The sequence below is a fragment of the Cellulophaga baltica genome (assembly GCF_018861125.1).
Classification (GTDB): Bacteria; Bacteroidota; Bacteroidia; order Flavobacteriales; family Flavobacteriaceae; genus Cellulophaga; species Cellulophaga baltica_A.
Genome location: NZ_JAHKQN010000013.1, coordinates 35,160 through 92,830, shown reverse-complemented (window position 1 = coordinate 92,830; position 57,671 = coordinate 35,160). Strand labels below are relative to the sequence as shown.

The window sequence follows — 57,671 nt, the reverse complement described above, 5'->3', positions numbered from 1 at the left end:
AAACTACTAGCAATAACTTCGGTTAATTGTAACAAGTGTTACTTATCCTAATGTATTATTCTATGCAATTATAAGTTTTTTCGATAGTTGAAAAACTATATATTTATGTTAAAATAAGCCAGCTAAAATTTATGAAATTGTAATTTTAATACGGAGAATACAAATTACAAATAATGAGGTTTAAAAGTAGTTTTAAAATAATTCTAGTATCAGCGATTTTAATTTTTAGTTATTGCAACACAATGGCACAGAACGACGCTAAAAAAATAATATCTAAGCATTTTAAAAATTTATACCAAATAAATGATTCGTTATATAGATCAGAGCAGTTTAAGAAAAAAGGAGTCAGTTACCTTCAATCTCTTGGAATTTCAACTATAATTAATTTAAGAAGAGTTAAAACTGACGATAAAAAGATAAAGGGTACTACTTTAAAAGTGGTGCAAATACCTATGAAAGCTGGAATATTAAGTGAGAAGGATATCACTAAAGCTCTAAAAGCAATTAAAAAAGCTAAGCATTCTGTTTTGGTGCATTGTTGGCATGGCTCTGATCGTACTGGTGCTGTAATAGCGGCATATAGAATGGTGTTTGAAAGTTGGACAAAGGAAGATGCTATAAAAGAGTTTAGAAGAGTAGAGTTTGGATATCATGAAAAAATGTACCCAAATTTAATAGAATTGTTACGAGATTTAGACGTAGAAAAAATTAAGAATAAACTTGATTAAATAAGCATTATAGCTTAGGATTCATTAATTATACCTTTATTTAATTAGGTATACTTTATTAATTTAACTTAAATGAAAGAAAACGTTATCTATCATTTAAGTTAAATTAATTTTTTTTTGCGATTATTTAAAATTTGCAATATTTGGAACTTCGAGGAAACAAAAAAATCCAATTATTATGAAACGATTATTCCTCACAATTATACTTAGTGCAACAACTTTTGGAAGTTATGCGTCTGCAAACCAAATAGAAATAGAAACAACAACAATTAACTCGCAATTTTTTGTAGCAATTATTTCGGGAGTTCTTTTGGCACTAATTTTTCAAATTATTTTAACAGCCTTGTCTGTCGCAATGGGCATTACTATGATTGGTAATGTTAAAGAAAATTATGTGAACGGTAAGGTGAATCCATCAAATTCTGTAGACAAAAAAGATTTTGAGTTTGATCAAAATTATGGAGATAATGGTATTTCAGCGGGTGTTAAGGTAAGTTCTACTTTCGGAATTTGGTCTTTAGTAACTACTGCAATTTCTCTTTTTGGTGCTAGTGCTTTAGCTTTAAATTTAAGCTTTCTTGGTAGTACGGCTTCAAATTTAACGGTAGCTTTAGTTATTTGGGCTTTATTCTTTTTAATATTATTTTATTTAGAAACTAAGATTGTAAATACTGTAATAGGTGGGTTGGTGACAACTGCAACATCAGGCCTAAAAAGTTCAGCAAATTTGGTAAAAGAAATGTTTACAAAATCTGAAGACAAAAAAATTGAAAGCACAATTCATAGTACTATTGATAAAATTAGAAAAGAGTTTGATGTGAATTTAAATACATCAGAATTAACATCTGTATTAGATAAATTCTTTACAAAGGTAGATGACAAATTACCTGATTACGATAAGTTGAAAAAAGATTTAGAAGATGTAGCTAAGAAAAGTAGAAACAAAAATTCTTCAGGTAAGTACATGGCGATACAGCAAGTTTTAACAAAAGCAATTGAAAAAGCTGATAAAACTAATGATAGTAGTGATAAAGAAGGAAAATTAGCTCAATTAAAAACTATTCTTTCTGAATTTAAAGATGCCTATTCTAGTGATGACTCTACTTTAGAAGGTGTAAAAGATATTGTTACGGAATATACTTCAATTGAGAAATCTCAAATAGATGAAAAAATCAATGAAGTAAAAGATTATATATCAAAAGCAACCACAGATACTTTTTCAAGTGAAAGTTTTAATGAAGATTTTAGTGCGATATTATCTGACCCAAAATCTGCTGGTGCAATTATATCTTCAAAATTCAGTGAGTTTGATAGAAACGAGATAATTGAAACACTATCTAAAAATACAGCATTAGATAAAGAGCAGCTCAATAATTATGCTGATAAAATTGATGGAGTAATTAGTGATACTCGTAAAACTATAGAAGAGAATGATATAAATACGATTAAAGCTGGAACAGAAAAATCAATAGCTAATTTCTTAAGTGCTGCCAATAAACAAGAACTGAATTATGATGATTTAAAACGTGATTTAAATGCAGTATTAGATAATCCAAAAGATTCTATGGCTATCATAAAATCTCGTTTAAGTAAAATGGATGCTGATACGGTGAAAGCACTTGTAACTAACAATAAGTATATTGATGAAGAACAAATTGATAACGTAACTTCTAAGGTAAATGAAACAATTGCCGCTATAAAATCTAAAGTAACTTCTATTGAGCAAAAAGCACATGAGCAGTTAGAAATGACTAAACGAAAAGCAGTTATTCAAGCAGAACATACAAGAGCAACTGCAGCTTCTGCTGCATGGTGGTTGGTAATAACCGTTATTCTTTCAGGTGTAGCATCAATGGTGGGTGCTTGGTTAGAGATAAGTTAATTACATATTATATAACAATTAAAAAAAAGAGAATATCAAATTCAGGTATTCTCTTTTTTATATAAACTAAATATTAAATATTATAGAATTGTAATTTTTATTAACAACCATCATTATGGAACTAGATATTAAAGAAGTTATTGGTGTTTTGGCAGGTGTTTTTACCACAATAGCTGTGTTGCCTCAAATTGTAAAGGCTGTAAAAACACAAAAAGTTTCTGATATAAGTCCGTTCATGTATATAATATTATGCATTGGAGTAGGTATGTGGACTATCTATGGGGTAATGAAAAAGGATTGGCCAATTATTATTACAAACGGAATATCACTTGTATTTAATAGTGTGATGCTTTATATTCTAATAACACAAGATAAAGACTAGTGTTCATTTTCAATTTTTTCCTTTTCATTTTCAATTTTTTTATCAGCTTCTTCTTTTGAAAGCATTGGATGATCTTCACCCAAACCAATGATAGCAATTAGATTGGTCACGGCTGTATAAAGCATTAAAATTACAGTTATCATTAAACCACTTACTATAGAAGTAGACGCTAAAGTTATCCAATAAATAATACGATACCATGATGTTGGTATGTTTTCAGATTCGGCTATCGGAATATTAAAAAATTGAAATAGTATTAATGAAGAAATAAACAATATAACATCAAATTTAGCAATACTTAATACTTGCTTATAATATCTTTTTTTAAGTGTGTTGCGGGAACCGCTACTAATACTTAATACCGTTAGTAATAAAGCTAGAATAGTTGCTGATGCTAATACGATGGTGTTGCATAGCATATTTAAACCACTTAATGATACTTTTAAAAGGTGTTTTGCTTCGTAACCAGAAATGTTTCCCAATAAAAATACACCAACACCAGTAAAAACAGTAGCAATTATTCCACCGTATATCGCATTTTTATTATCCTCTATAAAGCTAAGCATGGCATCAATTAGTTTTTGTAAAATAAAAACTAATTTTTATTCATTAATAATTGATGCGGTTTAATAATTAACCTAATTAAATTGTTGTTTTATACACACATTGAAAAATTAAAATAGAATTAATGAAGAGTTAATCTCTAGGCCATAAAACCGCCTCTTAAATCATATATTTCTTTAAAGCCTAAATTATCTAGTGTTTTTGCAGCCTTGCCACTTCTAGCTCCTGAACGACAATAGATATAAACAGGTTTTTCTTTATCCAATTTATTAAACTCTATTTCAAAAATTTCTGGTTGATAAAAATCGATGTTGATTGCATTTTTAATAGCCCCAGTTTTATATTCTTGTGGAGATCTTACATCAACTAATTGTAATTTTTTAGTATTACTTATTGCATCTTTAAATTCTGTAGATGAAAGTTTTTTTATGTTTTTTGATTTGTTACCGAATAATAGGTTAAGTAAAGACATAATTAGTTTTTAAGTTTAGATATCTAAATTTTATGTAAAACTAATTTTATTATAAGTGAAAGACGGTAACAAAAGTTACAATGATAGTTGTTTTATAAAATTTATAGAGCTGATAATTAAGAGCGTATATGTAAAGATAATTTGCTATAAAATAAAAAAACCACTTCGTTAGAAGTGGTTTTAATTAGTAGCGGGAACTGGACTCGAACCAGTGACCTTCGGGTTATGAGTTTTTGATACTATTACATCAAATTACCCTAAAACCCTTTATATACTATACTTTAAAGCCTCGTTAATTAATTTTGATATCATCTGATATCAATAAATATCATCATTTGTTGTACCTATGTTGTACCCAAAATTGTTATCTTTATAGCCCAAAGGTAATATTATGGCAACAGTTAGAGTAGTTTTAAGAAAGAAAAAGAATAAAGCAGGTTTATACCCTATTGCTATACGTATTACTAAAGACCGAAAAAGTTCTTATTTAAATACTGGTCAATATATCGAAGAAAAATTTTGGGACGAAAAAAATCGTAACGTTCGAAAGTCTCACCCGAACTCTCAGGTATTGAATAATTTTATCTTATCCAAAGTTGCAGAGGCGAATGATAAGGTTCTAAAATCCGAAATGACAACGGAATATGAAACTGTTTCTGAAATAAAGGATAAAATTGTAGTTTCAAAAAAGCTTGGTTTTTTTGATGTTGCTGATATGCATCTTCAAAATCTAAAAAACAGAAATAAGCATCATCAATATGATACTGAGCTTGGACGACTAAAAAGATTCAAAGAATTTTTAGGTAAGGATTCTATAGCGTTTAATAAACTTAACGTTACAATTCTTAAAAAGTTTGAAGCCCATTTATTGCATACCAGAAAACTTTCGCCTAGAACCGTTGTAAATTACCTCATACTAATAAGAACCATTTTTAATTTAGCCATTTCTGAATCGATAACAGATAGAGGGCTTTATCCTTTTGGAAAAGGAAAAATGACTATACGGATTCCTGAGTCCCAAAAAATTGGTTTCACTGCAGATGAAATTCAAAAGCTAGAAAATGCAAAAGATATCACTGAAGCGCAACAAAAGGCAATTCATATATGGCTTATCAGTTTTTACTTTGCGGGTATACGCGTTGGTGATGTTTTGAAATTAAAGTGGTCAGATTTTAATGATGATAGGTTGCTGTATCGAATGAATAAAAACAGTAAACTTGTTTCACTTAAAATTCCTGAAAAGGCAATTAAAATTTTTAGTTATTATAAGGTACAACAAACAAATGACGAACTTGTTTTCCCACAGCTAAAAGGCGTAAATCTTGAAGACACAGAGGAAGTCTCTAAAAGAACACAGTCTATTACTCGAAACTTAAATAGAAGGCTACAAATTGCAGCTAAGCAATTTGGAATAAAAAAGAATATAAGTATGCACATTGCAAGGCATAGTTTTGGAAATATATCTGGGGATAAAATTCCAATTCAAATGTTACAAAAATTATATCGTCATTCTTCAGTAACAACCACAATACGTTACCAAGCGAACTTCGTAAATAAAGATGCCGATGATGCGTTGGATAGCGTGGTTAATTTTTGAATAATTCTAACTTTGCAACATAGTTGCACGAAAATCTTTTTATCTTTGTAACTTGAAATACTTCACATTCATATTAGCAATTTACTTTTTAGCACTTAATGGTGTGCCTTGCAGCGATACGGTAAATAGTAATGACGATTCCCAAGTGGTTTCGGTAATTGACTATGATGGTGAGCACGACCAAGACTGTGAATTATGTTCGCCTTTTTGTCATTGTCATTGTTGTCACGCTCATACTATAGATTTTGGCATCACTTCATTCGAACCACAGCTAGATAAAATTTCAAAAAAATACTTCGACCACTTAAATAGCCGAGGTAAAAGTATATCGCTCTCTCTTTTTCAACCTCCCCAGGTATAATTCAGTTTATAGATAGGATAATTATATCCTGTTTTGATATCTCTTTCGTGAGAATATCAATTGTATGCATTTAGTTTTTTCTAAAGCTAAATGTCATCGTTCAACTGAATTAACACCTTTTTTATAATTAATAAAATCATTGATTTTTCAATCAATAACAAATTTATTATTGGTCTGCTTACCCTTGCATTAGTCGGTGCAGGTATTTATAGTATGACCCAAGTTCCTATTGATGCCGTACCAGATATTACAAATAATCAGGTACAGGTCATCACACAATCGCCCAATTTGGGGACTGAAGATATTGAACAATTCGTAACCTATCCCGTAGAGGTAGCAATGAGCAACCTACCCAATGTCAAGGAAATCCGTTCGATTTCTCGTTTTGGACTTTCTGTTGTAACCATTGTATTCGACGATGATGTAGGAACGTATTTGCCCAGACAGCTCGTTGCCGAAAAACTGACAGAAGTACAGGAACAAATACCAATGGGCTTCGGCAAGCCTTCTATGGGGCCAATTTCAACGGGATTAGGGGAAATCTACCAATATACCATTGAAGTGGATAGTGAGCACCAAGACGAATATTCAGCTACTGAACTGCGAACGATTCAGGATTGGATTGTCCGCAGACAGATGGCTATGGTTTCTGGCGTTGTTGAAGTGAATGCCTTCGGTGGACATAAGAAACAGTACGAAGTATCTGTTGACCCAGACGAGCTTCGTGCCATTGGTATCACAATTTCGGATGTGTTTTCCGCTTTGGAAAATAACAACCAAAATACAGGCGGTGCGTATATCGAGCGTAATCATCAAGCTAACTTCATCCGTGGCGAGGGTCTTGCCAGAACTGTTTCGGATATTGAAAATATGGTCGTTAAGACGGTTAACGGTATTCCCATCAAAATAAAAGATGTAGGGGATGTCACAATGGGAAGTGCCGTGCGATATGGTGCGCTGACCAAAGATGGAAAGGGCGAAGCCGTAGGCGGAATGATTTTAATGCTGAAAGGTGCTAATTCCAACGAAGTTATAAAAAATGTTACCCAAAGAATGGAACAGATTCAGCAATCACTTCCAGATGGGGTAAGCATCAAACCCTTCCTTGACCGTAGCGAATTGATTGCGGAAACCACGGGAACAGTAACCGGAAATCTTTTGGAAGGTGGTCTCATTGTAATTTTTGTTTTGGTATTACTTTTGGGTAATTGGCGTGGCGGTTTAATCGTTGCTTCCACCATTCCCCTTTCCTTATTGTTCGCTTTTATCTTAATGTACGTTTTTGACGTATGGGCTAACCTAATGAGTTTGGGGGCTATCGATTTCGGTATTATCGTAGATGGTGCGGTTATCATTGTGGAAAGTACCGTTTTCTTAATGTACTCGTATGTAGTGAAAAAGAAAGCTGTAAGTTCTGAAACGCGGGATGAAATCGCAGCGAAGTCATCAAAAAAGATGATGAATGCCGCTTTTTTTGGTCAGCTCATCATTTTAATTGTATTCCTACCTATTCTCGCTCTCGAAGGTGTTGAGGGCAAGATGTTCCAGCCTATGGCGCTGACCTTCATCTTTGCGATGATTGGGGCAATGTTACTTTGTTTGACTTATGTGCCAATGATTTCGGCTTTATTCCTAAGACCACCAAAATCAGAAAAACAGTCTTATGGCGATAAGTTTGTGCATTGGGTAGAGCAAAAGTATGAGCCACTACTTACTAAATCACTCGTCAAGGGTAAAGTGATTATAGGCATTGCCGTTGCACTTTTTGTAGTTGCCATTTTTGCTTTTACCAGAATGGGCGGCGAGTTCATACCACAATTGGACGAAGGCGATATTGCTTTCCACGCCATTTTAAAGCCTGGTAGTTCTCTTACTGAAACCATTGAGACCACAACAAAAATCGAGCGTATTGTAAAAGCAGAATTTCCAGAAGTAGAAACTATCATAAGCCGTATCGGTGTGGCCGATGTGCCTACCGACCCTATGCCAATGGATATTGCCGATGTATTCGTCATCTTAAAACCAAGCGATGAGTGGACATCGGCCGAAAGTAAGGGTGAACTGGTACAAAAAATGAAGGATGCCATCAGTATCGTTCCAGGTGTCAATTTTGAATTTACACAACCAATCGAGATGCGATTCAACGAATTACTTACGGGTGTCCGTGAAGATGTTGCTATTAAATTATTCGGGGAAGATTTGGATGTGTTAGCAAGCAAGGCTGAGGAAATGGGCAAAATAATAGCGACTGTTCCTGGTGTTGCAGATATGAAAGTAGAGGCCACGGACGGACTGCCACAAATAACCATTGATTACAACAGGAACAAGTTGGCACAATACGGTCTAGAAATTAACCAACTCAATAATGTAGTCCAAGCCTCTTTTGCTGGTGGAAAGGCAGGCGTAATTTTTGAAGGTGAAAAAAGATTTGATTTGGTAGTTAGACTGCAAAAGGAAAGTAGAGCGAGTATCGAGGACGTCCAAAACCTATTCATCAACCTTCCTAACGGTTCGCAAATCCCGCTACGGGAAATTGCAGACGTTAGCTACGAACCCGGTCCAATGCAGATAAGTCGCGATAATACCAACCGTAGAACATATGTGGGTATCAATATCCGCGACCGTGATGTTAAATCGGTAGTAGAAGATATTCAGGCAAAACTGGATGCTCAATTTGAGTTGCCCACAGGATATTATTTACGATATGGTGGTGCATTCGAAAATCTCGAACGTGCCAGCAATCGATTACAAACCGTAGTTCCAATTGCCTTAATACTAATTTTTATCTTGATTTATTTCGCATTAAAATCCTTTCCGCAGACCTTGATGATTTATGTAGCCATTCCGATGGCAACCATAGGCGGCGTGTTCGCCCTGTGGTTAAGAGATATGCCCTTTAGTATTTCAGCAGGGGTAGGTTTTATCGTGCTTTTTGGGGTAGCGGTACTGAACGGATTGGTAATGATAAGTGGACTTAATGAACTGAAAAATGAAGGCGTTACCGACCTAAAACAGCGAATAATGGAAGGCACTAAACGTAGAATACGTCCTATTATGCTAACGGCTTTTACTGATATTTTAGGGTTTCTTCCAATGGCTATTTCAGCATCAGCAGGGGCTGAAGTACAGCGACCATTGGCTACTGTTGTCATTGGCGGATTACTAACTTCGACACTCTTGACACTTTTTATCCTTCCTGTTTTTTATCAATGGGTTGAGCAACGTTCGGAACGCAAGATAAAACTTAATCCAAAATTCGTTACTGCAACTGTGGTAGTCTGTTTAATGTTTACATCCACTTTCATTAAAGCGCAGCAAGTTCCACAGAATGATTCCCTACAAGTTATATCATTGGAAAAAGCAGTAGAAGTTTCAAGAGAAAACTACCCGTTATTGAAGATGAAGCAGTTGGAAATCCAAAGACAAACTGCACTCAAAGGCACAGCTTACAATTTTGGCAATACCCAAGTGTTTACAGGTGGTGAAGAAATATCAGATAGTCAGGGTGTTTATACTTTAGTTGGTTTAGGGCAACAGAATATCAACCTATTCGGTATCGGTGCTAAAAAGCGTTTGCAAAAACAGCGTATCGCTTTGGCCGAAACAGCTCTTGACCTTTCTGAACTTCAAGTAGAACAGGAAGTTAAAAAGGCGTGGTCTCAAGCCTATCAACAAAGGCAGAAATTTGAACTGTACCGTGAATTGGATTCTATCTATTCACAATTTGAAAAGGCCATTCAACTCAACTTTGAGGTGGAAGCTATTTCGAGATTAGAATATTCATCGGCAATGAATCAAGCTTTACAAATCAGTAACAAATTGCAACAAGCAGAAAGCGACTATGCTATAGCCTTACAAAAATTGAATCTTTGGTTGGTATCGGACACATATTATTCTGTTCCTGACACTTTAGACGGAAATGAGGTTAGCGTATTGGGAATGAATACGGATTTAGGTAAACACCCTGAATTACAACTTTCTCAAAAGCGCATTTCTGAAGCAGAAGCCAATTATAATGCAGCACGTTCCGATTTGATGCCCAATTTCAACTTACAGGGCGGACTTCAAAGAGTGAATGGTAATAGTGGGTTTTATAGCTATCAAGCAGGTATTTCTATTCCTCTTTTTTCAGGTTCGGAACGTAGCCAAGTAAAAGCTGCCAAAATAGACAGCGAAATTGCAAAAGCAAATGCAGACTTTACCCAACGGCAATTGCAATCTGAATATCAGCAGACAGTACAAGCTTATGAAAAATGGGAAAACTCTTGGGATTTTTACAGAAATAAAGCCTTGCCGCTTGCAGAAGAACAACGCAAAGGCGCATTGCTTGCCTACAAGGAAGGGGCGGTGGACTATGCCGCTTTCACTCAAATCATACGGGATGCCATACAGACCGAAATGGATGCATTGGACGCTCTGGACAATTATTTAAAATCAGTTTTTGAACTACAATATTTCAAACAATAACAAATGAAAAATATATCTAAATATACAGTTATCGGACTATTTACGATGCTCTTAGGCCTAACAGCTTGCGGCGACTCTAAATCTGAGACGGCAGAAAAGAAAGAGGGAAATCCAGCAATGGAAGAAGCACACACGGAAGGCGAAGCTGAAGAAGTGATGCTAACGGCTAAACAGTTCGATGCATTACAAATGAAAATAGACACATTGCAAATGCGAAATATGAGTGGCTATGTGGAAGCAAATGGTCAACTGGAAGTTCCACCCCAGAATGAAGCAACTATTACTTCAGTTGTAGGTGCAAATGTGGTTTCTATCGAAGTAATCGAGGGCGATAAAGTCAACAAAGGGCAAACAGTCGCTTATTTATCCCATCCCAATATCATTCAAAAACAGACCGATTACCTAAATGCATATAGTAATAGCCAATTTCTTAAAAAGGAATTTGAAAGACAAAAAACTTTGTATGATGCTGGTGTGGGTAGTGGCGCCAATTTTCAAAAGGCAGAAGCTCAATATGAGGCATCCCGAAGTATGGCAAACGGTTTAGAAGCACAGCTGCAACAATTAAATGTTAGCGCTTTGGGCGTTAGAAAAGGGACTATTTATCAGCGTGTTGCCTTGCGCAGCCCCATAGAAGGATACGTTCAAAAAGTAGAGGTAAAAACAGGACAATATGTAGAACCGCAGACCGACCTAATGGAAGTTGTGGACACCCGACACGTTCACGCTGATTTGATGGTTTTTGAAAAGGATGTGTATAAAGTCAAAAAGGGTCAAAAGGTTACGTTTAATATACAATCCAATCAAGGAAATGAACTAATCGCAGAAATTTATTCGGTAGGGAAAACTTTTGAACAAAATCCTAAGGCATTGCACGTACACGCTGAAATCGAGAACAAACAAGGCAACCTGATACCGGGAATGTATATTCAAGGGCGTATTCAAACGGATAATGCTATGATGAGGGCAATCCCGGAAAGCGCCATAGCTTCAGATGATAATAGGTCATTTGTCTTTGTAGCTAAAAAAGAAGGTGAAGATTGGCAATTTATGCCTGTGGAAATCAAAAAAAACATCTACGATGGGGAATGGATTTCCGTTGATTTTCTTACAGACCAAGAACCTAATACAAAATATGCCCAAAACAATGCCTACTATCTGATGGCAGAAATGAAAAAAGGCGAAGCGGAACATAGCCATTAATACAGATTAAAACCATCATAAGATGAAAGAAATAGAAAAAACATTAGAAAACAAAAATGTGCGTCCTACGGCAATGCGCATATTGATTTATAAATATATGGCCGAAAAAAAAATCACGTTTGCATTGACCGATATTGAGAATGCTTTTATCAAAGCAGACAGAACCACCTTGTACAGAACCTTAAAAACTTTTGAGGAAAACGGTATCGTGCATCAGATAGACGATGGTACTGGTACAACCAAATATGCCTTATGCGAGCTTGGTTGCAACTGTGAGATAGAACAGGATTTGCACCTGCATTTTCATTGTAGCAACTGCAATGAGACGGTCTGCCTAACGGAACATAAAATTCCACATATCAACCTTCCAGATGGTTACATCGCAGAAGATGCGAATTTGGTACTGAAGGGAATCTGCGAAAAGTGTAGCGGTCAATAAATGCACTTCCGTTGCATTGGTTCTTAACATAAATTTGCTTTTTAATACACAAAAGAAATGAAGATAAAAACGGTTATTCCAGACGGTCTAAAGAAGCACTATAACAAAGAGCTTGAACTGTACCGCATTTCGCTCCTAAAAGGTGATTTATCTAAGGCTTGGCAGTATCTTGAACGTTCTCACATATTGGGGCAGTCATATCCATATGAGCATAGTTATTCTCATTGGTTGATGCTCAAATTTGGTTTAAGACAAAAGAACCTTAAAGAGGTTTTAGGGCAAATTCTAAGGCTAGCTATAGGTGGTTGGAAATCATTCATCGACCACGTACCAACTGGAAATACTGGCGGTTCTGATGTCCCTCCTTTAAAAAGAATGAAACTTCCTCTCGATTTGAAAACAGTTTTAACGAAATATAACGCAGCATAATGAAAAAGAAAAAAGTAAACTTACGTGACTTAGAACCAAAAGAACACCAAGGCGAACACAGTCACGATGACGGTCATAACCACAGCAGTCCTGAAGAAGTCTCAAATTTTAGAACCTATATACCAGCTATCTTCAGCTTTGTGATGCTGATAGTGGGAATTGCAATTGATTACTTTGATGCCTTTCTGTTTTTCAAAGGATGGATTCGCATTTTGTGGTACACAGTAGCATATATCCCAGTTGGATTTCCCGTGATTAGGGAAGGATGGAAAAGCATTAAAAATGGCGATTTCTTCACAGAATTTTTCTTAATGTCAATTGCCACTTTAGGGGCATTTGCCATTGGCGAATATCCTGAAGGTGTGGCTGTAATGCTCTTTTATGCCGTTGGTGAACTTTTCCAAAATGCAGCTGTCAATCGTGCCAAAAGAAATATAAAAGCTCTATTGGACGTACGTCCTAATGAAGCCTTGGTCTATCGCGAGAACGATTTTGTTTCGGTTAATCCTGAAACCGTCGAGATTGGCGAAAAGATACAAGTGCGTGTGGGTGAAAAAGTCCCACTTGATGGCATTCTACTTTCTGATAGAGGCTCTTTTAATACTGCTGCCTTGACAGGCGAAAGCAAACCTGATACTATTGCTAAAGGCGATACTGTTTTTGCTGGAAGCATAAACCTCGATGGCGTAATTGAAATCGAGACTACCAAGGAATTTAAGGACAGTTCCATTGCACGTATTCTGGATATGGTACAAAATGCAACTGCCAGAAAATCAAAGACAGAATTATTCATTCGAAAATTTGCGCGGATTTATACACCTATAGTTGTTTTTCTTGCAATTGGACTTACACTCTTACCATACTTTTTTGTAGATGATTACGTGTTTAGGGATTGGCTATATCGCGCATTGATATTCCTTGTGATTTCGTGCCCGTGTGCGCTGGTTATTTCTATTCCTTTGGGCTATTTCGGCGGATTGGGTGCGGCATCCCGAAACGGTATTCTGTTCAAGGGTGCATCTTTTCTCGATGCAATGACCAAAGTGAACACTGTCGTAATGGACAAAACCGGAACGGTTACCAAAGGGGTTTTCAAAATTAAGGAAATCAATTCCATCATATTTGAGGAAGCTGAGTTTATGAAATACCTGATGGCTATGGAAGAACAATCTACCCATCCTATTGCAAAAGCGATTCTCGAATACAAAGCAGACGGTTCGGATTATGAAGCGACTAATGTTTCAGAGGTTGCCGGAAAGGGATTGAAGGGTACAGTCAACGACAAGACTGTTTTCGTCGGAAACAAAACGCTGATGACATCGAATAACATTGAAGTTCCATCTGCAACCAATGACATTGTGGAATCAATCGTGATGGTTGCCATTGATGGAAAATTTGCAGGTTATGTAACTATTGCCGATGAACTGAAGGAAGATGCCCATCAAGCCATAAAACAAATTAGGGAATCGGGAATTTCGAAAATTATTATGCTTTCGGGCGATAAGGATTCCATAACCCAACAGGTCGCAAAAGAATTGGGCATAGATTGGGCAAAAGGTGGGTTGCTGCCAGAAGATAAGCTCAATGAAGTGGAAATACTTAAAAAGCAACCCGATACGAGAGTGGCCTTTATAGGGGATGGTATCAATGATGCGCCTGTATTGGCAGCAAGCGATGTAGGTATTGCAATGGGTGGTTTGGGTAGCGATGTTGCGATTGAAACTGCTGATGTCATCATCCAAAACGACCAACCGAGCAAGATTGCAAGAGCTATTAAAATTGGGCATTCAACCCGTAGAATCGTATGGCAAAATATTGGTTTGGCATTCGGTGTGAAAGTAATTGTACTTATTCTGGGTGCTGGTGGATTAGCAACAATGTGGGAAGCCGTTTTTGCTGATGTAGGTGTTGCTTTGCTCGCTATTCTTAATGCCGTTAGATTGCAGAAAATGAAGTGGAAGGATTCTTAAAAGCTCTTATTATGACCGAGCAAATAAAAATAGTTTCAAATTAATTAACGCTATCTTTATAAGTCAGAAGAGGTTTTAATTTATGATACACATAATCACAACTGGCGGTACAATCGAAGGTTTGGACTATATTGATGATGGTGGCACTACTTCATCCAATGTAGGTATTAAGGATTTTTTGGATAAGGCAAATGTCAATTTTCAATATAATATCGAAAGCGTCTTCAAAAAAGACAGTCGTGCAATAACAGATGATGACAGAGAGCTATTGGCGAGCAAGATTAAGGAAACTAATGCGACTAAGATTCTAATTACCCACGGCACTTTCACTATGGAAGATACCGCAAAATATATAGGAAAGCTCAATTTGAACAAAACTATTGTTTTGGTTGGGTCATTCATATTAGGTTCATCTGCAAACACAGATGCGCCTTTTAATTTAGGATATGCAATTAGCTCATTACAGCTTCTAAAACCGGATGTTTATATTGCTATGAACGGACAAATTTTTCTTTGGAACAATGTTTTCAAAAATTTAGAAACCAACAAATTTGAGCGCAATGAGTAGAAATATAAATGTTTGGAACTTCGATACATTGGACAACGTTCTTCTATCTAATATTAGATACGGTCATTGTATTGTTTACACTTTACTTTTCTGGAAAGAAAACGCACAGTAGCTTTAAGCGTTTTCTAATTCTTGGCTTACTATTCGTGGCCTATAATGCAACTGGCGGATTTCTTCCAACAAATAATTTTATTGGGCCTTTTATTATTCAATATATAATAACGTATAGCGTGGCAATTACGCTGTGCGTTTTCATTGTGCATTATCTCTATAAGGAATACGATATTGTTGTTCTGAAGTATAATTCTTCCATTCGTAATCTTGCTATATTCACGAGTGTTAGTTATATCATTCTTTTTTTAATTCCGTATTTCGTTACAGGGTCTTTAGACTCTGCCAGATTCCTATTTACCATACCAATATCCATAGCTGCCATTATATTTCTGTTCATTTTTTACAGAAGGATTTCTAATCCAAATAATCCAAATGCCTTTATTTTAAGACGGAATAGACTTTCTATAGTAAGTGTAAGCAGTATTGCGTTGTTACCTATTTGCACGGCTATTGGCGACTATCAATGGATAACCTTTACCGTGATGAACTTGGCTTTTTATGCCATAACTACAATTGAAGTAGATAGGTATTTATATTTCATAGAAAATAATAACCGAATGTACGAGGTGTTTGCTCTAAAGAAAAAGCAGAAAGATGAAGCGATAGAGAGTAAAATATTTTATGAAGATTTAACAAGACGAGAAATTGAGATAGCACTTTCCATTTTAAGTGATTTAAGCTACCGAAATATTGCTAAAGATTTATTTATTGCCGAAAGTACTGTATCAAAACACGCATCCAATATTTTTAAAAAGACAGGCGTAAAGAACAGACGTGAATTCTTGAAGCGATTTCGTAAGAAAAAAATGTAGCCGTATTCATTCTGATAAGCATTGATTTTAGAGTGTTTCACAAAAAATCCGTAGAAAAATACGGTGTATTCCGTATTTAATTACGGAAAGTTTTCCTTGTATAATTACTACGTAAAGCTAACTTACAGACAGTTCCATAAATTCCACTAATGAGCTACAAATTTTATTATTTAGAGCTGTCATTACTTAAATTTTGCAGGACAATGAAAACAAAAACGCAACCTAATCAACTAAATCCCATTCCTATGGTTTCCAAACAAAAATTGCCTTCTTATGAATTCTCAAATACTATCAAAAAAACTACTTCAGGACCTGGATGAAATAAAATTTCAATATGAAAATATTTTAGAACGGGCGTATCGTTCTATAAAACTGTGTCGCAAAGTTTTGAGCACTTACAAAAAAGAAATCCTCAATAATGAATTTAAAACTACCAAGGAAGAAATAGAGTTCTTCAAAGAAACCAAACAGATTCCTCTCATCAAACTCATCTACTTTTCAGAAATCCATTCTTTTGAAATTCAATTTCCTAAAGGGAATAAACATTCTCAGTTAAAATCCATTAAAAAGAAAATCAACAAGGTAAATCGCTTTTTTCTCTACAATATGGATTTTGGTCGTTACGTTAATTCTGGTGCGACCCATTTTGACGAGGAATATTACACGAGAGATTCTATGGAAACATTTCATATCACTACCTCAAAATTCTATTTTCAAGACCCAGAATTTTGTACCCCTAGAGATATGCTTTTGGGCAAATACAAGGCTTATGATTTCTTAGTGACCTATTTAGATGAAAAAAAGCATAAAGTTCGTAAAGGATTAAATGGGAAATTGTCCACCATAAAACCAATTGAAAAGATGGACTGGCCTTTTTCTAATACAGACTACGTGGAATTGGTTTACGCATTGTGTGCGAAAGGATTGGGTAAACAGGAAAAACAGGGTATAATGCAAGTTTCAAAAAAGTTACAACAGCTTTTTAATATTGAGCCTAAGGACATCTACAAAACCTATCACGATATCAAAAACAGGAAAAACAGTAGAACACTTTTCCTCGACGAACTCTCTACATCACTACTCATAGAAATGAACAAAAGCGAGGAATAGACCTTCAATTTTTTTATTATGCCTTTCTATTTGAACTGTTAAAAGATACCGTAGTACGGTTGACCTACGGTAATTGAATTCTACATTTGTTTTTCATAAAATTTAGTTCAATTTGATGGTGTCGATTTAGAAAAACGACTTCAAAACTTACAAAAACACACCAAATTTCAAAACGTTAAATTTTAACCGTAGTACGGTCGTACTGGGGAATAAAATCCAATAAACCTATTCAAATTTGTAGAACGAAAGTCAAATCAAGTTAAGGACTATCAATTAAAAATTTAAATTCCTGATAGTCCTTTTCTTTAAAACCGTTCTATTATGCCGACAAGTATTATTACCACAGACGACCTTCGAGATTTCAAAATGGAATTGCTCGATGACATCAAAAAACTACTTACCAATCAGTCCAAGGGAAAACTCAAAAAGTATCTCAAATCTTCCGAGGTTATGGACTTGCTTCAAGTAAGTCCTGGCACATTGCAGAATCTTCGCATCAATGGCACATTGCCATACACAAAAGTGGGTGGTATCATCTACTATGACACAGAAGAAATTCAAAAAGTTATGGATGCTAACCGCGTGCATCACGGTCTAAATTTTTAATCGATGAACTATATAAAGCTACTTAATGCGGCTTTTGAAAAGTTCTATTTTGATGACCGTTTAAATCCTACTCATATCAGTTTGTATATGGCGTTGTTCCAAGAATGGAACAGCAGCCGCTTTGCAGATGAATTTTATGTAAATAGACGGGATTTAATGATGGCTTCCAAAATAGGCTCAAAATCCACATATCATAGGTGTGTAACAGATTTGGACTCGTGGCTTTACCTGTGTTATTTCCCATCTAACAATCCATATAAGGGCAGTAAAATTAAGATGTCCATTATCGGTACAAGTGATGAACCAGATATGGGACGGTACAATCCCACCTTAGAACAGCTTGCGGAACAGTACCATCCCATTCGTGAACCAGTTGTGGGACAGCACCATCCCATAAATGGACAAGCTCTAGACCCACACCGTCCCACCAGTGGACAAGCATTGGTATCTACTATAAACAATACAAAACAAGAAAACAATATAAAACACCCAAAGGGCTGGCAGGCCGTTATTGATTTTTTTATTGAAAAAGGTTTTAATGCTGATGAAGGAAAAAAATTCTACGAGCATTATGAAGCTCGTAATTGGCAAACGAGCGATGGAAAATCGATTAGAGATTGGCGTGCAGTAGCCAAAAACTGGATGGATAGAACCGAACTTTTTGACGAAGAAAACAAAGTAAACAAAAAACAAGCGTCCCAAATCAAGGACAACTTGCGAACCACTAAAAACAAAGATTATGGACAACCCCTCTAAAATTACCGAAGGTGGCGTGGAATATTCGATAGGAAAATTTGATGGTAAAAGTGTACTCTACGATTTTCCAAAAATTCTGATTTACTTGAATGCCAAAGGAAAACTACTTTTCGGTAAAAATTTCAGAATTTACAATGAGGATAAAGATATCCTACTAAAGCTCTGTTCTTACTTCATAAAAGATAAAGAGAGCTGCGCTACTTACGGTATTGATATCAACAAAGGTATTCTTCTTTCCGGACCTGTCGGATGTGGTAAAACCAGCCTTATGAAATTGCTACGCCACATTGTTCCGATGCAACGACCTTACGAAATGATTCCTTGTCGGAATGTGACTTTCGGTTTTAACCATCTTGGTTTTAAAACTGTTGAAGAATACGGCAATACTAGATTCTATTGCTTTGATGATTTGGGTGTTGAACCAGCTGGAAGATTTTATGGAAAAGACTTGAACGTAATGGGCGAAGTGTTATTATCTAGATATGAACTATATCTCGATACCAAACATAAAATCAAAACGCACGCTACAACAAACCTAAACGCTGAAGAACTGGAAGAACGGTATGGTAATCGAGTTCGCAGCAGAATGCGCGAACTTTTTAATTTAGTTGCTTTTGACACGAAGGCTGGGGATAAGCGCAAGTGATTGAATTTCAAAATATACTTATCAGTTTAAAAATTTAGTTATAAATAATTTGGAATTCAGTACTTTTGTTTTATGGTAGCAGCAGAAAAGATAAAGGCATTATTACAAAGTTATGGTGACGAAGACGATAGCCGTTTTTACACCACAGCAATGCAAATTGCCGCAGCTGAAGCTAAAAAAGGTCATACCAAGTTGGCTGAGGAACTGAAGGGCCTTATTGAGAAAATAAAGTCCAAGCGAAATGTAAGTTCAGTAACCAAGACAAGAATTCTTCCCGTAAACGAAGCCCAAAGAGAATTAAAAGATTTATTAGAAGTTTATCGTCCGCATATCAAAACCAAGGATATGGTTTTGACCGAACAAGTTTCAGAAGCAATCACTCGTATTCTTTCTGAACAACAAAAATTCGACCAACTCTTACAGCATAATTTAGAACCAAGAAGAAAATTAATGCTTGTTGGACCACCTGGCTGCGGAAAAACAATGACAGCCAAAGCGATTGCTGGTGATTTAGAAATTCCTTTATTTATAATTCGTTTAGATGGTCTGATTAGTAGATATATGGGCGAGTCTATTGCAAAACTTAAACTGATTTTTGATTCTATGTATCAGCATAGAGCGGTTTACTTGTTCGATGAATTTGATTCCATTGGTTCGAATAGAAGTTATGGAAACGATGTCGGGGAAATAAAAAGAGTCTTGAATAGTTTTTTGATGAACATCGAAAAAGATAAATCAAATAGTTTACTTATTGCAGCCACTAACATTCCTGAATCATTAGATAAAGCTCTATTCAGACGTTTTGATGATATAATACAATATCCTCTTCCAAGTGATAAAGAAATAGCCAAACTTTTAAAAGTTCAACTAAAGGGATACTCTCTAGCCAAAGGTAAAACTATAAGTTCGCTTTCAAAAGAAGCGGTAGGCTTAAGCTTTGCAGATGTTTCAAATGCTTGTAAAGATGCCATAAAAGAAATGATTGTACATAATACAGATAAAGTTTCATCAACAATACTTCTTAAATTCATTAAAAGTAAAAAGACCCAGTTTTAATAGATAAATGCCAAGAAATTTAGACCACATAATTCTTTCTGGGTATGCATCTACCGAGTCTTATACAAGTCCAGGCACAGGTCGAAGTCGAGTACATCCTATTAGTAGAAATAGAAACACCCACGGCAATGTCTTACGAGATAAGCTAGGTATTGCTATAAATTCATTCAGAGAAGGTTCCGATACTGATTTTGTTTATTTAGAGTTTATTTCTGAAAAAGATTGTCTTTTAGCATTTGATAGTTTTGAAGATGGAAGAGGTTTGGACTATCGTTTTGTTTCCTCAAAGCTAGAAAAGGTAATAGTAAATGACCAAGAATGCGAACAATATAGAGCTTGCGTTTTTCTTAACATTAGAGGAATTTCAAAATTTCTAGATAAAATAGAGGCTTATCTAAACCCAGAAAAAGATACGCAAAATGGAAACCCAAGTAACACACCATTACTTAACAATATAGCTGACATTCAAAGAGCTACATTATCCAGCTTTTGGCAGGAAAGTGAAATCGACTTTCCTGAAGAGGATGAAGAGGTGTGGTGGGAAGTTTGGTTGAGACGAGAAGATTTTCAAAACGATGTTCGTGAAGATGAAGCTGTCATCAATATGTTGGTCGACAACATAATTGTTGTTGCAGAACGAAGGTTATTATTTCCAGAACACATAGTTCGTATGGTTCGATGTACCGCTCGCGAACTTTCTACTACAATTTTATATTCGGACAAACTGGCTGAACTAAGAAAGCCCAAAGAAGCAGCCAACTTTTTCACAGGACTAGATAATGATGATGCAAATGATTGGGTAGAAGACCTAAAGAACCGCACAATTAATAGAACTACTGATGATTCAGTAATTATCTGTATTTTAGATACAGGTGTGAATCGTGGTCATCCACTTTTAGAAGATTTTCTTCCAGAAAGGAATATGGATTCTGTAAACTCTGAATGGGGAAACGCTGATACTGATAGACACGGGCACGGAACACCAATGGCAGGAACCTCATTGTATGGCGACCTTACTGATATATTGCAAGATACTTCAAACATTGAAATATTCCATCGTCTTGAATCCATCAAATTAATTCATCCAAATAATCCGAACCAACCTGAGCTATATGGTGCGGTGACAGAAGAAGCTATTGCAAGGGCAACCATTCTAAATCCAACAAACAAACGCATTCTTACAATGGCAGTGACTGCAACAGATGGCCGTGACAAAGGGAAACCTTCATCGTGGTCAAGTTCAGTTGACAAGATTGCCTTTGGTGAAGAGGGAATTACAAATGACAAATCATTGTTTTGTATTTGTAGCGGGAATACCGATATAAATTACGTTTCTGAGTATCCTCAAAAAAATATTGAAGAATCTATACACGACCCAGCTCAAGCATTCAATGCGTTAACCATTGGTTCAATTACTCATAAAACCGTAATAGACCAAGCCCAATTTAGAGGCGCGACCCCATTAGTTCAAACTGGTGGTATGTCCCCGAGTAATAGCACCTCTCTTTCGTGGGACAATAACTGGGCATTGAAACCCGAAATAGTAATGGAAGGTGGTAATTATGGTATTCATAATGAAGGTATTATTGACCCAGATTCACTTCGACTGCTCTCTGTCGGTAAAAATTTTAGAACAGAGCCACTACATAGTTTTGGTGACACAAGCGGTGCTACTGCCTTGGCATCGAGATATGCTGCAATGTTGACTTCGCAATATCCTACATTATGGCCAGAAACTATAAAAGGTCTTTTAGTGCATTCAGCAGACTGGAATTCTGAAATGCTCGCAAATCGAAATATTGAAGAACTGAATAATCCTGAGCAAAGGGATTTATTACGGACTTTTGGTTATGGTATGCCCAATTTTGAAAAAGCGGTTCGAAGTGCAAATAACTCTCTTACAATTATAGCGCAGGAATCTTTGAGTCCTTTTGTACTTGATGGCAGCACCGTTAAAACTAACGAAATGCATCTGCATAGTTTACCTTGGCCTACAGAGGTTTTAACCGCTCTTTTTGATAGCGAAGTAACACTAACAGCCACTTTATGTTATTTCGTAGAACCAAATCCTGGAAACAAGCAATATAGTAAATCATACTATTATCAATCTCACGGTCTTAGGTTCAAAATGAAAGATTCTGGTGAATCTATTGAACACTTTCGTGAAAGAGTAAACAGAGAAGCACGGATGGAAGACCAAGGCGGTTCTTATTCTGGTGAAAGTTGGATTATTGGTAATAAAGTAAGAGACAAAGGCTCAACACATAAAGATATTTGGAAAGGCACGGCAGCTGACCTTGCTACAAGAAATACCGTCGCCATTTTTCCTGTAAATGGTTGGTGGCGCACTAGAAAAAAGTTACTTCGTTATAATAACTCGGTAAGATATAGTTTGATTTTATCAATAGATTCTGCAGATAACAATATTGATTTGTATACGCCTGTACTGAATCAAATCGATATTCTTATCTAATGTTCTAAAATATCTAATATTTTTCTTCTATGATTGATGGCTTTGATAAAAATGAAAAATATTACGGCGAAGTCTGGTTTGTAGAAAAAGAAGATGAAAAGCAATTCTGTGTAATGTCATTTAATGATGATGACATTTGGTTAGAAACTAACCTACACTCAAAACAAAGAAGTTATAAAGAACCTCAAATTTTAGGTCTATTTACCGGTCTTGGATATATAACGTTTATTGATTGCCGTATACAACATTCATCTAGTGGCATAACTGAAACTAGAATTTATAAAGCAAAATATTCATTTGTTAGTCATCAACACTTAATCGATACCCAAACGCTTAAAATAAAGGAATTCTATATTGTAAATGACGTTATTTCTAAATGGGTGAGTCATACGCTTTGGTACGACCATACCGAAGATAAACTTCACAAAAAGATTTTTAAAGATGAGTACTTAGTTGAAAATATTAATTTAAAAATCACAATAAGCCATTACCAACATATCAGCACCAAAAGACAAACAGGTTTGGACATTTCTAACCGAGGTGCGATAAAATTTGAATTAGAAGAGCCTATAGATATTCTGGGGGCAATTGCGTATTACAATCAATTTCAAAAAGTATTACAATTAACTTTTGGTCGTTCAGAGAAATTTAGAAAATTTAGTTTTAAATGTCTAGGCTGCGGTGAAGACAAAGATTTCTATTATAAAGATACGCAACTAACAAAATCTACTTCAACCTTTATCCATACAGATTACGAAAAAGTAAAAAGCAGCCTCAAATCGATATTAACAGCTGCATACACAGATGACACTTTTAAGTTTTGTTTAGATAAATTGATGGAAAACTTTATAGGTAAGCACCCAAGTCATAATAAACGTTTCATCAATAGTATTTCAGCCTATGAAGCTTATTGTAAAAATTATTCAAAAGAGGGAAAAAATCAATTATACAAGCGTATAAAAGAGAATGAAGAAATCTTCATAAAAATTGGCGATTTTGCAGATGACATTTGGAAAACATTCCCAAATAAAGTTGTAAGAGCTAGAGACTATCATATTCACAGCAATCTTGATAATAAAAATATCTACTCTGAATTCGAATTACTCTATATCAGTTTCTTGTTTGATTACACTATAGCCTATTTACTGCTAGCAGAGCTTGATGACATCGAAGATTCCCTTTTAAATAAATTCATCGAACAAGGCAAGAACACCTTTGTAGGTTTACAAAGAACCAATGTGATACTTGGTTCAAATCCTTTAACTTAATTCCTTTTTTTATTTAGTGTACGGATTACCTTTATAATTAAATCTTTTAAACATTTTACCACTTCAATTCCTAACTCTTTCATAATTCTATCGATTTTAAAATGGTTGATGCGATTTGCTTAATATTTACATAACCTGAAATATAATTACCCTCATCCTCATTACTCAAAAACCCCAATTCCAAAAGCACGGAAGGACAAAAACCAACTGTTTCTCGAAGCACTTGAAAGTTGGCAAACTTCACACCTCTACTTTCATATCCTATCACTGTGCAAAGCATTTTTTCAATTTGATAGCCGACAAAAACAGATTCTTTAGAATACTTCGCTTGTTTCTTTGAAGCATAAACTTCAATTCCTCTTGCATTTGGATTATCCGAATGATTACAATGCAACGACACAAATAAATCAGCTTTTAAAGCTTTGGCTAGTTTAGTTCTATCTGCCAATGAAATTAAGGTGTCTTTATACCTGGTCAAATAAATGTCCAATGGTTTTTCCAATTTTCCATTTAAGCTCAAAATCTCATTTGCAATATTCATTACTATATCCTTTTCCTTCATTCTATTTATACCTATTGCACCAGCATCTTTTCCACCGTGTCCGACGTCGATTACAATTCGTTTTTGAGTACTCGCTTCCTGACCCAAAATGATGCACATTTTCAGAACCAAAATCACAAAACTGACGTTTTTGAGCACTTTTTTTATTTTCAATTTTCAGGTTATCAACAACTTTCCTTCAAAAATTCATAGCATTTGATGCCAAATAATAGGAATTAAATTCAATTAATATCAAATAATATTTTATTCACAAATTATTGATTTTCAGTTATTTATATACAAATATATGTAAATTTCTACTAACGAAAACAACATAAAAATCTAAACAATTTTATTATGAAAAAATCACTCTATTTAGCATCATTTCTTTCACTCTTATCCACTTCGCTTTTTGCTCAAATTGGTGGTATTGAAGATTCAGTTAATGATGTTGGCGACACTATCAGAACTATTTTTCCAATTTTATTAGGTGTCATCTTCCTAGTTGGTTTCTTGTTTAATGCGGGACATTTCTTTGGGGAAAACGCAGACCTTAAAAAAGGGATTACTAGAGTACTTGTATTTGTTTTGATTGCTGGCGCAGTAGTCGGCATCTTCACATACTTAATAGGAATCGTAGTATAAATGAAACGCTTCGAGGTCTATAAAAATATTAGGAAACGGGCAGTCATTTTTGGGTTGCCTATTTCCTTGTTTGCATTAATGATGGTTGCGATTCTTGCTTCGTTATTAATCATCATTTTTTCATTCAGCTTCTTAATGATAATAGGTGTTATGGTTTTTAATACAGCCTTATACATCGCTCTTACAAGGATGGCTAATAATCCACAACTTTTTCAAACAGCTAAAGCCTTCCCTAAAATAATAAGTAACAAAAGAAATTCTGGCTTCGATTATGAACAAGATTAATCTTTCAGCATATAACCCTATTACGGATATTCAAGACAATATCATATTTGCCAATAATGGCAATGTCGTCCTATGCTATGAAGGAACGCTACCAGAAATCTATTCACTATCTGAAAAAGACTTCGAGGACATACACGGTGCTTGGTTTCAGGCTTTAAAATCATTGCCCATTGGTACGGTGGTTCAAAAACAGGATATCTACCTAAAGAAAATATACACTTCAGAAAAGCTTCCGGATACAACCTTTTTAGAAAAAGCGACCCACGACCACTTCAAAGGGCGTGATTATATGGAACATCGTTGCTTTTTGTTCTTTACGCTCACTAAGAACAAAGCGTTGAATAATTCAAAATATGTCAACCCTTTTCGTAAAGTTTCCAAAGGAATTGTTCAACAATTGGATGATAACGTTAAGAGCTTCATCGGTTCAGTAAGCGATTCTATCACCTTTATAAACAATAGCCGAAAGATGACCTTCGTTTCGCTTAAAGCGAAAGAGATACAGCAACTCACAAATGGCTATTTCAATGGCTTCAATGATGGGTTTGATACCGATATCATACTAGATAAAAAAAGCGTCAATATTGGCGAAAACCATTTTGATGCCCTAGCTATCAATAGCGAACTGTGCTTTGGCGAAAGTGTACAGAGTAGCAAGACCAATGAGAAATTCACATCTGACGATTTTGTGTTTCATCAAGGGTTTATTGATGGCTTAGGGCTTACGCTTAATGAGAATCACATAGTCAATCAAATCTTGTATTTGGATGACAAACAGAAGTGGCGCAAGCTGCTTGATAAGAAAGTTGAAGAACTGAACAAAAGTTCCAATTTCGGCTCTCAGAACAAAGTCGTACTAGGCAAAATTCAACACATTCTCGACCAGATTAATGCCGATGATAATGCACGAATAATCCGTGGTCATCTAAACATTGTGTATTGGGATAAGAACCCTAAAAATTTAAGCCGAATCGGTTCAAAAATTAAAACTGAGTTTAAAGAACTGGACGTTATCCCATACTATCCAAGAGGCGAAGAACGGAAGAACTACATCCTTAATAGTTACTGCTGTTTTTCATCCAACTTTTCAAATAACGATTTATATGTGACAGATTTAAAGCACGCTTTATGCCTGTTTATCAACAATACTAATTACAACTCAGATGCTACCGGAATCATCTTCAATGATAGAGAATATAATGTACCTGTTCTAAAAGATGTTTGGGACGAACGCAAGAAACGTATAAAAGCACGAAACTTCGCCATTTTCGCACCAACGGGCGAAGGGAAATCGTTTTTGGCCAATAATATTTTACGCCAATATTTTGAAAGTGGTGTCCGTCTGGTCATCATCGACTTGGGTGGTTCTTACACCAAATTCGCAAAACTATATCCTGAGAAATATACCGTACTCAGATATGAAAGCGGAAAGAACTTAGGTATCAATCCTTTTTACATCAGCGATGTAAAAGATTTGACACCGGAACGGTTGGAAGACTTGTCCGTTTTCCTGTTTGAACTGTTCGCTTCAGATTTAAAAGTGACCAAGGCACAGTCTGTTTCTGTCAAGAAAATACTGAAACATTATTACGATAGTACACCGGAAAATCACTCATTGGATGGTTTTTACAGCTTTATAGAAATAAACCAAGAAGACCTTCTAAACACTCTAAAAATCCATCCCGACTACTTCAACGTCACAAGCTTCTTGCACGTAATGTCTGAATATGTCGGCGATGGTCTATATAGCTTTCTGTTTGAAGTGAGTGAAGACCAGACCTATAAAATTGAAGACAAACGATTGATTGTTTTTGAACTGGATGAAGTTAAGGACAATAAGGAAATCCTGTCCGTAATGTTGAAGCTGATTAAGTCAGCCATCCAAAGAACCATTTGGAAAAACAGAGCTGAAAAAGGCATTATCCTATTTGATGAGTTTGCTAAACAACTCAAGTTTGACAACGTACTGGAAAGCGTCGAGTTCTACTACCAAGCCATTCGTAAACAGAATGGCGCTATTGGGATTATTCTACAATCTATTAATCAGCTTCCTAACAATTCTACTTCCGCCAGCATCCTAGAAAACACACAAGTTGTTTACAGCTTGAATAATGAAAAAGGCTATGATGAATTGGTTAAAAGACTCAATCTATCTAGCCACGATTTAAACCAATTAAAATCCATTAAAAACAATCTATCTGGACCTCGGAAGTACACCGAAATGTTCATCAAGATAGGAAAGGAAAGTAACATTTTTAGGCTCGAAGTTCCGAAGGAAGTATATGCGGCTTATTTGACCGATGGACAGGAAAATGAAGAAATAATGAAGCTCTACGATGAGCATCACGATATGGAAAAAGCAATAACTCAATTCACATCTAAAAAATAATATTATGAAAACAAAAATCTTAGTACTCGCAATGGTATTACTGTTAAGCTTTAATATGAAAGCTCAGGGAATGCCCACTTATGACAATACCAACTTTATCAGTTTGGTAAAACAGCTTTTAGAATCTGGAAAGCAGACGGCTCAAATGATTAAGTCTGTACAGTTTTTAAAAGATGCTAAAGAGAGCATAGAGAAAGTATCTAGTGTTGTTCAACAACTTAGGGCAGTTGAAGAAATAGCAGCCAACAATCAACGCCTTATCAATGTAATGCAAAACGACTTACAGGATATTTTAAACTCGCCTTACATCAAACCCGAGGAAGTTACACGGGTTGCGAAATCGTTTGATGCAATAGTCCAAAACTCTCTGGACACCGTTGACTTTATGGGCGAAATCTTATCTAGCGACAATCTAAAAATGTCGGATGCTGAACGTGCTGAAGTTTTAAAGGAAAAAGAGCTGGAATCAAAGCAAATGGTTTCAAACATTCAAACAAAAACGAAACGCTACAAGGATATTATATCCTTCAGAAAAATGCAGGACAAAATTAATAACCGAGAAACACAATACTAATAATGACCGCAGCCATACTTTTAGGGATTGGACTGGAATACATTGATGCGGTATTTCAAACCATACAGAATAGCAGCTTTTCGCAATATACCATTGCAGGAATGAAAACGCTTGCTGTATTGTTCTTTTTGGTCAATATCCTAAAAAAATATAATGAAGGTATTGCGGATAAGGATGGTTATACTTGGGGATTGAGCCCAAGTGAATTAACTAAGAACTTTGCGGTTGTTCTTTTGGTCATATTTTCAACACAGGTTTTAGGTTTTTTTGATAGCATCTTGGTTTCCATTGAAGCGCAATATCGTGGTACAGCACCAGCTTTATTGCCTTTGCAGATGCAGGACATTCCTATTGAGGAAGATGTAAGTATTATAGAGGTAGCGCAAGCAGCAATGACGCTCTTATACGAAGCTTTGGTAACACCACTTTATGGATTCAAAATATTTGCATTTATAATTAGTCTTTTCCTTTGGATTCTGGATTTGTTTATCTACCCACTATTCCTTGCAGAACGTTATTTTCTATTAGGTATAATGCAAGCTTTCTTTCCCTTGGTTATAAGCTTGGCAGTTTTTGAGAAATTCCGTTCGCTTGCTTATACATTTTTCAAATTGTACGCTGCAGTCTATATGTTAGTACCAGCCTTCTTTTTGGTCAATGTGTTTGTGAATGCCCTCTATACTGAAATCAATACTAATTTTTGGACAAACCTTTTTGGAACAGATGTTGGCCAGGGCTTTTTTGCGCCAGTCGTTCAACTTGGTTCAGTTGGTTTCATTGTTTTTCTGAAATTCAAATTATATAAACGCGCTACATCTTTTACCCTCAGATTGTTTACTAGCTAATTCCAATGAAAATGAAAACACCTTATAAAAATATCTATGCAGTCTTAAAATTGAACAGGTTTATCGTGTTAGCAGTTGTCATTTTTGCAATGTTATCCAGCACCTTTTCACTTTGGATGGCATTTACCACCAATAAAAATGCTCTCAATAGTGCTTTTGCCATCAATACAGATGGCAGCATTATTCCGCTGAAGCTCGTTACCCAAAAAGAAAATTTTAGGGTTGAAGCTCTTGCTCATTTAGACCTGTTCTACAAGTATTTCTATAACATTGACGCCAGTAATTATGAACGGAATCTTGAAAAGGCGCTGTGGCTAGGTAATAGTTCTGTTGACAATTTATACCGTCAGAAAAAAGCTGATGGTGTCTATAACCGTTTGCTGCAATACTCGCTAGTTCAGAAAGTACTGAGTATTGATTCACAAATCGAAGAACAAAACGGAACATATGTCTTTAAAACGGTTACTGTTTTTGAAATAAATAGAGGTTCAATAATAGACACTTACGAACTTGTTTCTAGTGGAAACTTAATTCCTGTTGATAGAAATTTTCCAAACAATCCACACGGATTGTTAATTACAAACTATTTCGAGAACACCTTAAAAAAATTAAACGATGAAAGTTGAGCCGATAATCGGCATTTAAAAACCACGATTATGAAAGTAGAAAAAAATAAAATTGTCTTTGCAGCTGTACTGGCTGTGATTTTCATATTCCTGATTTCCTATTCTGTAATGGTTATGGGCGATGATAAAAGTGAGAATGAAAATCTTGAACAGACCTTAATTCCCGATTTAGAGGAAAACCAAAAAGAGTACGATTCAAAATTAGATGCTATTAATGACCTAAAGGAAGTTCGTGAAAATAATGCACCTAGTATCTACGATGAAAAACTAATTGATTCCTTGGGCTTTTATGACCCAGACCTGCCGGAACGTGAAAAAGAACGTATTGTAGATAGTATTTACGACGCTGGTAAGATTCAATATTCTGAAAAGCAATATCAAAACTTTGGGCAAAGGAAAATTGCTAAGAAGGAAGCAGTATCAATTGATTCAGCTGAAATCAAAAGAGAACAAAAAATTGAAGCGAAAGAATTAGGTCTGGAACATCAATTGTTCTTTGCCGCTTCGCCTAAACCGAATGAATTTTCAATTATAGGCAGTACCGATGAGACTATCTATGTCATCGTCGATGGCGACCAAATCGTAACGGCAAATACTAGATTAAGAATGCGCCTTACTAAATCGGCAACTATCAATGGTAAGCTGATGCCAAAGAATACGCCAGTTTTTGGGTTTATTAGTTTTCAGCCCAATCGTGCGCTCATTGAAATCGAAAATATCAATCATCATCCTACAAAGCTCAAAGCATTTGATTTGCAAGATGGTAGTGAAGGCATCTATGTGCAAAACAATTTCCGGGCAGAAGCCACCACCGAAGTTTTGGATGATATTATTGGTGACATCAATATTCCTAGTGTTCCACAAGTAGGCGGACTTACACAAGTATTTCGGCGTTCTAACCGAAGGGTGAAAGTAACCGTGCTGAACAATTACAGATTAATCCTAAAACCAAAATTATGAGAACAATAATCCTAATATTGATTGTGTCTATTTCGGCTTTTGCAAAAGCGCAAACAAACACAGTCCTCGATACCATTTATGCAAACGACACCAAAAACGTAGCCCTGTTTTTTCCAGAACCCATAAGACAAGGTATAACCGGTTCAGATAATTTTGTCTTTACCTACAATCGTGAAAAAGAACAATATTTTGGACTTCTTCAGGCAAAGCCTGGGAAGGAAAGTAATCTGCTGGTAGTCAACAGAAGTGGTTCAATTTTTTCGTATATTGTCAGGTATAAAAAGCAGCTAGCAAAGCTCAATTATTTCATCCCACTATCAAATAGTATCGGGAATGAAAAGCCAATAGTAATCGACTCGATTCAGGTTAATACTTCTGAAAAAAGTATAGATAACAGAACATACTATTATCAAAAATTCTGTTCTTATCTTCTTGACAGAAACCAACGCATCGGTCGAATTAAGAAGCGAAACGAAGGCATTGTTTTGAGTGTTGAGAATATTGTTTTTGATAAAGAAGAACTCTACTTCGTTATCCAGATTGAGAATAATTCTACCTTGGATTACGATTTAAATTTCTTGAACCTTTCAATCGAGACTCGTCAAAAAGGAAAAAAGAAATCTTTACAGAGTTTGTATCAAGAACCTATTTACAAGCACAATCTACCGTCAAAAATTGCAGAGGGTAAAATGTTACAATTCATTTATGTGTTGCCCAAATTTTCATTATCCAATGACCGCAGGGCAATTTTAGAATTGAACGAGAAAGATGGCGAGCGAAATATTGAATTAAAGATATCACACAGATATATCAATAACCCAAATTAATAATATTATGAAAAGATTAATCATTTGCTCACTCGTACTTATATTTATTTCCTGTACAGAAAATAAGAATATGTCCCACACAGAAACCGCAGAAATTGTTGCGAAAAGTTTTTTCTCAAAAGATGAATCGGCTCTAAAGAAGCATACCACATCAGAAGGATATGCTAGTTTGATTACGGTTCAAAATATGTTGTCAGATTCTGATAAAGAAATCGAGGTAGAAATCTTAGATGAAGCCATTGATGGTGAAATTGCTTGGGTAAGATACAAAACGTCCTATGATGGAAAGACGGGTATTTTTAAGCTCGTCAAAAAAAATGGTCAATGGAAAGTGACTAATAAAGGCCCGAGGGAAAAAGGGTCATTTTGAAAACAGCCTAATTATTCCTTTTCAATTTACTTTTATCCATTTTCATCCACTCAACAATTTCATCGTTGCGATACGAATTCATACCTATACTATCTTTTGACATTCGAGCGGCGTCGGTCAGTTTAATAAATGTAAAATCAGGATTGTACAAATGCTCTAAGTAATATGAGAGTAACAATTTCTTGTCTGGATTTTTTTTATCTTCTACTTCATCATTAACGTGTTTGTCTTTCTTGTGCCAGGAAGCTTCATCTGCTAAGTTTTTAATGTATTGGGTATTCTTTTCTGATGAAAAATAAATTGTCTCTTCTGATGATATGGCTTGTAAAAGATTTAGGTTATGAATATCATAATCATCGGTTAGAGATACCGAACGTTCATCATCAAAATTTATCTTATACGCCCATTTATCGTAGTAAATTAAATATAGCTTCGGTGAAATAGGAAAGAAAATTATCAATCCAGTACTTAATAAACCACCGTTATTAGGGGATTTTTTTCGTGATAACTGGATAGGGTTAAATTGTATAAATGGATTATCTGAAATTATAAATTCTGTAGTCGTCTCGTTTTTTAACAGACCCAAACTCAAATCGCCTGTTATAACCCAATTGTCCATATTATGAGCTAAATTAAAAGCTGCTGGTTCTGGATGCGCTACTCTATATTTTGAAAAATCTATTTTGCTTAAACTTTTATCATATTGTGCAATTTTCCGAATACCAGAATTTATCTTTTCTTCTGTATTTGCGACAGACGCTTTTGTTCTAAAAGCATACATCATTACAAAATGAAGTAAGAAAGAATAGTTCTTTGTTTCTAAGTTTGGAAGGGCATAGTCTTGTTTAATATGATTTATTACTTTAGAAGCCGTATTTTCACTATGCGCTAAATAATCCTCAAAAATTGCATCCTGTCCGTAATAATATTTTTGCTGCGCCTGAGATTTAATAGGGGCGCTTTCAATAACTTTATCAGTACCTTTTAGATATAAATTAATTGACTTTAAATTGGTTGCAATTGAAAAGCTTCTTAGTAAGAATTGGGATATGAAATGCTGTCTTTTTTTATTAGCCACTTCTATTTTTGGCTTTTATTTTCCAACTTAATTTCCCAATAACCTCTTGTATCGCCGTGACGTACTAAAAAGCCTTTATTCTTAATAGCTGTAATATGTTTACCGACAGCAGATTCATTAATACCTAAAGCTTCTGCTACTTCATTATATGTTATAGAAGGACTTGCAGCAATAAGTTTAAGTACTTCTTTTTGTCTTTTAGTTAAAGCTTCAGCTGCATCAATTGCACCACCTTTTACACTACCTATTGCACCACCTATTACACCACCTATTACACCACCTTTTTGATTATCTTCTTTATCATCAACTTTAATAGAAGTTTCATTAGTGTTTTCTTGAATTACAAATGTCATTCTTAGGAAATTATCAGAAAAACTAAAACTTTCTTTTCCATAATGTCCTAAAATTCGAGGAATACCAGAACCTAATTGCTCCACCAGTTCTAAATCCTTGAAAATACGCATCAGTTCCTTGTTACGTGGAACTGAAAAGCCTTCAAAAAATTCTTGCTTGCTCAATCCTTCAGGTAGACCACCAGCCGATGTAATTTCAATTCTATCCGCAAAAACTTCAAACTTTGGGGTAATCTCATTTGTATAGTCGTTATGCACAAAGGCATTAATAATAGCCTCTCGTAATGCAATGGGATTCCAAAGATTAGCCTGTTGCCTTTCTTTCGATGTGATTTTTGTTGTAGTTCTGTTCTCAACTGCAATTTTATCTATTACTTGCTTAGTAGCTTTTACCAAACATTCGTGACCGTATTCGTTGCTTTCTATTAAGTCTGTTCGGGTTATGCCAGAATACTTAGCAACCTTAATAGAGGTATTGTTTTTATCTGCCAAAAGATATGCAGCATAATTGAACGCGCCATCTTCAGTCAGTAATTCTAAATTCTTTGAAAATGCTTTGCCGAGGGTATATCCCGATTCCTCGTAGTAAATTTTCAACTGGCTAAAGCTCAAATCCTGTCGACTAGCTCTAATTTTACTAATGGAATTTCGGGTACGTTTAGCAAACAGCTCATCAATCATTTTTTGTGGCATCGGTTCGGCTGCTGAACCTAAACGAACGAAACATCCCTTTTCACTCATCCCATATTTTTTAAGATGATATGGTTTTTCTGGACCGCTGGCTACAATAATTTTCAGAATATTCTTGTTGTCTTTTTCCTCACTCACAATATCGAACAAACCAAGTGCTGAAGGGCGGATATTATTTTTGAGTCTATCCTTAATCTTCAATTGGTCGCCATCTGCATCTGCCAAACCATAAGTCTTTCCGTCTTTATCAATGCCAATGTATAGAATACCACCTTCACGGTAGTTTAGGAATGCGATAACCTCTTTTTCAAGCCCATCGGACAATTCTCGTTTATATTCTATGCGGTTTGTTTCGGTCATTAATTCAAATAAAATCGGACAGTAAAGATAATAATATTAAGTTGTGAGAATGGGTTTGATTCATCACTATGCCTACTTAATTCCATATATTAATTGTCGTTGTTTAAAGGCAGATTTGCCACCTTCGAGAATTTCGCAACTAATTTCCCTAGTGCCCTTCCGGTCAATAGAACCAGCTTCCAAAACGTGTGATTTTACGCTTGTACTTTTTAATGGAATTATTAATTCTGCATCGCCCAATACAGCAATATTTGGATTATGTGTTACAATAATTACTTGTCTAGATTCCTTGATTTTCCTTAAGTTTTTTACAATGGTTTTAAAAATAAATTCGCTATCCAAGTTATCTTCTGGTTGGTCAATAATCAATGGGGTCGTACTTTTTGAAAGCATTAGAATACCTAACAATACTGACTGCTGTTGACCTAAAGAGAGTTGTGATATTGATTTTGTGTTTCTTAGAGTCTTGCCAGTATCTTCATCCTTGTACAACCTTGTTACTGAAATTGATGGTCTATCTTCAAATGGCAAGGCTTCGAATTCCTCGTAGGTAAAATCCTTTAGAATTCTATTTATTATATTTTGTGCTTCATATTCCCCCACAAATCTTTTTCCTTCCTCATCTTCCAAAGCCGTCAAGGCATTAACATCTTTTCGAATACATACATCTACAAATTCAATTGGCGACAATCTTTTAGTAATTAAATTAGCTCTTGGCACTTGAGAAGTTCTCCAATCCATAGTTACCTTTAAAAGCTGTTCAAATTCATCAGAATAATTGCCCTGGTCGTATTTGACATTAATGAATAAGCCGTCAAGCGTATTCTTTAAATTCTCATTTATAGTTTGCGCAAAATCATTTCTGAAATAAAAAATTCTCTGTTTGATGTCCTTTCTCCGGGTCATTAGTTCTTTGCGGTCTTTTTGAAGCTGGGCTAATAATTTTTTACTGCTCTCAAGCTTTTTAACCCTACTGGTCAAATCAATAATATCTTTGGAAATCTGATTGATTTTCCCTAAATCAAATGGAATACCCTGAGCTTCTAACTCTTTCTTTTTAGTATCCATTTGGCTTTGAATTGTCTTTTCTTTTGCTGCCCAATTTTTAAGTTCTGTTCTTAATTCTTCAACCTTAGTCCCTAGAGCTTCATTAAGTTCCCCTGCTTTAGATTTAACGATAGTTGAAAAATCACTAACAATATCCTTTACCTTTTGGAAGTAATCCTTTCCAACGACGATTTCATCATCGGATAGCTGCTCAAAATTTTCGAACGTTTCTTCATCGTTCAAAATATCTCTGTACGTTTGAATTAACTGTTTTAAGTCATCTATTAAATCTTTCCTTATCTGCCTTTCCTTTATAAGCGCATTTTGATATTTTACCAAGTCGCCTGCCTTTTGTTTCTTAAGATTTTCTAATTTTTTTTGCTCATTTTTTAAGGCTTTTTTTGTCTCAACGAGGCTAAGAAGCTCTAGTCTCAGTTTTCTTGATTCACTTTGATTCTCCAGTAATTCGGCAATAATCTCTTTGTCTTCTGAAACCAATGTTTGCAAGTCTAAAAACTCATCCAGAAAATCGATTAATACTGTTGGATTTTCATCGCTATGCTGAATAGTATCTGCTGTTTCTCCTTGACCGTAACTTTCAATATCAATCTTTGAAATTCCATTAATTGGGTCTGTAATATTTTGTGTTTCGTTATTTTTCTCCCTTGAAAATTCAATAGTTTGCCCAGCTTCGTCCGTATATTTCAATTCAATTTTTTGTGGCCATACTTCAGAGTCAACAACTTTAGATGAAGATTTATTTCCTGATGTTTCGCGCAAGGTTTCTAAAAGGGTTGACTTACCTGCGCCGCGACTACCAATAATACAGGTTAAATTTGGGCTTAAATCAATATCCATTTTATCTAACAGCCCGCCTTCAAGAGAAATATTATTGAAAACTGGTCTTTGTTCAGGAATTAAATCTTCAAGTCTTATTCTTGATTCGTGGCTCAATAATGCAACCTTAAAAGCGTGAAAGTTCAATTCATCAACTTTTATTCTAGTTAATTTTTCATTTCCTTCGGCATTAGTTCCTAATTTGTTCAATGTGTGAGAATCCGAACCCATTAACTTAGGCAAAATTTGGTCTTCATCTAAAAGTAAATCTGTACGTCTCAAACCGACAAGTCTTTTTCTATTTGCATCATCATCCGCATCGCTATAGAGGTTGAAATTCTCTTTCTTAGATATCTCAAGTCCTAGAAGATTATGATGACAGAATATTTCCTCAATTGGCGGTCCATACCGACCAATGGTCTTTTCAAATCCTGAGTCAAGTTCAATATGTGCCAAAACACCAACTCCACCTAATTGATATGCAAAATCCAAGCATTCCACTATACCTTGAGATGTCGTTTTCTTATCATCGCTAATAGTCAATTTACCATTAAAAGACCTCAAACCCTGAAAGGTGTCGAAGTACAATAACAAATGTCCTTGAGTAGTAGTTACTTCAATACCTGGAATTACTAAAATATCCTTACCCTCGGCATAGTTTATTGCGGTATTTGAATTGAATATTTCATTATGGTCGGTAATGCTAATAATCTTTAATCCCTTATCGATAGCGGTATCAACAATCGCTTCTGGTGTCATTGTTGCATCTTTGACATCATAAGAACCGAATTCCCCGTATGAATGTATGTGTAAGTCTGCTCTAAAAAAATTTGCCCCTATTTCCATTTATCACATTAGTATTTAAGATTTAATAATGCAATAATTTTAGGACTATGCCAAAGGATTTGTGAATTTAATCTCAACATATTTAATCTCAACTAAATATCGACTTCGCCTCATCATATACCCGCTCAAAATTAGCCGCTAAATCCGCCTGAGAAAACTGCTTCGATTCTTTAGGAAGTTCCCTTTGAATATTATCTAACCTAAACCGAACTTTTTTATCTTTTCCATCAGCATAAGTTATAAATTCTCCCTGCTTTAATCTAAAGAAAACATCAGCTCTTATCTTTGGGATTTCTTTCTCTCCAGTAGTAATTCGTGTATCAAAATCAAGATTATGTCCACGACTTATGCTCTTGGTTGGGTCTTTAATGATTTCAAAAAAGCGTTCGTAATATTTTGCGGTATCTGGGTCATTGACTTTACCGAAAAACTGGTAGGACAGATTGCTCAAAATAGCTTTGCTTGCTTTATCGCCATACATCATATCATTTTGAATCTTATCCTGCATCACATAGATGGTAGAAATATCATAACTTCTGAGGGTTGCCGGAATACGGTGCATATTCAAAAGTCGTATTGTAGGCGCTTCTTCCATTAAAAGAAAGGATGGTTCTGAATTTCGTACACTCATTTGCTTGGTGATTGTGTGAATAATAGTGGCAATCACAGGTGAATACGAAGTTTCAAATTTTGGATTGTTCACAACGGAAATTACACAAGGATTTTCAGAACTATTTATGTTTAGCGGTACTTCATCTGCAGACAATGCCATAAAAATCCGCTGTGTACTAATTAGTTTAAGCGCATTGGCTAGCGTACTTTTCACACCAGCGGTTTGTCTTTCGGAATCTTTACCACTAATAAATGCATCAGCCATTGCTCTCGATGTGGTGTTGGTTTCCAGAAATTGGATAAGGCTATCGGTATCCAAAAATTGATAAATAGCAATTAAATGTGGTAGCGTACAGAATTGTGGATAGGTAGTTTTTAGTTTCCAAATTAATCCACCAATTAAACCTTCTGCAGCATCGTTGAAAAATTTTGTTGTTCCCGTTGAACCACTTTCTCTTTGCTCTAAAAGGTTTTCAATTAATACCCGTGACACCTCGTTTACACTTTCTTCGTTCTCTAAATAGCGTGGGGCAATAGGATTTACCCGATGAATGATTTTATCAAAAGAAATAACCTTAAACGGAATATCGCTATCCTTAAAAAGTGGATATGCCATTTCTGTCAGTTCAAAATCTTTGTAATCGTGAATGATTCCGCAAAAACGCTCTTTCCGAAAATGTTTTAGAAATCCATAAACCACACTTTCGGTTTTTCCACTTCCCGCAGAACCGATGACGGATGCGCCACGTTTGATGTTATCTAATTTGAAGTTTCCTTTAGTGGTTGCAAAATTAACTTGGTATTTGCTATCGCCATTTTTTGGGTTCTCGGTTTTATGCAGAAAAACGTATAGTCCTGTATTAACTAATACTAGCGGACAAACTAAATACAACAAAATCAATGTTAATTCATTCCCTTCAAAAACAAAGATTACGAGGGTCAAAAGCAAAATGAAATTCAGAAGAAACGAATACTTGCTTACCCGAAACATCGCATAGAAAACAGTACTAGTCAAACCAATAATTGAAAGTGTCGTTATGATATTATCTATCTGCATATTACTTAGATTCCAATGGAACTCGATTTTATGGCCACTTCTGCGCCACTTCTTAACCGTTTAAAAACCCGAAGTGCAATTTGTGCTTGGCTTACTGGAATGCTCGGTATTACTGGCAAGCCTGTTTTTGTAATCATTTTGAAAGCCAACGCCTTTTCGTTTGCAGGCAGTTTCAACAAGGCAGCAAAATAAAGGTTGGGGTTTTTTACAAAATCTTTTCTTGCTTTGTAGGTTTCCGCAAAGTTGCGTTTGTAAACAAACTTTGAGTCGAAAGTTGCTTCCGCTTTCGCGAAAAACGTATCACGGTCAAAGCCGCGCTTAACGGTTTTTCCATTCAATTGTACATCAGCAGCTTTGTATTTGCTTCCTGGTGATAAACTGAATTTGTTGGATGCATCCTTTCTGCTCACTATGATATGAATATGACTTTGGTTTCCATCTTTTGCCATTCCCTGGACAATTCGTTTCCCATTTAGTTGATGTGGTGCTTGTCGTTCCAACTTGGCCATTTCTCGTTTTAGTTTAATGATATTACCTTCAGCTCGTCCTTCTTGCACATTTCGGATTTCAGTTTTTAGCTGAAGTATTTTAGTGGCATACGGTTGGTTTTCCCTAACCTGAAAATCCGTTCCTTTAAACGTGCGTTGATGTTCTATTTTTGCATAGTACTTTATGTCATCGATACCAACCGGTCGTCCTTTGATTTCCCTGTTGAACGAAGCCACATAATCCTTCATCAGTTCACGAGTGTATTTCTTCAAATCTTCACTACTGTTTTGAAGTTTTCGCAATTCATATTTTGAAGGACTCACGGTAATTGAATAGAACCTTGGTTCGTGTTTTTCCAGTTTTGCGGTATTGCCATCTATTTCTTGGATGACTTCTTCGGCAGAAATTTCATCGCCATATTGGTTAAAAAAATGTTCCATATCGCGTTGTTCCAGTCCTTCGTTTTCTTTCTCTAAATACCCGACAAAATCTGCCGAACTTTTAGAATAGTTACCGCCCATTTTTTGAGGTGTTATGCTGATGTACATAGCTCAAACATTTAGAGTTGGTTGCTTGGGGTTTTCTTTTCGCGAAAGCGGACTCCCTTTTTTTCTTCGGAATATTTCTTTTCCAAAATCAGCGGTTTTTTGTTCGGCTCTTCGGTTTGAAAAAGTGACTGTATCATCGCTACCGTAGGTTTGGTTTGTGTCTTTTCCACATCCCTCATTATGGCGATGACCGCATTAATTCTTTTAAGTAATTTGGCTTCGATAGTTCTTCCCGTAGGACCTAATTTTTCCTTTGGTGATATCTCGTTATAGAAGAAAAAATCAAGCATATTTTCCATCGCTTCAGTATGTGTCTTGAAGTGTGTTTTTGAAAATCCCTGAAAACGTTTGGCGGTTTTCCGTTTGAATCTAATAGTGATGAATGAATCCATTTTCTTTCGCTTTTTTGAAGATTTGACGTAAATCCATCCCTATTTACAGGCGTTTCAAAGCCATTTGACGCAAATTGATAAAATTTTCAAAACTCGATTATTTTCAAAACATTGAAAATCAATAAGTTAAAACGAAAATGAAATATGTAACGCGGCTCTGCCCGTTACCCTCTTGCTATTCCATTTCGTCCCGCGCGCGGGACAAAAATCCATACAATCCAGCTAAAAAGCTGATTGCCTTTTTCGGAACTGTTCAAGTTCCGATATGTAAAAAATAGATGGATACAGCTATCAGCGAAAGTCAAAAATGGATAGCTATATTAATTTATGTGTGCTGAATTTCAGCGAAATAAAGATACGTTTTTTTATTGAACTGGAATTAATTAAACGGAAAAACACCTCCAAAAACTTAGAGGTGCTTGATTATTAAGTTTAGAAAATTAGATGTTGAATACGTATTTATAAGAATATAAATTCCGAAGTGCTTCTTCCTCAATCATCGTTTCAAAACAGGTATAATTTTCTTTTACGTATTTGCGAATAGCATCGCCAAATTTTCGTTCCACATCTTTTTTAGAATTCTCTAAAAGTCGGTTTTGAGCTTCTTCGCTCAAGTCTGTAAAATTGAGATATACCATAGCCTTTTATTTTACAAAATTCCATTGTCAGAAAAACTATAGTAATCGCCATCGGGCGCAAATATCAAATGGTCAAGAATAGTAATATCGAATAATTTTGACGCCTTTTTAATCTTGGTCGTTAACCTTTTATCTGCATCACTAGGTTGTAATTTTCCACTTGGGTGGTTGTGCGTTAAAATTATGGCTACTGATAAAGATTTTAAAATGACAGCAAATAAAATCCGTAAGTCTATTAACGTACCTGTAATTCCACCTTGCGAAAGTTGATACACCCCTTTTACCTTATTGCTGTTGTTCAATAATACAACCTTGAAGGTTTCTTGTATGCTTATTGTGCCTTTATCCCAATCCTCATAAAGTAGTTCTGCTGCATCTTGTGAACTGCTAATTTTATGCCACATAGAGGATTTCAATCCACCTTTGTAACTGATTTTTATTTCATTAACTTGTGCTTTCATTGTTTATGTATTTAATGTGTGAATAATGAAAAAGAGGGCGCAACTTTCGAAGGTTACGCCCTCTTAATTTTAAATGCTACTTGTCATTTTTAGACCCAAGTAATAAGATTTCATCGGCTACAACTTCCGTTACATAGCGTTGGTTGCCATCATCGGTGGTGTAGGTTCTAGTTTTAAGTTTGCCCGCAATTCCAATCTCTTTACCTTTTTCAACAAATTTCTCAACGATTTCCGCAGTCTTGCCCCAAGCAACAATCGTATGCCAATTAGTATCCGTTTGTTTCTCGCCTTTATCGTCTTTGTAATATTCGTTTGTAGCTAGTGAAAAACGGGCTACTTTCTTTCCACTTTCAAGGTTCGTAATTGTTGGTTCTTGTCCAACGTTTCCAATTAACTGTACGTGATTTTTAATAGTACTCATAATAAAATATTTAAGTGATTTATATTTCCCCTATTGATTTAAAACAGATTAAATTTTAAGGGGTGTTTGTTCTTTTCTTCTGTGCACCGCACAATGGATAGAGTGGGTTTTGTCAAGACTTTTAGGGTAAAATCAGGTGTGTTTGCGACGTAGTAAAATCCTCGGATTTTCAAGGAAGTAGAAACCTTATTTTTCACTAAAACTTTGTACAGTCTTGATAAGTTCCATAAGGGCATTAGAAATTCTTTTAAACGCAGTTGCGTTTGAGCGTACCGGCAGTTAAGCGAGATAAGTAGCTGTGGTTAAGTTAGAATTGGTTATGTCGTACCTGTTTTTCGACGACCCGAAAAACAACAAAGGCTTTATCCATTATAAACCCCTTAAAATGTGTAAGGCAGCGGTTCGGTTTTTAAGAATTTTCGAGGAAGCACTCAAGAAGGGCTTACCGTAAATTCTGCTAAGAAAACCGAAGTGATGACTTTCCGTTGTAAAAGCGGACTTAATTCACAATTTTGGCTCGGGAATGTAGTGTTCCTTCCCAGAGCATCGGGAAGGGTTAACGGAATGGAAAGCTGAAATTGGGGATTGTGTCCAAGACATTTGTAGTGAAGCTCTTTTCACGAAATGTAGCTTTTCGCAAAATGCAGGGGAATGTGCTGAGTGGAATAGTATAGACAATTTATATATCTATGATTAAAGTTAAAACTAAAAAGGGCTGACTACTAAAAGTCAACCCTATCTATTTACTCTAATTTACTTTAACTCGTATATGCTTCTACCTAATCTCTTCAATCACACTACCACAAGTTAACATTTCTTCACCATAGTAAGGATTACGAATATCTTTCTCAGTACTTAACCAAACAGCGCCTTTGTTGTTATTTGCCATTGGACACTTTTGAACGTAGAGCATAGGTTCAATATCTTTTAAACTCATCGCAATAGGAACCATATTTTCATTGAGCACAACTAAATGTTTGCGTTGCGTTTTCAAATTATCATTTTTAGCAATATTATCTAGCATTTCGATACTTTTCTTAATATGTGATTGTTCCATTTTCCCTAAACTCGTTCTATCTACAGATTTCAATGTTGTCGATGTAGCTTTTGCCAAAATAGAAATCTGTTTGGTATCGCTAGCTATGAAGGCATCCTTCATCTTAAGATATGCATTTATTACAGGTTGAAACTTTTCTTGAAACTCTATTGGCAATTTAATCTTCATCAAAGATGTTGTATTGGCTTTGTTTTCTTCGCCACTTTGCGTTCCTAAATGTCCTTCGTGACCCGTCATTGTTTTACCACCAGATTTATTCATCATAGATTTCTTACCCTGCAACTGTGCTGCTGCGTCAACGGTAAATGTTCCGTTTGTAACAATTTCATCTCCATTTTCTAGACCTGATGTAATAGTGAAATTGTCGCCCTTTCGAACACCAATAGTTACTTCTCGCATTTCAAAAACAGCTTCATTTGGATTGGTCTTTATATATACTAAAGAACGCTCTCCCGTCCACAAAACAGCAGTTGCAGGAATACTCAATGACTCTTCTATAGTCTGTATTGTACCTTTTATTTTACCAGTAACAAACATTCCTGGCTTGAACAAATTTTCTTTGTTATTCAAGGTTGTACGAACCGTTACAGTTCTAGTATTAGTATTAAGAACAGGGTCTATAAATGAAATGACTGCATCGAATTCTTTATTAGCGTATGCGTTCGTAGTAACCTTGATTTTCTGTCCTTTATTAAACTGAGAAATTTGATTTTCATACGCATCAAATTCTGCCCAAACGGAATTAAGGTTACTCACTTTTAAAATAGGTTGACCTTGTTTTAAATAGTCACCTTCTGAAGCCATTACCATAGCTACTGTTCCCGAAACCGTGGCGTATATTGGAAAGTTCTCACGCACTTTTCCAGACGATTCTATACTGTTTATTTGACTTTCAGAAAGCTTCCATAATTTCAATTTATTACGTACCGCATTATATAAAGCTGGTTGCGATTCTTTTAATGATGCAGCTGTAATTAACTCTTGTTGTGCAGCTACAATATTTGGCGAATAAATAGTGGCTAATAATTGTCCCTTATTTACTTTTTGCCCTTCATAGCTAACATTCAATCGCTCCAAGCGACCATCAAAATAACTTGCTTGGACGGCGTTGTTTTCTTCGTTTTCAGCAATCTTTCCTGAGAGTGAAATCATTCCGTCTTCATCAGAAGTTGTAACGCTCCCCACAATACTGGTCTGAATATTAGCCAAAGCCATTGCATTTTCGGTCATCTTAATTTCATTGGCAGATAGACCTTCTGCACCAGTTTCCGCAGGAATTAAATCCATTCCACAAATAGGGCAATCGCCAGATTCAGATTTCATAATTTGTGGATGCATAGAACACGTCCACATTTGAGTAGCAGCTGCTTCTGAATGGTCGTGATTATCTGCTATTTGAGAAACACTTTTCGAGTTATTTCCGAATAATAAATAACCACCAAGCAATCCTATGATTACTGCAATACCGAGATATAAGATGTTTTTTTTCATAATTTCTATTTTTCATTTTGAAGACGATTTATCATCGCTTTCATTTCTTCTATTTCCTTTTTTTGAGCTTTGATAATATCATCCGCTAACTTCTTAACTTCTGGGTCTTTGATATCAGCACGTTCACTAGTCAATATAGCAATAGAGTGGTGTGGTATCATAGCCTTCATCCATAACACATCACCAACGATAGGTGCTTGTGTTCTAACCAAACCTAAAGCACTTATAAAAAGGGCAATACTTCCAGCTATGATAGCAATATTCTTTTTTTTATTTTGATACATATTTCGCATCGCTACAAACATTATAATAGCCATTGTAGCTATACCTAAACAGCTCATATAAAATCGTGTTAGACTAAAATACACGTGGTCTATGGCATACGTGTTTAAGTACATTGTGATATACATTGCTATAAAGGATGCTACGAGCATACCTACAAATTTAGAATAATTTCCTTTTTTCATTTCTCCGTGATTGTTCTCTTTTGAATTCATTTCTAATGGTTTTTTAGTTTTTAATTTATTGATTTTGTTTTAAGTCTAAGGGCATTTACGATTACCGAAACCGAGCTAAAACTCATTGCTAATGCTGCAATCATAGGCGACAATAAAATTCCGAGAAACGGAAATAAAACCCCTGCCGCTATGGGTATACCAAGTGTGTTATATATTAAAGCGAAAAACAGATTTTGCTTTATATTTTGCATTACTTTATCACTTAGATTTCTAGCTTTTACAATTCCGTGTAAATCTCCTTTTACAAGAGTAATCATAGCGCTTTCAATAGCGACATCTGTTCCTGTACCCACTGCAATACCTACATCACTTTTTGCTAATGCGGGTGCATCGTTGATTCCATCACCTGCCATCGCCACAATGTGACCTTGTTCTTGTAATTTCTTGACTTCTTCAAGTTTGTTTTCAGGTAACATTCCTGCCTTAAAATTTTTAAGATTTAACTCACTTGCTACCGCTTGCGCTGTGTCGTGATTATCGCCTGTAAGCATTATTACTGATATGCCTTTGTCCTGAAGTTCTTTGATTGCTTTAGCACTCGTAGCTTTAATTTTATCGCCTATGACCACATACCCTGCTACACTGCCATTTACTGCCAGATAGGAAACGGTTTTTCCTTGTTTTTGAAAAGATTGCGCTTTGGCTTCCTTTTCTGATGAAATCGTTGCATTTGCATATTCAATCATTTTTGCATTTCCTAAGTCAAGTTTTTTACCTTCAACCGTTCCCTCTACACCTTTTCCTGTTACGGCACTAAAATTATCGGTTTTTGATATTTCGATATTCTGTTCCCTACCATATTTCACGGTAGCTTCGGCAAGTGGATGTTCACTAGAACTATTTAAAGAAGCTATAAGTTGGGTTATTTCACTTTCAGAAAATGAATCATTGAACGAACCCATTTTTTCTACGGTAGGTTTTCCTTCAGTAATCGTTCCTGTCTTATCAACTATCAAAGTATCTACCTTGTCCATTTTCTCTAAGGCTTCGGCGTTCTTTATGAGCACACCATTTTGAGCACCTTTACCAACACCTACCATCACAGACATTGGTGTTGCCAAACCTAAAGCACAAGGGCAAGCAATAATCAATACCGCAATAGCATTTACAAGTGCATAGACATAGGCTGGTTCTGGACCCCAAATTGCCCAAACACCAAAAGTTAATAAAGCTATAATCACGACCACAGGCACAAAATATCCTGAAACAGTATCTGCTAGTTTTTGAATAGGTGCACGACTACGACTAGCATCGTTTACCATATGTATGATTTGAGAAAGCAACGTGTCGCTACCTACTTTTTCAGCTTTCATTAAAAAGGATTGATTACCATTAATAGTTCCGCTACTTACTTTATCACCCTCGATTTTATTTACAGGAATGGGTTCGCCTGAAATCATTGATTCGTCTACAGTGGTATGGCCTTCTGTAATTGCACCATCCACGGGAATTTTATCTCCTGGTTTAACTCGAAGGATATCTCCTTTTTGAATTTGGTCTATGGAAACTTCTTCTTCATTGCCATTAACTACACGCATCGCTTTATTGGGTGCGAGTTTCAACAATTCTTTTACAGCCGAATTAGTTTTGCTATGTGCTCTTGCTTCTAAAACTTGACCCATCAATACAAGGGTAAGTATTACAGTTGCAGCTTCAAAATAGACGTGAACTGCACCAGATTCTGTTTTAAATTGCTCAGGGAAAAAATCTGGAAACAACATACCAAATACACTAAATAACCAAGCGACACCTGCACCGATACCGATGAGAGTGAACATATTTAGATTCCACGTTATTATACTTTTATAGGCACGTTCAAAGAACATCCAAGTAGCATAAAACACGACAGGGATTGAAAGTGCAAACTGAATCCAGTTCCACGATTTTTGCTCCATTACATCGTATAATGGATTGTTGGGAATCATCTCGCTCATTGCGATTAAGAAAATAGGTAACGTAAAAGCTACTGCTATCCAGAATTTCTTGAGTAACTTCTTGTAGGTCTTCTCTTCTGCGGAAAGGTCTGGTTGCATAGGTACTAAATCCATTCCGCAAATGGGACAAGCTCCAGCTTCATCCTTAACAATTTCTGGATGCATCGGACACGTCCATTGCTCAGATGAAGTAGTTGACAAATTTTGTTCTTCTACTAAATCCATTCCGCATACAGGACAATCGCCAGATTTATCATAGATTTTATCGCCTTCGCAATGCATTGGGCAATAAAATATTCCCGTTCCTTTGCCTTTAGACTTTTCCTCTTTGGTTTTGTTCGCTTTATGATGCTCTCCCAATTTATGTATGCTATAAGAACCACCATCATTTTGCATTGCTTTTTGAAATGTCTCGATAGGAATATGAGATTCCATTTCAATAGATGCTTCAGCTTTTTCTAAATTTACCGAAACATTAGTAACACCTTCCACTTTAGAAAGTGTTTGCTCTATGTGATTTCGACAACCATTACAGGTCATTCCGTGTATGTGAAAGGTGTGTTTCATCTTCTATTCTTTTAAAAATATTTATTCGTGTTTATGACCGTTTGCTTTATGGTCTTCGTTTTTTACAAGCGTCATTCCGCACGTACCACAAGTGCCTTCTTTATCGCTACCACTATCTTTACAATGCATAGGACATACATAAACAGATGTGTATTCCGCACCCTGCTTTTCGGTAGTTGTCTTTGCTTTTGTTTCAGTTTTATTGTCTTTACAAGAGACCATTGTAACTGTTGCAATTATTATCATTGCCACTAAAATTGATTTAAAATATTTCATTGTTTTGTGTTTATTGAGTTATTAAATAATTGACTACCGCACTTTGCGCATAGTATGTTGTTATAGCACTTATCTGATTGATTTGAAACTTCAATTGTAGTTCCTGTATGTCAAGCACATCATTAAAATCGATAGTTCCCGTTTCATAATTCTTGATAAGAATTTCTTCGGCATCATTTGCCTGTTTTAAGTTCTTCTCTTGTGTCTCATATTTAATCCGAGCTTGATTGCGTTGTGATATCGCTTTCGCGAAAGCAGACTCTAAAACATTTAAGCGGTTATCTTTTTGAGCTGTTATTTCTAATTGCTTCAACTCGTTCTGCTTACTTCTTGAATCATACTTTTTATTGAAAATGGGAATAGTGACCGAAACCATCGGCATAAAAATATCTTTCCCATTATCGCTAAAACTCATATCAGGTCGCTCGGAAACCGGCACATAATCCAACCCAAAACCAATCATAGGATTGCGTTCAGTTTGATTCAATAATTCTGATTGCGCTATGGATTCGTAGAGTTTGTCATATTTAAGCAACTCTGGATTAAGCGTTAAGGCGTTTTCTGCATAAACGATATTTTCGACAGGGAACAAAAGTTCTTCAATGACAGTTACTAACGTAGATTTATCTCGATTAAGTAATTTATTAAAAGTGGTCTGCTCTCCTAAGTATGCTTCCTCTAATACTTCTTTTTGCTGTTGCAATTCATTTTGTCTAATCTGTAATCGCAACACATCTACTGCGGATGCTTTTCCAACTTCTACAGAAGTAAGTGCCAGTTTTTCATAGGTTTTTAGTAATTGAATATTCTCTTTAAGTACTTTTTGTTTAGCCTTAATGTCATACAGTAAGTAATATGATTGAGAAACAGAAAGTCCTAGTTTACGTTTCGCAATAACAATTTCTACATATTCTGCATCTACCATTGAGCTAGCATAATTTTCTCTAGCCGTAATCGTACCAAACCAAGGCAACATTTGTCTTGCCGAAAATCGTGCGCGTTGCGCTCCTGTTCTAGTTTCAGGCTCACTTACAAAATAGCCTGCGCTAAATTCAGTATTTGGAATCCAGTCAGCTTCATTTACTTTTTCTTCAGCTATATTGTGACGAAGATTATAAGCTTGAATCTCTGGACTATTACTTTCTGCTTCCTGAATATAGGATTGTAATTGTTGTGCTTTCGCGAAAGCGGAAACAAACAAAACACAGATAATGATTTTTATATTTTTCATTTGTTTGCTCTTTTTAATTTTATTTCTTCTCTCCAACTGTACAATACTGGTACAATAAAATAGGACGTAATGTCAATCACCATTCCTCCAAAAATTGGGATAGCCATTGGTATCATAATATCACTTCCTTTTCCTGTGGATGTTAATACAGGAAGTAAGGCAAGAATGGTGGTTACCGTTGTCATTAGGCAAGGGCGGATTCGTTTTTCGGCAGCTTCTAATGCTGAATGTCTAATGCTTTTTTTATCCGTAGGTTTATCACGGTCAAAAGTTTGCGTGAGGTAGGTCGCCATTACCACACCATCATCGGTAGCAATACCAAATAATGCGATAAATCCAACCCAAACAGCCACACTTAAATTGATAGTTTTCATATTGAATAAGTCACGCATATTCTCTCCAAAAAAACTAAAGTTGAAGAACCAATTCTGGCCATATAACCATATCATAATGAAACCACCCGCAAAAGCTACCGTGATTCCTGTGAAGACCATAAGTGAAGTAGAAACAGATTTGAACTGGAAATACAAAATCAAGAAAATGATAGCTAGAGCTAATGGAACTACGACTGAAAGTGTTTCTTCTGCTCGCAACTGATTTTCGTATGTTCCCGTAAATTGATAACTGATTCCTTTGGGAACAGTTAGTTCGCCAGCATCTATTTTCTGTTTAAATAATGCCAGTGCATTTTCTACAACATCTACTTCGGCAAAACCATCAAGTTTATCGAATAACACGTATCCGATTAAGAAAGTATCTTCACTTTTAATGACTTGTGGCCCTTGCTCGTAACGAATATCTACCAACTCGCCTAACGGTACAGGACTGCCTTTTTCTACTGGAACATAAATCTTTTTAAGGTCATCTGGATTACCACGTAATTCTCGTGGATAACGTACACGAATACCATAGCGCTCACGACCTTCAACAGTTTGGGTAAGAGGCATTCCGCCAACAGCTACTTGCAATATTTGCTGAATATCCATAATCGACATGCCGTATCTCACTAATCGTTCGCGTTTAATATCGATTAACAAATAGGGTTTACCCACAATACGGTCTGCAAAAACAGCTTGTTCTTTTACGCCTTCCGCTTGTTTTAGAATAGTTTCAAGTTGCAATCCAAATGCTTCTATTTGCCCTAAATCTTGACCTTTTACTTTGATTCCCATAGGCGCTCGCATTCCTGTTTGCAGCATTACGAGTCTGGTTTCAATAGGTTGCAGTTTTGGTGCAGAAGTCACACCTGGAAACTTAGTAACCTTCACAATTTCGTTCCAAATATCATCAGGACTATTAATCTTAGGTCGCCAGTTACGATAGTATTCACCATCTTCATCTTCAACTAAATGTTTAGAATGAATAGTAAATGGGTCTCTTAATTTTGATGTGTCATAGGTTGCATTTTCATTGTCAATATCTGTATTAGGATTGATAACAAAATTACCGTCTTTAGTGATAAAGAGTCCATCTTCATTTACTTTATAGCGTTGCTTTTTACCTTTTGCATCGTGCATATATTCAGATTTGTACTGAATCATATTCTCATACATTGAAAGTGGTGCAGGGTCAAGCGCAGATTCCGTTCTACCAGATTTTCCCACTACCGTTTCAATTTCAGGGATGGTGGCAACTGCCATATCCAATTGTTGCAATACGCGCTTATTTTCTTCTACACCAGCGTGTGGTAACGAAGTAGGCATTAAAAGAAACGAACCTTCGTTAAGTGATGGCATAAATTCCTTTCCTGTGTTATTCATTATCCACGCACCAGAAATAAGGACAGTTGCAGGAATGATAAGAAATAGTAATTTATTAGCTAATGCCCATTTTAAAATCTGACTGTAATATCTTCTGAAAACTGAGAATATTCCTAAAATTCCGAAGCATATAATAGACACGAATATTAGATTGAGAATGATACTTCTATCAAATCCTAATGGACGCCAGTATGTTGCTAGCAAAATCACAATAGCAACTGATGCTATTATGATATTTATAAGGTTTGCTCGCTTTTTAGAAAGTGTATTTCTAATAGTTAATATTGCTGTAATACCAAATGCAATTAAAATCAAGCCTAACCAGTACCCATAAACTATTGCTATAGCACCAACCACAATAAGTGAACTATTCAATACATAATTGAACGAGTTTTTGATGTTCTTTTTCTTAAATAAGTAAGCTGCTAATGGCGGAATTATAAATAACGCAATTACTAAAGATGCCGATAATGCCATCGTTTTTGTAAAAGCAAGTGGACGAAATAATTTTCCCTCAGCGCCTATCATCGTAAATACAGGAACGAAACTTATAATAGTGGTAAGTACAGCTGTTAAGATTGCTCCTGAGACTTCAGCAGTAGCATTATAGATAATTTGGTTTATGGTGTACTCCTTACCATTTTCATTAAGGCGTAATTTTTCATCATCTATATGCCTTATCATATTTTCGGCTAGTATGACACCTACATCGACCATTGTTCCAATTGCAATTGCGATACCTGAAAGTGCTACAATATTTGCATCTACATCGAATAGCTTCATTGTTACGAAAACCATCAGTACAGCTACAGGTAATAACCCAGAAATTAAGATAGAAGCTCTTAAATTGAAGACCATTATGATGATAACCAAAATGGTTATTAAAATTTCTAGCGTTAATGCCTCGTTGAGCGTATTTAGTGTTTCCTCAATAAGCTCTGTACGGTCATAAAATGGAACTATAGTGAGTTGAGATGTGCGACCATCCGCCAGTACTTTTGAGGGCAAACCGCCTTTAAGCTCATCAATCTTTTCTTTTACATTAGTGATGACTTCCATCGGGTTTGCACCGTAACGAGCAACAACGACACCACCTACAACTTCCGCTCCTTCTTTATCTAGAATACCACGTCTTGTTGCTGGTCCAAGTGTAACATTGGCCACATCTTTAATACGTAATGCTGTGAAATTTTCAGAAGAAACAACTGCATTTTCTATATCTTCAATAGACTTCACATAGCCTAAACCACGAACTAGATATTCAGCTTGGTTAATTTCTAATGTTTGCGCACCTATATCCTGATTACTTTCTTTTACGGCTTTTACAATTTGGTTCAAACCAATTTTGTACTGACGCATTTTTTCAGGATTCACGTCTACTTGATATTCCTGAACATAACCACCTATCGAAGCAACCTCTGAAACCCCACTTGCACCAGAAAGTGCATATTTTACATAGTAGTCTTGAATACTGCGTAGTTCCTGCAAATCCCAACCGCCAGTTACATTTCCATTTTCATCACGCCCTTCTAAGGTGTACCAATATATTTGACCCAAACCTGTGGCATCAGGACCCAAAGCAGGATTTACGCCATCTGGCAGTAAATTTGCAGGCAGTGAATTTAGCTTCTCTAAAATCCGACTACGTGACCAATAGAATTCTATATCTTCTTCAAAAATGATATAGATACTGGAAAAACCAAACATAGAAGAACTACGAATCGTTTTTACTCCAGGAATACCAAGCAATGAAGTGGTTAAAGGATAGGTAATTTGGTCTTCAATGTCTTGTGGCGAACGACCTTGCCACTTTGTGAAAACAATTTGTTGATTTTCGCCAATATCCGGAATAGCATCTACAGCCACGGGATTTGAAGGTAGAAAACCAGTTTCCCAACTAAAGGGTGCATTTACAATACCCCAACCTACAAATAGGGTGAGCATTAAAACGGCTACGAGCTTATTCTCGATAAGGAATTTGATAGCTTTATTAAGCATATGGTTTGATAATTAAACAGTTATGAAAGATTTGACATTCTGGAATACAGAAAAGCAAATACAACAAGTTGAGCCCAAAACGATAGTTATCGTTGGGCGCATTTAATACTGTCTAATAAATCAAATTAAAAATGTCTGGTGCAAGACTTGCACATCCCGTTTGACAAACTGGGGGGAATAATCTGTATAAGGAACTTCTTTAGATGCTGTTCCTTCAAAAAGATTAATGTAAGAATAAATAAATGATGCAACAAAAACTTGTTGTTCAAATGTAAGCGTACTAAAATTATTTTTTAAATCATCCTGTCCTTCAAGAACTATTTGTTCGTCTGAACAGCAAGAATTTTTAGACATTTTTGGATTTTCACAGTTAGAAGCTAACTGTGCTTTTTCCATTCCACAAGTTTCTACATTATGAAAAAAAGAATAATCCACCATATTATCTCCACAATAATGCATATCAATAGTGAACGACATCGTAGAGAATAACACTACAAAAGCCATCGAAATTGACAATATTTTATGGAATACTTCTTTCATATCTAAAACAAAGTTACAAAAAATTAACAGTTTTTATTCGGATTAACAATATTTTAATTCGCTGCGTTCCACTTTAAATAAACTGATTCCCTGCGGTTTGAGTTGGAAAATCTAGGAAAGTAACGCTTAAATAATAGTATTCGACCGCTTTTAATGGCAAATAGTGATAATCTCAATTAGGTAAAGGAAAATAGCAGAATGTTGTACCTATGTTGTACCCAAAGTATAAAAAAAGCCTTTCAATTTCTTGAAAGGCTTAATTTTACTAGTAGCGGGAACTGGACTCGAACCAGTGACCTTCGGGTTATGAGCCCGACGAGCTACCTACTGCTCTATCCCGCGGTTTGCGTTTCCAAAATAATCAACTTAACTTTCAGTTCATAATGCTGACTGTATTATTTCGGACTGCAAAGATAGTCAATTATTCTACATCTCCAAATCTATTTCATTAAATTTTTATAAATTTTATTTTTAGTGTTTTTTACACTTTCAAATAGCGTAGATATCTATAAAATCTTCCTATTTTGTAATGATTTTTAAGTCATTTATTATTTTAGAGTATTTTATATGGAAAACTATGGTTTGTTGTCAATACTACCGCCAGTAATAGCAATAATTTTAGCATTAAAAACAAAGCAGGTTTACATCGCACTTCTTTTTGGTATATGGTTTTCATGGTTAATAATTAATGACTGGAATTTTCTAACAGGAACCTTAGCGGCGATTGAGGGTATGGTGAATGTTTTTAAGTCAGAAGGAAATACAAGAACCATTATGTTTAGTGCATTGGTGGGTGCGTTGCTCTTATTTATTCAATACTCAAGAGGTGTTGAAGGTTTTATAAATCAATTAAATAAAGTAATTCTTTATTTTGAAAACAAACAAAAAGGGTATAGTAGAGTAATAGTTCAAATATTAGCATTAGTTACAGGCTTATTATTGTTTGTTGAAACAAGTATAAGTTCACTAACTGTTGGTACTTTGTACCGTCCTGTTTTTGATAAATTAAAAATACCAAGAGAAAAATTGGCATATATAGCCGATTCTAGTTCAGCTCCATCATCAATATTAATTCCCTTTAATGCTTGGGGAGCTTTTATAATGGGTTTAATCGTAACGCAAGGTTTAGAAAATCCGTTTGGCTTAATGCTTTCATCAATAGCCTATAACTTTTATCCAATTTTAGCCATTTTAATAGTTGTAATTGTTATTCTTACTAAAAAAGATATTGGTCCAATGGCCAAGGCAGAAAAAAGAACTAGAGAAACGGGCAAGTTATTAAATGATAATTCAAAACCGATGCTTTCAAGTGAGGTTACTTCATTACCACCTAAAGAAGGGATAGAAGCAAAGGCATATAATATGATAGTTCCTTTGGCAACTATGGTTTTTATGATGCCTATAAATTTAATTTATACAGGTTGGGATGCGGTTGAAAATTCAACTTCTTTTTTTGACCATGCATTTAATGCTATTAGTAATGGCTCAGGTTCTTCATCAGTATTATATGCAGTTTTAACCGCTATTTTGATTGCGATGGTTATGTATCGTTCTCAAAAAATAATGAAAACCAAAGAAATGATTGATTTGGTTTTAAAAGGAATAAGTGAATTAATGCCTTTAGCTCTTTTAATGTTATTGGCATTTGCAATTGGTGATGCATGTAATCAATTAGGTACGGGTGATTTTGTTGCGAATTGGTCAAGAGAATGGTTGTCTCCGCAGTTTTTACCAGCTGTTATTTTCATTATCAGTTCATTTATAGCTTTTTCAACAGGTACATCATGGGGTACTTTTGCGATTATGATGGCTATTGCAATACCAATGGCTGAGGTTCATGATGCGGAAATAACTTTGGTTATTGCAGCAACTTTAGGTGGCGGAATTTTTGGTGATCATTGTTCTCCAATATCAGATACTTCAATAATATCTTCAATGGCATCAGCAAGTGATCATATAGATCATGTGAACACTCAATTGCCTTATGCGTTAATTGGAGGCGTGATTACTACAGTGTTGTATTTAATTTTAGGCTTTGTTTTAAACTAAGTAGCGCCACAATAACTATCTTTGCCTTTTAAAATGATAAAAAAGTAGAATGGCAGATCATAAAGCTGGTTTTGTAAATATTATTGGAAACCCTAATGTAGGTAAGTCAACCTTGATGAATGCTTTTGTTGGTGAAAAATTATCAATCATCACTTCAAAAGCACAAACAACACGACACCGTATTTTAGGAATTGTAAACGGAGATGATTTTCAGGCAATATTATCTGATACTCCTGGTATAATAAAACCGGCCTACGAATTGCAATCTTCAATGATGGACTTTGTAAAATCGGCCTTTGAAGATGCTGACATTTTAATCTATATGGTTGAAATAGGGGAGAAAGCTTTAAAAGATGAGCGCTTTTTTGAAAAATTAAAGAACTCTAAAATTCCAGTTCTTTTATTATTAAACAAGATTGATGTATCTGAACAAGGTATATTAGAATCACAAGTACAATACTGGCAAGAACAATTACCAACCGCAGAAATACACCCAATTAGTGCATTGCAAAACTTTAATGTGAAAGAAGTTTTCTTCCGTATTATTGAATTGTTGCCTGTTGCACCACCTTATTACCCTAAAGACCAATTGACAGATAAGCCAGAACGCTTTTTTGTTAACGAAACTATTAGAGAGAAAATACTACAAAACTATAAAAAAGAAATTCCGTATTCAGTAGAAATTGATACAGAGGAATTTTTTGAAGATGAAGAGATTATTAGAATGAGATCTGTAATTATGGTTGAGCGTGATTCTCAAAAGGGAATTATTATTGGTCATAAAGGTAGCGCACTTAAAAGAGTTGGTGTTGAGGCTAGAAAAGACTTAGAGAAGTTTTTTGACAAACAAGTGCATCTTGAGCTTTATGTGAAAGTGAATAAAAATTGGCGTAGTAATACTAACCAGTTAAAACGTTTTGGTTACAATCAAGGCTAGTTTTAGCCGATAAACTTCTATATAAGTTTGAATTAAATCCTTGGATAACAATTATTCAAGGATTTTTTTATGCTTAAATCCATCAGAAAAGGGTAAACTTTTAATAATCAATAGTATTGTAAATAAAAACATAGTATTTTCTTTAATTTTAAATAGTACTTTTGCACAAAATATCAAAGTATGAGTGCTATTGTAGCCATTGTAGGGAGACCTAATGTAGGGAAATCAACTTTTTTTAACCGATTAATTCAACGTAGAGAAGCTATTGTTGATGCTGTTAGTGGTGTTACGCGTGACCGTCATTACGGAAAAAGCGACTGGAATGGTCGTGAATTTTCAGTAATTGATACGGGAGGTTATGTAAAAGGAAGTGATGATGTTTTTGAAGCTGAGATAGATAAGCAAGTAGAATTAGCTATTGATGAAGCTGATGCCATAATTTTTATGGTTGATGTAGAATCTGGTGTAACAGGTATGGATGAAGATGTTGCTAAACTACTTCGTCGTGTTAAAAAACCAGTTTTATTAGCGGTAAATAAAGTAGATAATTCAAAAAGAGCTGAAGATGCAGTTGAATTTTATGCACTTGGTTTAGGTGATTATTATACTATTGCTAGTACAAATGGTAGTGGTACAGGTGATTTGTTAGATGCACTTGTTGAGGTGTTACCAGAAAAAGAAGAAGATACTAGTGATGAGTTGCCTCGTTTTGCTGTAGTAGGTAGACCAAATGCAGGTAAATCATCATTTATAAATGCTTTAATAGGTGAGGAGCGTTATATTGTAACAGATGTAGCAGGTACTACACGTGATAGTATTGATACAAAATACAATCGTTTTGGTTTTGAATTTAATTTAGTAGATACAGCAGGTATTCGTAGAAAAGCTAAAGTAAAAGAAGATTTAGAGTTTTACTCAGTAATGCGTTCTGTTCGTGCTATTGAACATGCTGATGTGTGTATTTTATTATTGGATGCCACTCGTGGTTTTGATGGGCAAGTACAAAACATATTTTGGTTAGCACAGCGTAATAATAAAGGTATTGTTGTTTTAGTCAACAAATGGGATTTGGTTGAGGATAAAGAAACCAATAGTATGAAACAATATACGGAGAAGATTAAAAAAGCAATGGAGCCATTTACAGATGTGCCTATTATTTTTATATCCGTATTAACTAAGCAACGTATTTTTAAAGCAATTGAAACTGCGGTTCAGGTTTACGAAAGTAGAAGCCGAAAAATACAAACACGTAAGTTTAATGATGTGATGCTTCCTATTATAGAGAACAATCCGCCACCAGCTTACAAAGGTAAATTCGTGAAAATTAAATTCTGTACGCAATTACCAACTTCATACCCGCAATTTGCATTTTTCTGTAATTTACCACAGTATGTACGTGAGCCATACAAACGTTTCTTAGAGAATAAACTTCGTGAAAATTTCGATTTTAACGGAGTTCCAATTTCTGTTTTTATGAGGAAAAAGTAATTTTTCTCCTTAATAAACAAAAGAGCTATTA

General features: G+C 35.4%; 50 protein-coding genes and 1 tRNA gene. 31 read left to right on the top strand and 20 right to left on the bottom strand.

What is annotated here, in order from left to right:
• Window positions 1-242: 242 nt before the first annotated feature.
• From KO500_RS03170 to KO500_RS03160, 3 genes are all read left to right on the top strand, one after another.
• Window positions 243-728, top strand: a complete 486-nt coding sequence (locus tag KO500_RS03170; RefSeq protein WP_215955051.1) for a dual specificity protein phosphatase family protein — start codon at window positions 243-245, stop codon at window positions 726-728.
• 178 nt (window positions 729-906) lie between these two features.
• On the top strand, window positions 907-2,610 hold the full coding sequence (locus KO500_RS03165; RefSeq protein ID WP_215955050.1) for a hypothetical protein: 1,704 nt from the start codon (window positions 907-909) through the stop codon (window positions 2,608-2,610).
• 115 nt (window positions 2,611-2,725) lie between these two features.
• The gene (locus KO500_RS03160; RefSeq protein WP_215955049.1) at window positions 2,726-2,992 is read left to right on the top strand and encodes a SemiSWEET family sugar transporter; all 267 of its coding nucleotides are present in this window, start codon (window positions 2,726-2,728) and stop codon (window positions 2,990-2,992) included.
• Here the strand turns inward: KO500_RS03160 and KO500_RS03155 are convergent.
• On the bottom strand, window positions 2,989-3,558 hold the full coding sequence (locus KO500_RS03155; protein ID WP_215955048.1) for a hypothetical protein: 570 nt from the start codon (window positions 3,556-3,558) through the stop codon (window positions 2,989-2,991). The two genes, KO500_RS03160 and KO500_RS03155, sit on opposite strands and share 4 nt — an antisense overlap.
• Window positions 3,559-3,695: 137 nt before the next feature.
• Window positions 3,696-4,028, bottom strand: coding sequence for a rhodanese-like domain-containing protein (locus KO500_RS03150; protein WP_215955047.1), 333 nt, complete (start codon window positions 4,026-4,028; stop codon window positions 3,696-3,698).
• A gap of 391 nt (window positions 4,029-4,419) precedes the next feature.
• On the opposite strand from KO500_RS03150, the gene KO500_RS03145 reads away from it, so the two are divergent.
• The 16 genes from KO500_RS03145 (at window position 4,420) to KO500_RS03075 (ending at window position 23,903) form a co-directional block, all read left to right on the top strand.
• Window positions 4,420-5,625 carry a site-specific integrase gene (locus tag KO500_RS03145; protein ID WP_215955046.1) on the top strand — a complete coding sequence of 402 codons (1,206 nt, stop codon included), beginning with the start codon at window positions 4,420-4,422 and terminating at the stop codon, window positions 5,623-5,625.
• Between the two features lie 52 nt (window positions 5,626-5,677).
• Complete coding sequence (locus tag KO500_RS17535; RefSeq protein ID WP_354668431.1) at window positions 5,678-5,986, top strand: DUF6660 family protein; 309 nt, start codon at window positions 5,678-5,680, stop codon at window positions 5,984-5,986.
• 123 nt (window positions 5,987-6,109) lie between these two features.
• A complete protein-coding gene (locus tag KO500_RS03140; RefSeq protein ID WP_215955612.1) occupies window positions 6,110-10,453 on the top strand; it encodes a CusA/CzcA family heavy metal efflux RND transporter in 4,344 nt (1,447 codons plus the stop codon).
• Between the two features lie 3 nt (window positions 10,454-10,456).
• On the top strand, window positions 10,457-11,656 hold the full coding sequence (locus KO500_RS03135; protein WP_215955045.1) for an efflux RND transporter periplasmic adaptor subunit: 1,200 nt from the start codon (window positions 10,457-10,459) through the stop codon (window positions 11,654-11,656).
• Between the two features lie 22 nt (window positions 11,657-11,678).
• A complete protein-coding gene (locus tag KO500_RS03130) occupies window positions 11,679-12,095 on the top strand; it encodes a Fur family transcriptional regulator (RefSeq protein ID WP_215955044.1) in 417 nt (138 codons plus the stop codon).
• 57 nt (window positions 12,096-12,152) lie between these two features.
• Window positions 12,153-12,524 (top strand): DUF3703 domain-containing protein, encoded by a 372-nt coding sequence (locus KO500_RS03125; protein ID WP_215955043.1) that lies wholly within the window; start codon window positions 12,153-12,155, stop codon window positions 12,522-12,524.
• Window positions 12,524-14,494, top strand: coding sequence for a heavy metal translocating P-type ATPase (locus KO500_RS03120; protein WP_215955042.1), 1,971 nt, complete (start codon window positions 12,524-12,526; stop codon window positions 14,492-14,494). The genes KO500_RS03125 and KO500_RS03120 overlap by 1 nt, the downstream gene beginning before the upstream one ends.
• A gap of 82 nt (window positions 14,495-14,576) precedes the next feature.
• The gene (locus tag KO500_RS03115) at window positions 14,577-15,062 is read left to right on the top strand and encodes an asparaginase domain-containing protein (protein ID WP_215955041.1); all 486 of its coding nucleotides are present in this window, start codon (window positions 14,577-14,579) and stop codon (window positions 15,060-15,062) included.
• 596 nt (window positions 15,063-15,658) lie between these two features.
• On the top strand, window positions 15,659-15,988 hold the full coding sequence (locus KO500_RS17310; protein WP_252732414.1) for a helix-turn-helix domain-containing protein: 330 nt from the start codon (window positions 15,659-15,661) through the stop codon (window positions 15,986-15,988).
• Between the two features lie 273 nt (window positions 15,989-16,261).
• Window positions 16,262-17,098 carry an RteC domain-containing protein gene (locus KO500_RS03105; RefSeq protein WP_215955039.1) on the top strand — a complete coding sequence of 279 codons (837 nt, stop codon included), beginning with the start codon at window positions 16,262-16,264 and terminating at the stop codon, window positions 17,096-17,098.
• Window positions 17,099-17,419: 321 nt separating this feature from the next.
• On the top strand, window positions 17,420-17,704 hold the full coding sequence (locus KO500_RS03100) for a helix-turn-helix domain-containing protein (protein ID WP_215955038.1): 285 nt from the start codon (window positions 17,420-17,422) through the stop codon (window positions 17,702-17,704).
• Between the two features lie 3 nt (window positions 17,705-17,707).
• The gene (locus KO500_RS03095; protein WP_215955037.1) at window positions 17,708-18,460 is read left to right on the top strand and encodes a hypothetical protein; all 753 of its coding nucleotides are present in this window, start codon (window positions 17,708-17,710) and stop codon (window positions 18,458-18,460) included.
• Window positions 18,444-19,106, top strand: coding sequence for an ATPase (locus KO500_RS03090; RefSeq protein ID WP_215955036.1), 663 nt, complete (start codon window positions 18,444-18,446; stop codon window positions 19,104-19,106). The genes KO500_RS03095 and KO500_RS03090 overlap by 17 nt, the downstream gene beginning before the upstream one ends.
• Window positions 19,107-19,178: 72 nt before the next feature.
• Window positions 19,179-20,162, top strand: coding sequence for an AAA family ATPase (locus KO500_RS03085; RefSeq protein WP_215955035.1), 984 nt, complete (start codon window positions 19,179-19,181; stop codon window positions 20,160-20,162).
• Between the two features lie 7 nt (window positions 20,163-20,169).
• Entirely contained in the window at window positions 20,170-22,635 is a 2,466-nt protein-coding gene (locus KO500_RS03080; protein WP_215955034.1) for a S8 family peptidase, read from the top strand.
• Between the two features lie 29 nt (window positions 22,636-22,664).
• Complete coding sequence (locus tag KO500_RS03075) at window positions 22,665-23,903, top strand: HEPN domain-containing protein (protein WP_215955033.1); 1,239 nt, start codon at window positions 22,665-22,667, stop codon at window positions 23,901-23,903.
• Between the two features lie 79 nt (window positions 23,904-23,982).
• Here KO500_RS03075 and KO500_RS03070 read toward each other — a convergent pair whose 3' ends face one another.
• Window positions 23,983-24,612: an N-acetylmuramoyl-L-alanine amidase family protein gene (locus KO500_RS03070; protein WP_215955611.1), complete on the bottom strand. Its 630-nt coding sequence runs from the start codon at window positions 24,610-24,612 to the stop codon at window positions 23,983-23,985.
• A 189-nt stretch (window positions 24,613-24,801) separates the two neighbouring features.
• On the opposite strand from KO500_RS03070, the gene KO500_RS03065 reads away from it, so the two are divergent.
• The 9 genes from KO500_RS03065 (at window position 24,802) to KO500_RS03025 (ending at window position 31,965) form a co-directional block, all read left to right on the top strand.
• A complete protein-coding gene (locus KO500_RS03065; protein WP_026813281.1) occupies window positions 24,802-25,089 on the top strand; it encodes a hypothetical protein in 288 nt (95 codons plus the stop codon).
• Window positions 25,090-25,374 carry a hypothetical protein gene (locus KO500_RS03060; RefSeq protein ID WP_215955032.1) on the top strand — a complete coding sequence of 95 codons (285 nt, stop codon included), beginning with the start codon at window positions 25,090-25,092 and terminating at the stop codon, window positions 25,372-25,374.
• Window positions 25,361-27,763, top strand: a complete 2,403-nt coding sequence (locus KO500_RS03055; RefSeq protein WP_215955031.1) for a TraG family conjugative transposon ATPase — start codon at window positions 25,361-25,363, stop codon at window positions 27,761-27,763. The genes KO500_RS03060 and KO500_RS03055 overlap by 14 nt, the downstream gene beginning before the upstream one ends.
• Before the next feature lie 4 nt (window positions 27,764-27,767).
• On the top strand, window positions 27,768-28,337 hold the full coding sequence (locus tag KO500_RS03050) for a conjugal transfer protein (protein WP_215955030.1): 570 nt from the start codon (window positions 27,768-27,770) through the stop codon (window positions 28,335-28,337).
• A gap of 2 nt (window positions 28,338-28,339) precedes the next feature.
• Complete coding sequence (locus tag KO500_RS03045; RefSeq protein ID WP_215955029.1) at window positions 28,340-29,182, top strand: hypothetical protein; 843 nt, start codon at window positions 28,340-28,342, stop codon at window positions 29,180-29,182.
• An 11-nt stretch (window positions 29,183-29,193) separates the two neighbouring features.
• On the top strand, window positions 29,194-29,808 hold the full coding sequence (locus KO500_RS03040; protein WP_215955028.1) for a conjugal transfer protein TraK: 615 nt from the start codon (window positions 29,194-29,196) through the stop codon (window positions 29,806-29,808).
• 30 nt (window positions 29,809-29,838) lie between these two features.
• Window positions 29,839-30,768, top strand: a complete 930-nt coding sequence (gene traM / locus KO500_RS03035; RefSeq protein ID WP_215955027.1) for a conjugative transposon protein TraM — start codon at window positions 29,839-29,841, stop codon at window positions 30,766-30,768.
• Window positions 30,765-31,595 carry a DUF4138 domain-containing protein gene (locus KO500_RS03030; protein WP_215955026.1) on the top strand — a complete coding sequence of 277 codons (831 nt, stop codon included), beginning with the start codon at window positions 30,765-30,767 and terminating at the stop codon, window positions 31,593-31,595. Before traM ends, KO500_RS03030 begins: the two co-directional genes overlap by 4 nt.
• A 70-nt stretch (window positions 31,596-31,665) precedes the next feature.
• The gene (locus tag KO500_RS03025; protein ID WP_252732413.1) at window positions 31,666-31,965 is read left to right on the top strand and encodes a nuclear transport factor 2 family protein; all 300 of its coding nucleotides are present in this window, start codon (window positions 31,666-31,668) and stop codon (window positions 31,963-31,965) included.
• 7 nt (window positions 31,966-31,972) lie between these two features.
• On the opposite strand, the gene KO500_RS03020 is transcribed toward KO500_RS03025, so the two are convergent.
• The 17 genes from KO500_RS03020 to KO500_RS02940 form a co-directional block, all read right to left on the bottom strand.
• Window positions 31,973-33,043: a DUF4238 domain-containing protein gene (locus tag KO500_RS03020; RefSeq protein ID WP_215955024.1), complete on the bottom strand. Its 1,071-nt coding sequence runs from the start codon at window positions 33,041-33,043 to the stop codon at window positions 31,973-31,975.
• A gap of 2 nt (window positions 33,044-33,045) precedes the next feature.
• A complete protein-coding gene (locus KO500_RS03015) occupies window positions 33,046-34,446 on the bottom strand; it encodes an RNA-binding domain-containing protein (RefSeq protein ID WP_215955023.1) in 1,401 nt (466 codons plus the stop codon).
• 72 nt (window positions 34,447-34,518) lie between these two features.
• Window positions 34,519-37,176, bottom strand: a complete 2,658-nt coding sequence (locus KO500_RS03010; RefSeq protein ID WP_215955022.1) for a TrlF family AAA-like ATPase — start codon at window positions 37,174-37,176, stop codon at window positions 34,519-34,521.
• An 88-nt stretch (window positions 37,177-37,264) separates the two neighbouring features.
• Window positions 37,265-38,845, bottom strand: a complete 1,581-nt coding sequence (locus tag KO500_RS03005) for a type IV secretory system conjugative DNA transfer family protein (protein ID WP_215955021.1) — start codon at window positions 38,843-38,845, stop codon at window positions 37,265-37,267.
• Window positions 38,846-38,850: 5 nt separating this feature from the next.
• Entirely contained in the window at window positions 38,851-39,882 is a 1,032-nt protein-coding gene (gene mobB / locus KO500_RS03000) for a MobB family relaxase (protein WP_215955020.1), read from the bottom strand.
• An 11-nt stretch (window positions 39,883-39,893) separates the two neighbouring features.
• Complete coding sequence (locus tag KO500_RS02995; protein WP_215955019.1) at window positions 39,894-40,274, bottom strand: BfmA/BtgA family mobilization protein; 381 nt, start codon at window positions 40,272-40,274, stop codon at window positions 39,894-39,896.
• Window positions 40,275-40,714: 440 nt separating this feature from the next.
• Entirely contained in the window at window positions 40,715-40,912 is a 198-nt protein-coding gene (locus tag KO500_RS02990) for a hypothetical protein (RefSeq protein ID WP_215932700.1), read from the bottom strand.
• 11 nt (window positions 40,913-40,923) lie between these two features.
• Window positions 40,924-41,373 carry a JAB domain-containing protein gene (locus KO500_RS02985; RefSeq protein ID WP_215955018.1) on the bottom strand — a complete coding sequence of 150 codons (450 nt, stop codon included), beginning with the start codon at window positions 41,371-41,373 and terminating at the stop codon, window positions 40,924-40,926.
• A 76-nt stretch (window positions 41,374-41,449) separates the two neighbouring features.
• Complete coding sequence (locus KO500_RS02980) at window positions 41,450-41,794, bottom strand: single-stranded DNA-binding protein (RefSeq protein WP_215955017.1); 345 nt, start codon at window positions 41,792-41,794, stop codon at window positions 41,450-41,452.
• Between the two features lie 775 nt (window positions 41,795-42,569).
• Window positions 42,570-44,342: an efflux RND transporter periplasmic adaptor subunit gene (locus KO500_RS02975; protein WP_215955016.1), complete on the bottom strand. Its 1,773-nt coding sequence runs from the start codon at window positions 44,340-44,342 to the stop codon at window positions 42,570-42,572.
• Between the two features lie 5 nt (window positions 44,343-44,347).
• Window positions 44,348-44,839, bottom strand: coding sequence for a DUF305 domain-containing protein (locus KO500_RS02970; protein WP_215955015.1), 492 nt, complete (start codon window positions 44,837-44,839; stop codon window positions 44,348-44,350).
• A gap of 20 nt (window positions 44,840-44,859) precedes the next feature.
• A complete protein-coding gene (locus KO500_RS02965) occupies window positions 44,860-47,361 on the bottom strand; it encodes a heavy metal translocating P-type ATPase (RefSeq protein WP_215955014.1) in 2,502 nt (833 codons plus the stop codon).
• 21 nt (window positions 47,362-47,382) lie between these two features.
• A complete protein-coding gene (locus KO500_RS02960; protein WP_215955013.1) occupies window positions 47,383-47,637 on the bottom strand; it encodes a heavy metal-binding domain-containing protein in 255 nt (84 codons plus the stop codon).
• A 10-nt stretch (window positions 47,638-47,647) separates the two neighbouring features.
• Complete coding sequence (locus KO500_RS02955; protein WP_215955012.1) at window positions 47,648-48,868, bottom strand: TolC family protein; 1,221 nt, start codon at window positions 48,866-48,868, stop codon at window positions 47,648-47,650.
• Window positions 48,865-52,626 (bottom strand): efflux RND transporter permease subunit, encoded by a 3,762-nt coding sequence (locus KO500_RS02950; RefSeq protein ID WP_215955011.1) that lies wholly within the window; start codon window positions 52,624-52,626, stop codon window positions 48,865-48,867. The genes KO500_RS02955 and KO500_RS02950 overlap by 4 nt, the downstream gene beginning before the upstream one ends.
• Window positions 52,627-52,746: 120 nt before the next feature.
• On the bottom strand, window positions 52,747-53,166 hold the full coding sequence (locus KO500_RS02945) for an HYC_CC_PP family protein (RefSeq protein ID WP_215955010.1): 420 nt from the start codon (window positions 53,164-53,166) through the stop codon (window positions 52,747-52,749).
• Between the two features lie 269 nt (window positions 53,167-53,435).
• Window positions 53,436-53,508, bottom strand: a tRNA-Met gene (locus KO500_RS02940).
• Between the two features lie 225 nt (window positions 53,509-53,733).
• Between KO500_RS02940 and KO500_RS02935 the strand changes: the two genes are divergently transcribed.
• The 3 genes from KO500_RS02935 to der all read left to right on the top strand — a co-directional run bounded on the left by KO500_RS02935 (window position 53,734) and on the right by der (window position 57,640).
• Entirely contained in the window at window positions 53,734-55,215 is a 1,482-nt protein-coding gene (locus KO500_RS02935; protein ID WP_215955009.1) for a Na+/H+ antiporter NhaC family protein, read from the top strand.
• A gap of 49 nt (window positions 55,216-55,264) precedes the next feature.
• Window positions 55,265-56,152: a GTPase Era gene (era, locus tag KO500_RS02930; protein WP_215955008.1), complete on the top strand. Its 888-nt coding sequence runs from the start codon at window positions 55,265-55,267 to the stop codon at window positions 56,150-56,152.
• Between the two features lie 180 nt (window positions 56,153-56,332).
• Complete coding sequence (gene der, locus KO500_RS02925) at window positions 56,333-57,640, top strand: ribosome biogenesis GTPase Der (protein ID WP_215955007.1); 1,308 nt, start codon at window positions 56,333-56,335, stop codon at window positions 57,638-57,640.
• Window positions 57,641-57,671: the final 31 nt, after the last annotated feature.

What these genes read in the sequence shown, in the direction of transcription:
- KO500_RS03145 (WP_215955046.1), top strand. Translation starts at nt 4,420, where the DNA reads ATGGCAACAGTTAGAGTAGTTTTAAGAAAGAAAAAGAATAAAGCAGGT.
- KO500_RS03090 (WP_215955036.1), top strand. Translation starts at nt 18,444, where the DNA reads ATGGACAACCCCTCTAAAATTACCGAAGGTGGCGTGGAATATTCGATA.
- KO500_RS02995 (WP_215955019.1), bottom strand. Translation starts at nt 40,274, where the DNA reads ATGGATTCATTCATCACTATTAGATTCAAACGGAAAACCGCCAAACGT.
- KO500_RS03055 (WP_215955031.1), top strand. Translation starts at nt 25,361, where the DNA reads ATGAACAAGATTAATCTTTCAGCATATAACCCTATTACGGATATTCAA.
- KO500_RS03160 (WP_215955049.1), top strand. Translation starts at nt 2,726, where the DNA reads ATGGAACTAGATATTAAAGAAGTTATTGGTGTTTTGGCAGGTGTTTTT.
- KO500_RS02960 (WP_215955013.1), bottom strand. Translation starts at nt 47,637, where the DNA reads ATGAAATATTTTAAATCAATTTTAGTGGCAATGATAATAATTGCAACA.
- KO500_RS03015 (WP_215955023.1), bottom strand. Translation starts at nt 34,446, where the DNA reads ATGACCGAAACAAACCGCATAGAATATAAACGAGAATTGTCCGATGGG.
- KO500_RS02955 (WP_215955012.1), bottom strand. Translation starts at nt 48,868, where the DNA reads ATGAAAAATATAAAAATCATTATCTGTGTTTTGTTTGTTTCCGCTTTC.
- KO500_RS03105 (WP_215955039.1), top strand. Translation starts at nt 16,262, where the DNA reads ATGAATTCTCAAATACTATCAAAAAAACTACTTCAGGACCTGGATGAA.
- KO500_RS03120 (WP_215955042.1), top strand. Translation starts at nt 12,524, where the DNA reads ATGAAAAAGAAAAAAGTAAACTTACGTGACTTAGAACCAAAAGAACAC.
- KO500_RS03010 (WP_215955022.1), bottom strand. Translation starts at nt 37,176, where the DNA reads ATGGAAATAGGGGCAAATTTTTTTAGAGCAGACTTACACATACATTCA.
- KO500_RS02985 (WP_215955018.1), bottom strand. Translation starts at nt 41,373, where the DNA reads ATGAAAGCACAAGTTAATGAAATAAAAATCAGTTACAAAGGTGGATTG.
- KO500_RS02980 (WP_215955017.1), bottom strand. Translation starts at nt 41,794, where the DNA reads ATGAGTACTATTAAAAATCACGTACAGTTAATTGGAAACGTTGGACAA.
- KO500_RS03080 (WP_215955034.1), top strand. Translation starts at nt 20,170, where the DNA reads ATGCCAAGAAATTTAGACCACATAATTCTTTCTGGGTATGCATCTACC.
- KO500_RS03075 (WP_215955033.1), top strand. Translation starts at nt 22,665, where the DNA reads ATGATTGATGGCTTTGATAAAAATGAAAAATATTACGGCGAAGTCTGG.
- KO500_RS03130 (WP_215955044.1), top strand. Translation starts at nt 11,679, where the DNA reads ATGAAAGAAATAGAAAAAACATTAGAAAACAAAAATGTGCGTCCTACG.
- era (WP_215955008.1), top strand. Translation starts at nt 55,265, where the DNA reads ATGGCAGATCATAAAGCTGGTTTTGTAAATATTATTGGAAACCCTAAT.
- traM (WP_215955027.1), top strand. Translation starts at nt 29,839, where the DNA reads ATGAAAGTAGAAAAAAATAAAATTGTCTTTGCAGCTGTACTGGCTGTG.
- KO500_RS03170 (WP_215955051.1), top strand. Translation starts at nt 243, where the DNA reads ATGGCACAGAACGACGCTAAAAAAATAATATCTAAGCATTTTAAAAAT.
- KO500_RS03165 (WP_215955050.1), top strand. Translation starts at nt 907, where the DNA reads ATGAAACGATTATTCCTCACAATTATACTTAGTGCAACAACTTTTGGA.
- KO500_RS02970 (WP_215955015.1), bottom strand. Translation starts at nt 44,839, where the DNA reads ATGAATTCAAAAGAGAACAATCACGGAGAAATGAAAAAAGGAAATTAT.
- KO500_RS03050 (WP_215955030.1), top strand. Translation starts at nt 27,768, where the DNA reads ATGAAAACAAAAATCTTAGTACTCGCAATGGTATTACTGTTAAGCTTT.
- KO500_RS02950 (WP_215955011.1), bottom strand. Translation starts at nt 52,626, where the DNA reads ATGCTTAATAAAGCTATCAAATTCCTTATCGAGAATAAGCTCGTAGCC.
- KO500_RS03030 (WP_215955026.1), top strand. Translation starts at nt 30,765, where the DNA reads ATGAGAACAATAATCCTAATATTGATTGTGTCTATTTCGGCTTTTGCA.
- KO500_RS03135 (WP_215955045.1), top strand. Translation starts at nt 10,457, where the DNA reads ATGAAAAATATATCTAAATATACAGTTATCGGACTATTTACGATGCTC.
- KO500_RS03005 (WP_215955021.1), bottom strand. Translation starts at nt 38,845, where the DNA reads ATGCAGATAGATAATATCATAACGACACTTTCAATTATTGGTTTGACT.
- KO500_RS03025 (WP_252732413.1), top strand. Translation starts at nt 31,666, where the DNA reads ATGTCCCACACAGAAACCGCAGAAATTGTTGCGAAAAGTTTTTTCTCA.
- mobB (WP_215955020.1), bottom strand. Translation starts at nt 39,882, where the DNA reads ATGTACATCAGCATAACACCTCAAAAAATGGGCGGTAACTATTCTAAA.
- KO500_RS02945 (WP_215955010.1), bottom strand. Translation starts at nt 53,166, where the DNA reads ATGAAAGAAGTATTCCATAAAATATTGTCAATTTCGATGGCTTTTGTA.
- KO500_RS02975 (WP_215955016.1), bottom strand. Translation starts at nt 44,342, where the DNA reads ATGAAAAAAAACATCTTATATCTCGGTATTGCAGTAATCATAGGATTG.
- KO500_RS17310 (WP_252732414.1), top strand. Translation starts at nt 15,659, where the DNA reads ATGAACTTGGCTTTTTATGCCATAACTACAATTGAAGTAGATAGGTAT.
- KO500_RS03045 (WP_215955029.1), top strand. Translation starts at nt 28,340, where the DNA reads ATGACCGCAGCCATACTTTTAGGGATTGGACTGGAATACATTGATGCG.
- KO500_RS03100 (WP_215955038.1), top strand. Translation starts at nt 17,420, where the DNA reads ATGCCGACAAGTATTATTACCACAGACGACCTTCGAGATTTCAAAATG.
- KO500_RS03150 (WP_215955047.1), bottom strand. Translation starts at nt 4,028, where the DNA reads ATGTCTTTACTTAACCTATTATTCGGTAACAAATCAAAAAACATAAAA.
- der (WP_215955007.1), top strand. Translation starts at nt 56,333, where the DNA reads ATGAGTGCTATTGTAGCCATTGTAGGGAGACCTAATGTAGGGAAATCA.
- KO500_RS03060 (WP_215955032.1), top strand. Translation starts at nt 25,090, where the DNA reads ATGAAACGCTTCGAGGTCTATAAAAATATTAGGAAACGGGCAGTCATT.
- KO500_RS02990 (WP_215932700.1), bottom strand. Translation starts at nt 40,912, where the DNA reads ATGGTATATCTCAATTTTACAGACTTGAGCGAAGAAGCTCAAAACCGA.
- KO500_RS03040 (WP_215955028.1), top strand. Translation starts at nt 29,194, where the DNA reads ATGAAAACACCTTATAAAAATATCTATGCAGTCTTAAAATTGAACAGG.
- KO500_RS03095 (WP_215955037.1), top strand. Translation starts at nt 17,708, where the DNA reads ATGAACTATATAAAGCTACTTAATGCGGCTTTTGAAAAGTTCTATTTT.
- KO500_RS03125 (WP_215955043.1), top strand. Translation starts at nt 12,153, where the DNA reads ATGAAGATAAAAACGGTTATTCCAGACGGTCTAAAGAAGCACTATAAC.
- KO500_RS03085 (WP_215955035.1), top strand. Translation starts at nt 19,179, where the DNA reads ATGGTAGCAGCAGAAAAGATAAAGGCATTATTACAAAGTTATGGTGAC.
- KO500_RS02935 (WP_215955009.1), top strand. Translation starts at nt 53,734, where the DNA reads ATGGAAAACTATGGTTTGTTGTCAATACTACCGCCAGTAATAGCAATA.
- KO500_RS03115 (WP_215955041.1), top strand. Translation starts at nt 14,577, where the DNA reads ATGATACACATAATCACAACTGGCGGTACAATCGAAGGTTTGGACTAT.
- KO500_RS03155 (WP_215955048.1), bottom strand. Translation starts at nt 3,558, where the DNA reads ATGCTTAGCTTTATAGAGGATAATAAAAATGCGATATACGGTGGAATA.
- KO500_RS02965 (WP_215955014.1), bottom strand. Translation starts at nt 47,361, where the DNA reads ATGAAACACACCTTTCACATACACGGAATGACCTGTAATGGTTGTCGA.
- KO500_RS03065 (WP_026813281.1), top strand. Translation starts at nt 24,802, where the DNA reads ATGAAAAAATCACTCTATTTAGCATCATTTCTTTCACTCTTATCCACT.